Here is a 57,671-nt window from a genome sequence, read left to right as displayed (position 1 = left end):
GAACACCGCGATCGGTCTCGTTTGGGCCTCGAACGGCCATGGTGGACTGCGTCCTTACTACGACTGGGATCCAGCGAGTGTCATCCCCAACTCCACCGACAATGACATCCTCGGGATAGAGGGACCACAGTGGTCCGAAACCATCCGCAACGGCAGCCAGTCACAGTATCTGGCCTTCCCCCGTGCCCTCGCCCATGCCGAAATCGGCTGGACACCGCAGTCACGGCGGTCGGTCGGTGACTTCCTCAAGCGTATGGCCGACGACGGCGCGCGCCTGCTGGCCATGCAGTCGAACTTCTACGACACCCCTGAGGTCACATGGGGCAACGATGCTGCCGGCCACTCCGGGCGTCACGGCGCCGGGTCGCTACAGTCAGGTCACCATCGCAACACTGGCAGCACCGGGGACGAAGGCGTCCCCAGACGGTTCGTCGATGACCGCCGATTCCACCGCGGACGCCGATGGCACGTCCGCTTCGACGATCAAAGGCTCCCTCACCGCGAGCGTCGACTTGGGGACCGAAGGTGGCGCCCAGAAGGTACGGTTCGTCGATCGGCATCCCCGCGGCTTGCTGACGGCGGGTGGGCTGTATAACCTGCGCATTTCGCACGCCTGGAGCCACACCGGCACCTTCCCGATCACGGTAAAACTGTCCGACGGACGGGTCCTCGTCACCTCGGTGACGGTTCGCAAAGGAGCCCCAGCACAACCCACCGGTCCCGTTGTGGGCCCCTGCGACAAGCCAACTATTTCCTTCCCAGCCGGCAGCACCGTCCGCGACGACTCACGGCTCAGTGTCTCGTTCACGCACCTGACGCCGAGCACCTGGGTCGACGTCCTCACCGACGGCACAAAGATCGGCACAGTGCACACGAACGCCACCGGTTCGGGCAACCAAGACGTCCCCATCACCTATCAAACCGCCAGCGGAGCGCACCTGTTGCGCATCGCCGGCCCCGACGGACGTTTCGTGGAAAAGGTGTTCACGGTCAGGTCCAAGACGCTGCCATTCTCCAACGCCATCACGAGAGACGTCACCGCCACGGCTTCCAGCGAGGCAAGCAACGAAACCACCCCCAATGGGCGGGCCGCGGCTGCTGTCGACGGTGATCCGAACACATTCTGGCACTCCCGTTGGGAGGCACCCGCTGCGACTTATCCGCACACCCTGACAGTCGACCTCGGTCGCAAGTACGCATTGTCGGCCATGAAGTGGGTCTCCCGCCGGGGCAATCCCAATGGTCGGGTCAAGACCCTCGTTCTGGAGTTCTCGAGTGACGGTTCCCAGTGGGGCGGCAAACAACCAGTCACTCTGCCCTATAGCTCCTACCCGACGATCATCGGCCTCCCAAGGCGGGCAGACGCACGATATGTGCGAATCACGATGACCTCACCTCACGACGCCTCCCAACCTTTCGCAGCAGTCGGTGAGGTGACTTTCGCAGGCCTCGCGGACGGCCATGCCGATCGACCCCGGCACGACCCGACGGCGCACATGTGGACCCCACCGGCACACTGTTCCCTCCCCAATCCCACTCCGCCGGGGCAACCCGCCATGGCTTCCACGGACAGTTCCACAGCGGCTTCGACCGGTACCACCAATCATTCCCAGACAGGCACGAGACCCACGAGGCTTCCTGCGACAGGACGTTAAGAACAGCCGTGATGCACCACGCACCGCTGGATTCCCGATCCAGTCAGCCAGGAGTTCCGCACGCTGGTGACCACGATCGGGACCCGCGAGGTGGTGTCGTGATGGTCGAAACAACCCTAACCAGCCCACGATCTCTATTCCCCCACGAGGGCTAAGACGAGTGGCCGGGTACACATTTGGTGAACCAGATAATCAGCGTCGTCATTTTGCACATCAATCACGGCCTCGGGCTCACCCCCGCTATGAGGGGATTGTTGGTGCAGCGAGCCTGCTGGGTATCTTCGTCGGTGCCCCACTCTTCGGCTTTTTCACCGATAAGTTCGGGCGGCGCAGGATGTTCCTCGTCGACATCGTTGCTTTCATTGTTATTGGCATTGGGCAGGCCTTCGCTATGGGCGGGGACCCCGCTAGCGATTCTCAGATTCCTCTTAGGCATGGCCGTCGGCGCCGAGTACTCAATCGGGGCACCGATGCTTTCAAAGTTCGTTCCGGCCCGGGAACGCGGATCGAAGCTGGCCTTCCTCGAGCTGTGCTGGCGCGTCGGCTTCCTCATCGCTGTCCTCCTGGGGTATGCGCTGCTGTGGTTTGGGGTGTCGTGGAAGGTCATCTTGGCCACTTCAGTACTCCCAGCCCTCATCGTGCTTGGGCTGCGAATTGGACTTCCGGAGTCCCCGCGCTGGTTGCTGCGTCACGGCGACGAAGCCGAAGCACGTGAGATCGTTGAAAAGCACATGGGTCCGGGGTACTTCGCCTCCGAAAAGCTCAGCGAGGAGTCGGTGGACGGAGAAGGTTATCGCAAGCTGTTCCGCAAGGGTCAACGGCGGCGCACGGTCTTCGTTTGTATGTTCTGGACGTGCATCGTCACCCCATATTTCGCGATCTTTACCTACGCCCCCAAGGTATTGGAATCCCTCAACGTCAAGTCTCAGGCTGGCGGCACCATCCTCTCCATCACCATTGGCGTCGTTGGCGCGATCGCCGGTTTACTGGCGATCGATCGCATCGGCCGCCGACGCATGCTCATCGGGCCGTTCTGGGTGCATGTCGTCGTCCTCCTGGTTGTCGGGTTGTGGACCACTGCGCCATCGTGGGTGCTGGTGGCGGGTTTGGCGCTCTTTGCCTTGGTTAACTCCTACAGCGACATTCTCACTGCGGTGTACCCCTCAGAGATCTTCGACACCGACATCCGCTCCAGTGGTGTGGGGTTCGGGTCGGCCGTCAGCCGCATCGGCGCCTTCCTCGGTACCTACCTGCTGCCCATTGGCATCGGGACAATTGGGATCAAGTGGTGCATGGTGATTGCGGCAGGTCTATGCGTCGTTGGTGCTGTGACTGGCCAGATGATGGCGCCTGAGACCATGAATCGGCCCCTGACGAAAACGGCAACCGGAGAGTTGTGCAGGCTTGACCTCGGGCTCAACGCTCAGGCAGACAGTCCGAATGGCCGGTACATCCAGCTCTGGATATCCGACCCCGCCAGCCAGGATCTCCAGACACTTGCAACGACGATCGGGCCCAGGGCAAGGGTGGTATCGATGCTGTTGAGCCTGGTGCGGTCGAGTACCTCGGTCACAGGGACAAAGGCGACGTTGCCAGCGGTGTTACTTAGTCGCGAAGCGCAAACGTCGAGCTCCTTACCCTCGTATGTCACCCGTAGCCAGCTGTGCCCGGTGTGGTACCACGGGTGGTGCTCCAGACGGACCCGTGCTGCGTGGACTGGGCGAACCTCGAACCCCAACTGCTCAAGTATTCGTCCCAGCACGATGTTGTACTGTCCCGAATAGCCGTGCCCGGCCTCCAGCGAGGCCTCCGGGCTCAGCCACAGGTGCCAACACGAGTAGTGGGTGTACATCCGGTATACAAGACTGGTGGCCTCGTCGACGAGGTCCCAACCGGTTTTCCCGGAAGCGCGGCATGCCGTGACAACATCCGCCACGGTCCGCAGCGGCTTGCCGGCAGGACCCTCAGGCAGAGCCGGCTCAGGTTTGGGCGCCATCACAATGACGGGGACGACGGCTGCCGCAGCACCGGCCAACACGAGGGGGATCTTTTTCATGTGTGCTCCTGATGGTCATCGGTCTGCTGGGTGGCAGTCTGTGGCGCGAGAGGATCGTTACTGCGAAGACGGGCGCCGTGTCGATCCTTAAGCTTCTGCTTCCAGTAAGGCTTGGCGCCCGGGCGAGCGGCGACCTCGGAGTGAACCCGCAGCATCTTCTCGACGCTAGCGTCCCACGTGAACTGTTCGGCCCGCCGACGAGCGGCCTCACGCAGTGTGGGCCCAAGTCGCGGCGCGAGCCGCAGGACAGCGTCGGCCAATCCATTTGCGTCAGGGCTGCCAGCTTCCCCACTCGTCGCGTCGACGATCTCGTGGGCGCCACCCCGATTCGCGGTAACGACTGGGGTTCCGCAGGCGAGCGCTTCTAGGGAAGCTAGCCCGAAAGTTTCTGCGGGACAGACTGACATCGAGATATCGGCCGCGGCGAAGCGTCGGGCAACCTCGTCACGCCCCTCGACGAAGCCGTTAAAGAAGACCGGGGCGTCACCAGCCTGCTTTTTCATGGCGTCAGCGTCCGGGCCGACCCCGTACATGTCGAGGCGGACGGGGACCCCACGCCGATGCAATTCGATAGCAGCTGCGACAGCCAGATGGGGGCTCTTTTCGTGGCTCATCCGTCCGATGTAGCACAGCCGCAAGATGCCGTCAGGGCGCGGGGTTGGCAGTCCTGGTTCACGCGTGTCGGGATTAAAGGTCTTTAGGTCGACGCCGAGGGGGACTTTAACGAGGTGAGCACCGGTGTCGGCGAATTCACCCGCAGAGTAGTCGGACGTGACGACGACGACATCGAAGGATTTAGAGAGACGACGGTTGAGGGCACCGACGACTGCCGCGACGCCGAACTGTCGGCGAACCCACATGGTGAGCATGTCGTCAAGCCGTTCGTGGCTGAACAACACTGATCCGATGCCTCGTCGTGACGCCCAGCCTGCGGCAGGGGTGAGGGTCCACTTGTCAGAGGATTCGATGGAGGTGGGGCGGAAGCGGTCGAGGATGTCAAGAGCCCGCCAGGGCGTAGCGATCATGCGGTAACCCGCGGAGACGCGCGGGGCTGCGATCTCGACGGTGATGCCGGATTCGGATTCGGTGATGCGGTCTTTGGGGCCTGGTATCACCAGGATCCGCTCGTGACCGGCCGCGACGTATCCCCTTCCGAGCGCGTCGATGGCCACCTTCATGCCGCCGGACACCGGGCCGACGAAGTTGGCAAGCTGAGCGATACGAAAGGTCGTCACCCGTCTAGCCTATGCGGTGATCCTGTGCGTCGACACCAGGGGTTGGGCTGGGATCGACGCAGGAATGACGACCGCCGGTCCCCCTCTAACAGGACCGGCGGTACGTTCTGAAGAAGGATCAGGCTTCGGGCTTTTCCTCGACCTTCTCGTCAGCCTCAACGGCTTCCTGCTCATCGGCCTCGGAATCCTGCGCAGCAGCGTTCTCGGCGAGGGCGTTGTGTTCACCGGCGGTTTCGGGCTCGGCGCCCTTGGCCTCCGTAGCGGTGCTGATCTGCGCCTTAGCGTCAGCCGCGCTGGCCGGAGCCTTGGCGGAGACCTTGTCGGTAACGACCTCAATGACGGCCATGGGGGCGTTGTCACCCTTACGATTGCCGATGCGAGTGACGCGGGTGTAACCGCCGTCACGGCCCTCCATGAGGGGGCCGATCTCAGTAAAGAGGATGTGCACAATGCCGCGGTCAGTGATCGTGCGGTTCACGAAACGACGGTTGGCGACAGTGTCAGTCTTCGCCCGGTTGATGAGCTTCTCGGCCAAGGGGCGAACGCGCTTGGCTTTGGTGAGGGTGGTCACGACGTGGCCATGCTCGAAGAGCTGGCTGGCCAGGTTGCGCAGAATGATGCGCTCGTGGGCCGGGGATCCGCCAAGGCGGGGGCCCTTTGTGGGCTTCGGCATTCTTTTTCTCCTTGTGTGTCGGCGTGGCGGGCAGGTGGACCCGCCGCGGTCCGGCTGAGGGAGGACGGGTGCCCTCCCCTCCCCTTTCCCGTCATGTGGCAGGTGGGGGTGTGGCCAGGGTCCACCCCCCTGGCCTCCCCTCCGAAGAGAGGAAATCTTTAGTTGTCACGGTGCGAGCAGATCGTCCTCACAGATCCCAGCCACTACTCAGCCACACAGAAACCTGCGATTACGAAACGCAGCTCGACCCCCTCGGTGGGATGCAAGGGGCGCCCTGACAACCCTACCCGCAGAATCGAGTCCAAACGCAACCAACAGCACGCCTGCAACTGCGACAAAAGCCAACCCGCTCGGGGGATGCAGGGGGGCGTCCCCCTTGCATCAATAAATCAGTACTGCTCGGTCTCCGCGTAATCGTCGTCGTTAGCCTCGCCATAGGCCTCAGCCGCAGCGAGTGGGTCGAACCCCGGAGCCGAATCCTTGAGGGCCAAACCAAGCTCGGTGAGCTTCTCTTTGACCTCATCAATGGACTTGGATCCGAAGTTACGGATCGCCAGCAGGTCCTGCTCAGAACGCGAGACGAGTTCTCCAACGGTATGGATGCCCTCACGCTTGAGGCAGTTGTAGGAGCGGACGGTGAGGTTGAGCTCCTCGACCGGGGTGCTCAGGCTCTCAGCGTACTCCTCGTCAACCGGCCCGGCGCCGATCTCGATCCCTTCGGCTTCAGCGTTGAGTTCACGGGTCAAGCCGAACAGCTCAACGAGAGTCTTGCCAGCGGACGCAACAGCGTCGCGAGGGAGAATGGACGGCTTGGTTTCAACGTCAACGACGAGCTTGTCGAAGTCGGTGCGCTGCTCGACTCGGGTGGCCTCAACCTTATAGGTGACCTTGAGGACCGGGGAGTAGATCGAGTCGACGGCGATGCGACCGATCTCAGCGCTCGGATCGTCGTTGAGGGCGCTGGAGACGTAGCCGCGGCCACGCTCAACGACGAGTTCCATCTCAAAGCGGCCATCGTCATTGAGGGTGGCGATGTGCAGCCCCGGGTTGTGGATGGTCACACCGGCCGGCGGATTGATATCGGCAGCGATGATCTCACCGGTACCGGACTTGCGCAGGTACATGGCGACCGGCTCATCCTCTTCCGAGGAGAGCACCAGACCCTTGAGGTTGAGGATGATCTCGGTGACATCCTCGACGCAGCCCTCAATGGTCGAGAATTCGTGCTGGACTCCCTCAATCTTGATGCTCGTCACAGAGGCGCCCGGGATGGACGACAGCAAGGTGCGACGCAGTGAGTTGCCGATGGTGTATCCAAAGCCCGGTTCCAGAGGCTCGATGACGAACTTCGAGCGGAACTCGGAAATGGTCTCTTCAGTAAGGGAGGGGCGCTGGGCAATAAGCATGTTTTCTACCTTTCGCGCCAACCGCTATATGAAGGCGCAGAGGGGGAACAGGATGACGGGATTCCCGTCGCGATATTTGATTGTGGGGGTGGCGGCCCCACAAGCCGGGGCCGCCACATTGAGGGTCATCTTCCGCAACCCCCGACAAGCCCAACCGCAACCACCAAGAAATAGGAGGCCGCGCACTGAAATTGACCCGCTCGGGGGTTACTAGGGAGGTCGTCCCCTTTGTCGGTATTACTTCGAGTAGAGCTCGACGATAGCCTGCTCGTTGACGTCGATGATTATCTGGTCACGGGTGGGCAGCTGGTGGACGAGAATGCGTCCCTTATTGGGACGAACCTCAAGCCAGGCCGGGATGTCGCGGGTTTCGAAGGTCTCGCGAGCGACGACGATCGGGTGGAGGTCCTTGGACTTTTCGCGAACGTCAATGATGTCGTGGGTGCTCACACGGTAGGAAGGAATGTTGACCTTCTTGCCGTTGACCAGGAAGTGGCCGTGGCTGACCAACTGGCGAGCCTGACGACGGGTAGCAGCAAGTCCGGCACGGTACACGACGTTGTCGAGTCGCGACTCGAGGATCTGCAGCAGGACGTCACCAGTCTTACCCTGGGCGCGGTCTGCCTCCTCGTAGTAACGACGGAACTGCTTCTCCAGGACACCATAGGCGTAACGAGCTTTCTGCTTCTCGCGCAGCTGCAGCGAGTACTCAGAGTCTTTGGTGCGACCGCGTCCATGGACACCCGGAGGGTACGGACGACGCTCGAAGGACTTGTCATTGCCGACAAGGTCAGTCCCGAGGCGGCGGGACTTCTTGGTAAGGGGGCCGGTGTAACGGGCCATTGTGTATCAGTCCTTTGCTCTCGGAGTTGGTCAGACGCGGCGGCGCTTCGGTGGACGGCATCCGTTGTGCGGAACGGGGGTGACGTCGGAGATCGGGCCGATCTCCAGACCGACAGCCCCGAGGGAACGGATGGCGGTCTCACGACCGGAGCCAGGACCCTTAACGAAGACGTCAACCCGCTTCATGCCATGCTCCATAGCGCGACGACCAGCGGCCTCGGCGGCCATCTGAGCGGCGAACGGGGTGGACTTGCGGGAGCCTTTGAAGCCGACGGTGCCGGCAGAGGCCCACGAGATCACCGCACCCGAAGGGTCAGTGATGGCGATGATGGTGTTGTTGAACGTGCTCTTGATGTGCGCCTGACCGGCGGCGACGTTCTTCTTCTCCTTGCGGCGCACCTTAGCCTTGGGTGCACCCTTGTGGCCTGCAGTAGCCATGTGATGTCTCTCCTGAAATCAGTGTGATCTGCGCGTCGGGGACGGTTGGTGAGTGCCTTGTAGGCGATGACTCACTTGGCCTTCTTCTTGGCGACGGCCTTCCTCTTACCCTTGCGGGTACGGGCGTTGGTGCGGGTGCGCTGACCACGAACCGGGAGTCCGCTGCGGTGGCGACGGCCCTGATACGTGCCGATCTCGATCTTGCGGCGGATGTCAGCAGCCACCTCGCGGCGAAGGTCACCCTCGACGTGGTAGCTGGCCTCAATGTGGTCACGCAGTGCCACGAGCTGATCGTCGGTCAGTTCGTGGACGCGCAGGTCACCGCTGATTCCGGTGGTCTTCAGGGTCTCGGTAGCGCGAGTACGACCGATTCCATAGATGTAGGTCAGGGCGACTTCAAGGCGCTTGTCGCGCGGCAGGTCGACTCCGATGAGACGTGCCATGTGGCATCCCTTTCTTGTTCATTCGACCTGATTGCTCAGGCCGCGAAGGTGTCCGACGTGGAGCGTCCTCGTCATTCCTGAGAACGATGGACAGCGTCTGACTGTCCGACGAGGCCCCGGCCTTCGTCCGGGGGTGGTGGCCCGAATCCGTGCTCGATGGTTTTGAGCGGGGTTCCGGGACGTGCTTCCACGGTGTCCCGAGCATTGCTCGGGAGGTCTGCACCAGCGTGTGTATCCGGTGCGTTTTCAGTTGTGGAATTCGTTTGTTCACCGCTCCCACCTGGGTGGTAGGCCTGACGGTGGACCTCAGGGGCCGAACCCCCTGCATTCCTGCTGACCGTCGCGATGACGATCTGCGATCCCGTCGCGGCGTGGGCTCAGCCCTGACGCTGCTTATGGCGCGGGTTATCGCAGATGACCATCACGCGGCCGTGGCGACGGATGACCTTGCACTTATCGCAGATCTTCTTGACGCTCGGCTGAACCTTCATGAGATTCTCTTTCGCGTAACGGTCCCCTGGTGGGAACCTGGGTGGTGCGCTGCTAAGCGCTTGGCAATGAGCAGCAGCTCACTTATGGCGGTAGACGATCCGGCCGCGGGTGAGATCGTAGGGCGACAGCTCGACGACGACACGATCCGATGGCAGGATTCGGATGTAGTGCTGGCGCATCTTGCCGCTAATCGTGGCAAGAACGCGGTGCCCATTCTTGAGCTCGACACGAAACATGGCATTGGGCAAAGCTTCAACGACAGTTCCCTCTAGTTCGAGTGCTCCCTCTTTCTTGGCCATTACATCCTATCTGTCCGCTACCCACGCCCCCTGCGGGCGTGGTGGTGGATCCGCACACACGGAGCCAGCAGTTAATGCTACCTTCTCCGCTCTATCGCCCCAAATCCGATGAAGCCAGATCAGGCGAGGAATATCACCGCCGCTGTCGGGTAGCGGCAGCCACTAGCCTGACAACGAACGCCACCGCCCCTAAATCGGCAACGGCGATCCAACTCCCACGAAAGCGTCAAAGAGCAGATACACCCTTGTCAAAACCACGGCGAAGACCAGCGCATACCCGAGTATCCATCGTGGACCGCGGCGTCGCAGGAAGACATGTCAGCAAGCATCATCGAATTTCGCAAGCTTCCCGAGGACCCAAAAGACGCCTCCACAAACAAAACCGGCTCCCCGCCTCCCGTCACCTCCATTGCGCCACCGTAACCCAGTCGCAGAAAAATACGCGGCTGAAGCGACCTATACACGCCAGCAATGACAGCGATCATGCAACCCAACGACCGAACCATCGATAAGCGAAACAACGAGATATTCAAGGGACCCTTCGACGACGACGTGCTTTCCCCAGGTACGCGACACAGACTCTTTAGTGCTATCGAACTGCTAGCGGCAAACCGTCTCGACGACTCATTCCGATGCTGCACCGTCGATCGGAGCCATCAGCGCAGGGCTTTGCCTAAAAGGTTGGACCTTCCGGGGCAGAGACGTTCGCATCCTGCATCGTTATCGGTATAGGGGCTTTCGCACTTCCTGAGATGGGGTCCGCCAATGCGGTACCAACGGAAGTTTCACTAACAGCCAGCAACGCGGGAGCCATCAAGCCAACGGTGATGTGCTTTTCATTTCAAATCAGGCCCTTCTGCTACAGCCAGCACTTGCTCTACAGCGTCGCACCCCTATCATCGCCTCGAACAGAGGGCACAAGTTCGCTGGATGCGAGGGACGAAAGTCTGTGTAAACACCGTCATCAACGCGGGTGCGTGTGGGGCAAACCTGATGACGGACTCATGGCCACCATGAAACCACACCCGTTGCCCCGAGTCCTCAATCAAGGGGACCAAATGCCACTCCACGCTTCTCAAGCTCAGCCTGACCACCATCGGGCTCCGACAACACCCACAAGCCTTTACTGGTTACGGCGACGGTGTTCTCCCAGTGGCTGGCCCACGAGCCATTCACTGTGACAACGGTCCACTCGTCGTTCAAGGTCGCGGTGTCCTCCGTACCGAGGGTGGCCATCGGCTCGACGCACAGCACCATGCCCTCAACGATCTTCGGGCCACGTCCGGCACGCCCCCAGTTGGGAACATCCGGATCCATGTGCATCTCGGTACCGATCCCATGGCCGGTGTACTCCCGGATAATGCCGTAATCACGGCCATGGGACTCCAGCGATGCCTGCACCGCCGCGGAAACATCACCTATCCGAGCTCCAGGCGCGACCTTGGCGATACCGGCCCACATCGACTCCCGGGTCGCTTCGGATAAAATCCGAGCCTCCTCGCTAACATCTCCCACCAGAACAGTCCGGGCGGCATCGCCATGCCAGCCATCAACGATGGCACCGTAATCGATGGAGACGATGTCACCGTCCTTGAGCTCACGCTCGCCGGGGATGCCGTGAACGATCGTCTCGTTGGGGCTCACACAGGCGACACCTGGGTAGGGCGGTAAGCTCCAAGCGTCTCCGTAGTTGAGGAAGTTCGACCCGGCACCGTGCCGTTCGAGGACCTCCCGACCGACCCTGTCAATGTCGGCGGTCGTGGCCCCAGGCACGGCAACCACGCTCATGGCCTCCAGCCCCTCAGCGACGACGAGGCCAGCCCGCCGCATCGTGCGAATCTGGTCGGGTGTCTTGATCTGAAATCGATTGCGACCCAACACGTCAGTTCTTCGAATCGAGTGCGGCGAAGATGCGCTGACGCACCTCGTCGATCTCTCCAACACCGTCCACCGGGACGAAGATGCCAACCGAGCGGTAATGCTCCAGCAGCGGCTCAGTCTGAGAGGAGTAGACACTCATCCGGTTGCGGATGGTTTCCTCATTGTCGTCAGTACGCCCCTCAATCTCAGCACGCTTCAGCAGACGCTGAGTGAGCAACTCGGGATCGACGTCGAGGCTGATAACGGCGTCGAGTTGCCGGCCATGCTCCTTAAGGTAAGCGTCGAGGGCCTCGACCTGATGCATATTGCGGGGGTAGCCGTCGAGCAAGAAGCCGTTGGCAGCATCGTCCTGGTTGAGGCGATCGACAACGACCTGGTCTGTCAACTCATCGGGGACGAGGTCTCCGGCGTCCATAATGGCCTTGACCTTCTTGCCCAGCTCGGTGCCGTTCTTGATATTGGTACGGAACATATCACCGGTAGAGATCGCGGGCACGCAGTAGTGCTCGGCGATGGCGGTAGCCTGAGTCCCCTTGCCTGCGCCTGGGGCGCCCATGATCAGCAATCTCATGATGATAGGAATCCTTCGTAGTGTCGTTGCTGCAACTTGCTTTCGACCTGTTTAACGGTGTCCAGCGCCACACCCACGATGATGAGGATGCTCGTACCTCCGAAGGGGAAGTTCTGGTTCGCCTTAAGGTAGACGAACGCGAGCGTCGGGATCATCGAAATGAGACCCAAGTACAAGGACCCAGGTGCCGTCAGCCTCGACAACACATAGGCCAGATAGTCCTCGGTGGGCTTCCCGGCCCGGATGCCGGGAATAAATCCACCATACTTCTTCATGTTGTCACTCATCTCGACCGGGTCAAAAGTGATAGCCACGTAGAAGTAGCAGAAGAAGATGATGAGCAGGAAGTAGGCGATGTTGTAGACCGGGTGGTCGCCACGCGTGAAGTAGTGGCCGATCCACTTGGCCGCGGAGGTCTGAGGCCGGAAGGTTGCATAGAGCACTGGCAGGTACAGGATCGACGAGGCAAAGATGACCGGGATAACGCCGGACTGATTCACCTTGAGCGGAATGTACGTCGTTGAGCCGCCAAACATCCGGCGCCCCACCATCCGCTTGGCGTACTGCACCGGGATGCGTCGCTGACCCTGCTCGATGAACACGACCGCGGCCATGACGGCTAGACCAATCACGATCACCATGCTGAAGATGAACCACGCATGGGCCTGACCGGCGCCATTTCGAGCAACCTTGATAGCCCAGAGCGAATCAGGAAAGCGCGCTGCGATCTGGGTGAAAATCATGATCGACATACCGTTGCCGATACCGCGGTCGGTGACGAGCTCACCCATCCACATGACGATGGTCGTACCGGCCGTCATGGTCAGGATCATGACGACGACCTCGAATACCGAGGTGGAGTAGACGACCGGCAAGCTGCAGGTGAACAGACGACCGGAAGTGGCAAGTGTGACGAAGGCCGTTGCCTGCAGCAGGCCAAGCACCAGGGTGAGGTAGCGGGTGTACTGGGTGATCTTGTTCTGACCGGACGCACCCTCCTTCTTGAGGGTTTCCAGCTTCGGGATCACGACGGTTAGCAACTGCAGGATGATCGACGCGGTGATGTAGGGCATGATGCCGAGTGCGAAGATCGCCAGCTTCAGCAAGGCACCACCGGAGAACAAGCTGATCATCGAGTACAGACCGGCCGAAGAACCAGAGCTGGCCTGATTCACACACGTGTTGATGTTCGACACGTTGACGTTCGGGACGGGGATGACGGACCCGAGTCTGAAAACCGCCAAAATGAAGAGCGTGAACAGGATCTTGCGGCGAAGATCCGGCGTTCTGAAGGCATTGGCGAAGGCGGAAAGCATCCGGGCCCTCTCCCATCTCGTGGACTACTGACAATGCAGATCCAACCCCCATAACGCGCTGCAGGCAAATGTCTGGAAGCATGGACACAGCGGGGGTAGCCTATCAACTCACGAGGGCAATACCCACGTCGCCGTCCATTGTTTTTGTCTGACCCCTTTCTGGAGCGCCATGAGACCGCCGATCATCATCTCCTCGCACCGAGGGCGAATCGGCGTCGGGGTCATCCTGGCAGCGATCATCGTACTGACGATTCTGGATCTCATCAGGTCTGGCCTCGCCGGGTTGACGAACCTGCCAGCTCTACTGCTCTTCGTATGGCTGGTGTGGATCATCTGGGGAGTAGCCGAGATTCGGATTGATGACGAGGGAGTCAGCGTCATCAACCAGTTCCGCATCTGGGATGTGCCTTGGCGACGAATCACCGAGGTAACGGGGCGTTGGGGGCTATCACTCACTGCTGAGCGGCGTCTGGACGCCGAGGGGGTGCGTAAACCAAGGACAATCTCGGCGTGGGCCGCCCCTGCCCGTGGCACAACAACCGCAATGAAGAGCAACGCCGACCACATCCCGCAGATCATCATCGGCTCTGAGACACCCATGAGGTGGTCCCTTGACTCTCATTCGACAGCTCATCTCATCGAGATGGAGCGAATCGAGCGTCAGCCCTCAGGTGCTGTAGCTTCGGCCGAGGGGCAGAAGGCCCTGGGCTCACACACGAAATCTTCCGACGGAGAGATCCACGTGCACCCTAATTGGATGACGATCTGCGTCACCGTCGTGCTCGTCGCGACCGTCATTATCCTCTGAGGCCCGGTACCCGCCCATACCGGAAAACTTGGGCATATGGTCCTCTCTGCGGCATCATCGTCATGTGAGAATTCCCCACATTGAGAACCGACAAGCACCGATCGGAATGCTCGTCGGCCTGTTGTTCGCAACTATCGCCGTCCTCTTCCCGGTTACCGCTCAGGCTACCCCCTCCCCGACGGCAGACACCGGTCAAGCACAGGCGATTGGCAACTGCCTCAAAGCCAATAAGGTCTGGGTATTCGTCATCACCGCCGAGGACAAAGTCTTGGCCAACCAGTGCGTGAGCTCCCCCGCGAGCGGCGCCGATGCCCTGAAGAAGGCCGGCGTCGCGGTGCAGAAGAGCAAAACTGGCCTCATCTGCACCATGAACGACCACCCTGCCACCTGCCCCAAAAGCTTCAACGGACAGTATTGGGCCTATTACCATGCCTCCAAGGCTGGAGCTACATGGGATTTTTCCCAGAAGAGCGCTGACCAGTACAAGCCAACCGCAGGATCCATCGAGGGTTGGTGCTACAACAAACCGAAGACCAAGTCCTGCACTCCCCCGAAGTTGGCCGCTGGAAACGCGAAAGGGTCGTCCTTCCAGGTGACCGGTAGCAGCGCCAAGAACGTGCAGAATGGGGATGCCTCATCTCGCGGCCTCAAGGCTGGGCCCCTTGCCACCATCATCGTCATTGCTGTCGTCGCGATTGCACTGGTCATTGCGCTTTTGGTCCGTCGCCGTCGCCACACCTGACCTGCCGCTACAGCCTAGTAACAACGACCGTCACAACGGGCCGGAGATAGCGATATCCTCGGCCCCTCATCAGTCCGTCATCACTTCTGGAAGCCGATGTCCTCGGCATGCACGGTCTGGAAGGTGGCCGCACCGAAGTTCGCCAGATTCTTCGGAACAGCGGTGAAGGAGATGCGTCGATACAGTGGCAAGGTCATGACGTCGTCCCAGATGATTTTGTCAACCTGGTTAGCCAGCTCGCGGCGCTTCGAGACATCAGACTCGGTGTCAACCTTTGGAATGAGTTTCTCAACCTCGGGATCGATCAATTGCGAGAAGTTGGACTGCGACGGCTGCGTGGAGTCGGCAGCGGTAGCGCCATAGATCTGACGGACGTTCGCCATCGGGTACGGGGTGCCCTGCCAGGTGAAAGCGATGACGTCGAAGGAGTGGTTCGTCAGCACCTTCTCCATGTCGCTGGCTGGGGTGTTGACAAGGTTGACCCTGACGCCGATCTTCGCCATGTCCTGTTTAAACAGGGCTCCCTCGTTCCCAGAGGTGGGGACGCCAGTCAATTCAGCGTAGTTAATCGTGAGGGTCTTGCCGTCCTTAATGCGGTAGTCACCCTGCATCTTCCAACCGGCCTCGTCCAGGCCCTTCTTAGCGGCTTCAGGATCGTACGTGTCATCTGCGGAGTTGTCCCTGTAACCAGCCTGACCCGGCATGAAGAAGTGATTGCCAAGCATGAGGGTGTCAGGGCTAACCGGCATACCAGCAAGATCCGACTTGGCGATAGCCGGACGGTTGATGCCCTTAACGATGGCCTGGCGAACGTCTTTATTCGAGAGGTTGGCCGACTTGGTGTTGAAGGTGAAGTGGCGCCACTGCAGCGAACCAGCAGCCCGCATATCAGCGTCGTCACGCTTCTTAGCCGTCTCGTAGCCGTCCTTGGTGATGATGGTGTCGGCGACGTCGATCTCCTTGTTAGCGAAAGCCTTGGTCTTGGCAGCGTCGTCCATCGCCTTGAAGGTGACGGTATCGAGCTTCGCCTTATCTCCCCACCACTTATCATTGCGCTTGACGGTGAGGGTTTTAGAGGTTTGATCCACCTTGGTGGGGATAAAGGGGCCAGCAAACCAGTCAGGATTCGGTTTCTTCCAGCCGAAATTAAAGGTGTCGGGGTCGGAGACGCCCTCCTTGGGCATCACATTCCTCCATGTGGCCGTCCAGTCCGGGTAGGTCGACTTGTACTTGATGACGACGTCGGTGTTCTTGTCCCCCTTCTCCACCGAAGTTATCTGTTTAAAGCCGTCGGTGGTAGAAGGGAGGAATTCGTCGTTCTCACCATTGGAAGACTTCCAGGTGGCCTGGTAATCGGTGTAATCGATGGTGCGACCCGAGTTCCACGTGGCCTTGGGATTGAGGTGCAGGGTGACGACCTGCTTGCCATCCTTGGTGTCCACTTTGGCCGACTCAATGTAGTTCGGATTTGGCTTTGGAGTACCGTCCTCGGCAATATCGAAGTTATTGGCGCCGATAAACTGCCAGATGATCGAGTCCAGGTCGACCAAATTGTTGTCGATATGCATCGGGTTCCAGCTGGTTGGCAAGGTGCTGATGGCGAGTCGGAGGGTGCCGCCATCCTTGACCTGGTCACGGGGTTTAATATTGAGGGCCGCCAGCGGCGCGCTCGCCGACGTGGTCTTGTCACCATTCTGGTTGCCGCCGGATCGGTTCTTCTGTCCGCACCCAGTGAGGACAAGCGACCCCACAGCCAGCGCTGCGACTGCGGTCGTCAAGGTTTTGCGCACGGTAAACCTCCAGAAAGTTAGTGATGTGGTTCGGGGATGGTATGAGCTTGGCACCCCTGCTTCGGCCCGACCACCACAACCGATATCATGACGCGGTTTCGTTATGAAACCTTGACCTTCCTTTGATCCAATCGTGGTGTTCAGGGACGACCGTGTTTCCCCGGTTTCTCTCACCGTTCGGATTCTAGACACGACGAATGGGGTGCCGCCGTCACGACACCGCCTCATTGCGCCCGGCCTTCAGACCTCAGAACACCCGAATCTCCTCGGGGAAGTAGCAAGCAGTACGGCGATCAATATCCGGCTGCGGGTAGACGCTCCCCCATGCACATGGGCTTGGGAAGCCTCGGTGAATCCCCTGAACTTTGGGTGTACGGGTGCATCGGATGGTCAGAACTTGCGAGACCCCACCGAGCTCGACGATTCGTCTCAGGTACATGACGGCAACACGGTTGGCGATGTGACGCACCATGACAGATCGTGCGCGACGAAGAGGTGCGGCGGCCGCACGCACATAGGCGTGAGGGCACCACGGCTCGAGAGCCGCGTGGTGTGTGATTTTACGCACACGGCGCCCCTGCGGCGGTCTGTTGAGGTCAGCTGAGCAAGGCATTTCATCTTTGGAATGTCCTGCCAGATTGATAACAGCGGGAGGGATAGGAAACAATTCAGTTTCCTATCCCTCCCGTCGTCAATCGGTGGTATTCATAACGAGAAGAATTCAGCGTTTAGTGACGCTGCCACCCACTTTCTCGATCTTCTCTTGGGCCGACTTCGACCAGGCGTCGACTACGAGGTCCACCTTGACGGTCAGCTCTCCGGTCCCAAGAACCTTGACGAGTTCGTTGTCACGGACAGCACCAACGGCGACCAGGTCGTCGACGGTAATCTTGCCGCCCTTAGGGAACAGAGCCTCAACCTTGTCCAGGTTCACGACCTGATACTCGGTACGGAACGGGTTGTGGAACCCGCCCAGCTTCGGGGCCTGCATATGAATCGGCATCTGACCACCCGCGAAGAACTCGGGTACGTTTTTGCGTGCGCCGGTTCCCTTAGTACCGCGACCAGCGGTCTTACCCTTGGAACCCTCACCACGACCAACGCGGGTCTTAGCTTTGTGGGCACCAGGAGCGGGCTTGAGATCATGGAGCTCAATAGCCATGTCAGTCCACCTCTTCCATGGTAACGAGGTGACAAACGGTCTGGACCATCCCGCGGAACTCCGGACGGTCTTCCTTGATGACCGTGTCACCGATGCGCTTTAGCCCGAGGCTGCGCAGGGTCTCACGATGATTCGGCTTCGTAGCGATGCCGGACTTGACCTGGGTGATCTTCAGCTTGCTCATCAGTTGACCCCTGCCTTCTCCTCCATGCGGGCAGCAGCAGCGGCCTCGTCGGCCTCCTTGCGTGCACGCAACATGGCCGCCGGGGCGACATCCTCCACGGACTTACCACGACGGCGGGCGACCTCTTCGGGCTCCTCAAGCTGCTGCAACGCGTCGACGGTGGCGTGAACCACGTTGATCGCGTTCGAAGACCCGAGGGACTTCGCGAGCACATCCTGCACACCGGCACACTCGAGAACAGCGCGGGCCGAGCCACCGGCAATAACACCAGTACCGGGGGAAGCCGGACGCAGCATCACCATACCGGCAGCCTTCTCACCGATCACCGGATGGGTGATGGTGCGACCAATCAACGGCACCTTGAAGAAGTGCTTCTTGGCCTCCTCAACGGCCTTGGCGATAGCTGCGGGCACCTCTTTAGCCTTGCCGTAGCCGACGCCCACGCTGCCCTCGCCGTCACCTACGACGACTAGCGCCGTGAAGCTGAAGCGACGGCCGCCCTGGACCACCTTGGCGACGCGGTTAATAGCCACGACGCGCTCGAGATATTCGTTCTGATTGCGGTTGCGATCGTTCTGGCCACGACGGTTGTCACGGCCACGACGCTCACCACCTGCACCGCCACCGCGGCGCTGGGTTCCACTCATCGTTGCTCACTTACCTTTCGTGGGTCAGAAGTCGAGACCGGTCTCGCGGGCCGCATCGGCCAGCGCGGCGATCCGCCCGTGATACTGGTTCCCGGCCTTGTCGAAGACGACCTTTTCAATGCCAGCGGCCTTGGCGCGCTCACCGATGATGGTGCCAACGCGGGCCGCCTTCGCAGTCTTGTCTCCGGACATTTCGCGCAGCTCGGGCTCCATAGTGGAGGCCGAAACCAGGGTGTTGCCGGCAACATCGTCGATGACCTGAACGAAAATATGCTTCGACGAACGGGTCACAACCATGCGGGGACGCTCGACGGTACCGAAGATCTTCTTGCGACCACGGGCCTGGCGGCGAGCACGTGCCTTGGCGCGGTCGGACAGGCTCTTGCGAACAATCAGGGTGCTTGCCATGTCACTTACCTGCCTTTCCAACCTTGCGACGGACGTTCTCGCCCTCGTAACGCACACCCTTGCCCTTGTAGGGCTCCGGCTTACGGATCTTGCGGATGTTGGCCGCAGTCTCGCCCACGACCTGCTTGTCGATACCCTGAACCGAGAACTTCGTGGGGTTCTCGACAGCGAAAGTAATTCCCTCCGGGGCGTCGACGATCACCGGGTGCGAGAAGCCGAGGTTGAACTCGAGCTGTTTGGGACCCTTGGACAGTACGCGGTAACCCACGCCCTGGATCTCCAGCTTTTTCTCGTAGCCCTCGGTCACACCGATGACCATGTTGTTAATGAGGGTTCGAGTCAACCCGTGCAGTGAGCGATTCTCACGCTCGTCGTCGGGACGCTCGACGAGGATTGCACCCTCATCATTCTTGCTCACAGTGATGGGTTCGCGAACGGTGAAGTTCAGGGTTCCCTTGGGACCCTTCACCTCCACGTACTGCCCATCAAGCTTCACCTCAACACCGGACGGGACGGCGATGGGAAGCCTGCCAATGCGCGACATTGATTACTCCTATCTGTCTCGTCGATGGTCACCACACGTAGGCGAGGACTTCCCCGCCCACGGATTTCTCGTGAGCCTGCTTGTCAGTAAGCAGCCCCTGAGAGGTGGAGATGATCGCGATGCCCAGGCCGCCGAGTACCTTCGGCAAGGCGGTGGATTTGGCGTAAACGCGAAGTCCGGGCTTGCTGATACGACGGATGCCAGCGATCGAGCGCTCACGGTTTTCGCCGTATTTGAGGGTGAGGGTCAGAGTCTTTCCGACCTCGCCCTCCTTGGGTTCGTTGACCTTGTAGTCGGCGATGTAGCCCTCGGACTTGAGGATGCCGGCGATTCCCGCCTTGATCTTCGAGTGAGGCATCGACGTCTGGTCGTGGTACGCCTGGTTGGCGTTGCGCAGACGAGTCAGCATGTCTGCGATCGGGTCAGTCATAGTCATGGCTGGTTTTGGCCTCTTTCTCACAACGGTTTCCCAGGTGCCGTCCCCCGTAGGGTCTAGCTTGGGACCTTCTGTGTTGTTCAGGTATGTCTAGGGCGGGTTAGCAACCCGCTGGGGCCTTGTTGGGCCCGTGGATCAGCATCCTTAGCGGACGCGCTGGTCACCAGGAAGACTTGGTGACACCCGGGAGCTGACCGGCGTGGGCCATCTCACGCAAGCAGATTCGGCACAGGCCGAACTTGCGATACACCGAGTGCGGACGACCGCAGCGCTGGCAACGGGTGTAAGCACGGACACCGAACTTGGGCTTGCGGGCCGCCTTGACCTTCAGAGCTGTCTTGGCCATCAGATCCTCACTTCTTCTTTTTCTTGGCGTAGTAGGCGGGGCCGCGCTTGACCTTCGCCTTCTTCGGATCATCCTTCGCCTTGAACGGGAATCCCAGGTGCTTGAGCAGGGCCTTGCCCGCCTCGTTGGTCTGCGCGGTGGTCACGAAGGTGATGTCCATGCCACGGACGCGATCAATCTTGTCCTGGTCAATCTCGAGGAACATGACCTGCTCGGACAGGCCGAAGGTGTAGTTACCCTTGCCGTCGAACTGGTTCGAGTTGAGACCACGGAAGTCGCGGATGCGGGGCAGGGCCAGGGTCAGTAAACGGTCAGCGAACTCCCACATGCGGTCACCGCGGAGGGTAACGTGGCAGCCGATCGGCTGACCTTCGCGCAGCTTGAACTGAGCGATGGACTTGCGAGCCTTGGTGACCTGCGGCTTCTGGCCGGTAATAGCGGTGATGTCGCGAACGGCGCCGTCCATCACCTTAGAGTCGCGAGCGGCATCGCCAACACCCATGTTCACCACGATCTTCTCGAGACCGGGGATGAGCATCGGGTTCTGGTAGCCGAACTCCTCCTGCATAGCAGCGCGGATCTGCTCGCGGTACCGCTTCTTCAGACGAGGCATCTCGTGCACGATGGCGTCGGTGCTCACTTGGCTTCCTCCTTCTTGAGGTAGCGGACGCTGCGCTGAGCGGCGTACTCGGAGCCGTCAGGGCGACGCTTGGTGACGTCCACGCGACGGTAGCCGACACGGGTCACGACGTCCTTACCGTCGATCTTGGTCACGAGCTGAACGTTCGAAACGTGGATCGGGGCCTCGGATGCGATGATTCCACCCCTGGTGGTGCCGCCCTGCGAGGTGGGCATGTCGCGGCGATGGTGCTTGCGGATGTTCACACCCTCGACGACGACGCGCTCACGCTTCGGGTCCACCGAGAGAACCTCACCGATGGTGCCCTTGTCGTTGCCTGCGATGACCTTGACGCGGTCACCCTTCTTGATCCTGAGCGACTTCACTCAGATCACCTCCGGGGCGAGCGAGACGATGCGCATGAACTTCTTGTCACGCAGCTCGCGGGCGATAGGGCCGAAGATACGGGTCCCACGAGGCTCCCCGTCTCCCTTGAGGAGGACGGCAGCGTTCTCGTCGAATTTGATATAGGAGCCGTCCGGACGGCGGTGCGACTTGACGGTCCGAACGACGACGGCCTTGACAACCTCGCCCTTCTTCACGTTTCCGCCGGGGATGGCATCCTTGACGGTGCACACGATGGTGTCACCGAGGTAGGCGTAGCGACGTTTCGATCCACCGAGAACACGGATGCAAAGGAGCTCCTTCGCACCAGTGTTGTCGGCGACCTTGAGTCGCGTCTCCTGCTGGATCATGTCTTCTCCTTTGTCCCACTGGTTCCCTGCCGGGCCTGGTAGGACTGTTGAACACGAGCCCCCTGGATTTTGCCAGAAGGCAGCCCGCACCTCAGGGGGTACGCGGCTGTCGTCCGCGAGAGGTCCCGCCACCTTCGGGCGGCGCACGGTGGCCTCCGTCTCCGTGGTGTCGGGGGCTCCGCACAGTGCTTAAAGGTGGGCACAGTCGCAAGACAACTTGAGTATTCTAACTCTCGATTCGACGGATTGCCAGTCATCGCGTTGACTCGTCAAAAATGCCCGCGTTGATCCATGGTGGGTGGATGAGTTGAAGTCGGCTTAGCGTAAGACAATCCGCGCCTCGCAGGTGGCCAAGTGTGTCCCGCGTCACATATTTGGCAGGATTTTCTCAGTCTCAACGGTGGGGATGGTTGCGCTGGCTCGACCGCGGCAGTCGCGTCGTGCTGGTTCGCAGTCGGCGAGATGCGGAAGCGGTGGGCAAACTTGAAGGTCCCGGCAGCCAGCGATCCGCCAGGTGCGGCCCTCGCTGGTCTCAAACTCGCTGAAATCAAGCTCACCGTCAAATCCAACATCACCCTCATCCAAGTCAACCTGGTCAAACTCACCCACCACCGCAGCTCCATTTAGCACCAAGCCAAGCGGAACACCGTCTGACTCTCCCGCACCAAACACACCAAGCGGGCATCCTCATTCATAACACCGGTTGAACAGCACGGATAAACTCGATCGTCGCTGGAGAAGAGGAGAGTCCGACCGGGGCATCGGAGCTGGTCAGTGGACTTAGCGCTGTAGCGAATCTCTGACTCCGGAATGTCACAGGTAGCGCCACTAGGGGTAATTGGAACCGGGTGACTCGAACACCATCAAGAAGCCCCTCCAGTTCCGCAGGGATATCCTCGGCAGGATTAGTATCGGATTCACATATATTCAGATTGATCTGAATATCACAGACGTCGCGTCCCACAGACAATATGTTCTTGACTCACCCGAGATCAATATATGGTAGATGAAACTGATCCACACTGAGGGTAAGCAATGACAGCCCAGCCGGCTTCAGCGCGCTCGGCCCTTCGGAGGCCGCACCCGGGTTCACGCCTCAGAATCCGTTCAAAACGAGCGTCGTACGTTTGCCAGCCGACGAAACTGTACGTATGAGTTTCAAGATGAACCCACGGCGAAGAAAAGCGTCCCCTCCAGTAAAGGAAACCAGATCGATGCTTGGATGCGCGACGGCCTCATTCACAAGCCTTCGAACCACGTCATCGTCGAGTTGTCGTTCATCCTTCGAGTGCGAAGACGCGCAACAATGTGCGCATCACGCATTACACTTCATATGTGGTGCACATGATGACACGCCGCAGGTTGCTTCTCCTTGGGCCCTGAGATGTGCAGCCAAATCGTGAGAATAGCACCGGCATCAAGCCGCGTCCTGGGCAAATCGAAGCTGCAAATAATCACAACCAAGATATAGTGTCCACCGCATCTTAAGCACGGAACGAAAACCAAGGCATTTCGCTCCCCCACTCCATCTCCCAACCACAACAAGGCGACCCTCCTTTCGGATGGGTCGCCTTGCAGTACAACGTGGTGATTAGCTCACCAATGCATCACTTAGCCTTCTCGATGATCTCGACGAGGCGCCAGCGCTTGGTGGCAGACAGCGGGCGGGTCTCCATGATCCGCACGCGATCGCCCATGCCGGCCTCGTTATTCTCATCGTGCGCCTTCAGACGCACCGACTTCTTCATGACCTTGCCATACAGCGGGTGCTTGACACGATCCTCGACGAGGACGGTAATCGTCTTGTTCATTTTATCGGACACGACGAGTCCCTCACGGACCTTGCGGCGGGTCGTCCGCTCAGCGGTGTTCTCGCTCATGCTCAGGCCTCCTTTGTGGAATCGGGATCATCGACGATGTTGAGGTTGCGCTCCTGGAGCACGGTGTACACCCGGGCGATGTCCTTGCGGACCTCACGCAGGCGAGCCGTGTTCTCGAGCTGGCCGGTGGCCGACTGGAAACGCAGCCCGAACAGCTCCTCCTTAAGTTCGCGAACCTTGTTGCGCAACTCTTCACCGGAAAGCTGGCGCAGCTCAGCAGCAGAAAGCTTCGGCATCAGTTGTCACCGCCTTCACGGGAGATGAAGCGAGCCTTCATCGGCAGCTTGTGGATGGCCAGACGCATGGCCTCGCGGGCCACCTCATCCGGCACACCCGACAGCTCGAAGAGAACTCGTCCGGGCTTGATGTTGGCGATCCACCACTCAGGCGTACCCTTACCGGAACCCATCCGGGACTCGGCGGGATGCTTGGTCATCGGGCGGTCTGGGTAGACGTTAATCCACACCTTTCCACCACGCTTGATGTAGCGGGTCATGGCGATACGGGCGGCCTCGATCTGACGGTTGGTCAGGTACCCACCCTCGGTGGCCTGGATGCCGTAATCACCAAAGGCCAACTGGGTGCCGCCTTTTGCAGCGCCACTCCGCTTGGGATGGTGCTGCTTACGGTACTTCACTCGACGAGGAATCAACATGTCAGGCTCCTGCGTTCTCGGTCTGCGGGGCCGGGGTCTCAGGCGACTGCTTGGCGGCCTCGGCACGACGGCGTCCACCGCGGCGGTCGGGACGATCCCCCCGGCCACGACGGTTGCCACCGCGTCCACCACGACCCCCCTGGGCAGCCTGGCGAGCAGCCTTCTGGGCAGCGCGCTCAGCGCGAGTGCCAGTGACGTCGCCCTTGTAAATCCACACCTTGACGCCAATGCGTCCGAAGGTGGTACGGGCCTCGAAGAACCCGTAGTCAATGTCAGCGCGCAGGGTGTGCAGCGGCACACGGCCTTCGCGGTAACCCTCAGAACGGCTCATCTCAGCGCCACCCAGACGACCAGAGCACTTGATACGAATACCAAGAGCACCGGCGTTCATGGCGGACTGCTGGGCCTTGCGCATGGCGCGACGGAATGCGACACGAGCAGCAAGCTGCTCGGCGATTCCCTGAGCGACCAGCTGGGCATCGGTCTCGGGGGTCTTGACCTCGAGAATGTTCAGCTGTATCTGCTTGCCGGTGAGCTTTTCGAGCTCACCGCGCACGCGCTCGGCCTCCGCGCCATTGCGCCCGATGACGATGCCCGGGCGGGCGGCGTAAAGGAAAATAGTCACGCGCTCGGAGCGACGCTCGATCTCGATGGACGAAAGACCAGCGCGCTCCAGGTTTTTCTGGAGCCACTTTCGGATCTTGACGTCCTCACCCACGAGCTCGGCGTACTGCTTCTCGGCGTACCAGCGGGTCTTGTGATCGGTCGTCACACCGAGACGGAAACCATGGGGGTTGATTTTCTGGCCCATGTCAGGCTCCCTTCTCGGTCTCAGACTTGGCTGCAGCTGCCGGACGACCCGACTTGGCCTTCTTAGCGGCCCGACGGGCTTCCTTAGGCTCGACAACCACGGTGATGTGGGCGGAGCGCTTCAGAATCCGGCTAGCAGATCCCTTCGCGCGGGGACGAATGCGGCGCATGGTGACGCCCTCGTCGACAAATGCCTGTGAAATGTACAGGTCGTCGGCGCGCAGGCCCTCGGTCTGCTCGGCGTTGGCCATAGCTGAGGCAATAACCTTGCGAATCGGCTCGGCCGCGGCCTGCGGCTGGAACTTCAGCATGGTCACAGCCTCAACGGCGTCCATGCCGCGAACCAGGTTGATAACGCGACGGCACTTGCTGGCACTCATCCGGATGTGACGCGCGATGGCGTACGAGCCGGGTCGATCGCCGAGCAGGGCGGCGCGACGGCTGGGCCTCTCAGTGTTGCTCATGAATCAGATCCCTCTCGTCAGCGCCTGCGCGCCTTCTTGTCGTCCTTCACGTGACCCCTGAAGGTCCTGGTCGGGGCGAACTCTCCGAGCTTGTGCCCGACCATCGACTCGGTCACGAAAACCGGGACGTGCTTGCGGCCATCGTGCACGCCGATGGTGTGCCCGATCATGTCGGGGGTGACCATGGAGCGACGCGACCAGGTCTTGATGACGTTGTGTGTGCCCGCTTCGTTCTGGGCAGTGACCTTCTTGGCCAGATGCTCGTCGACGAAGGGGCCCTTCTTCAGACTGCGTGGCATGTCTCAGACTCCCAATCAGCGCTTCTTGCCGGACTTGCGGCGACGCACGATGAGACGGCTGCTCGCCTTTTTCTTGTTACGGGTGCGACCCTCGGGCTTACCCCAAGGGCTCACCGGGTGACGACCACCGGAGGTACGACCTTCGCCACCACCATGTGGGTGGTCGATCGGGTTCATGACCACACCACGAACGGTCGGGCGGATGCCCTTCCAGCGGTTACGGCCGGCCTTACCCCAGTTGATGTTGATCTGCTCGGCATTGCCGACCTCGCCGATGGTGGCGCGGCAACGAATGTCGACCATGCGCATCTCACCAGAGGGAAGGCGCAGGGTGGCGTATTTGCCCTCGCGGGCGACCAGCTGCACCGACGCGCCGGCAGAGCGGCCCATCTTGGCGCCACCACCCGGACGCAGCTCCACAGCGTGAACCGTGGTACCGACCGGAATGTTGCGCAACGGCAGGTTATTACCCGGCTTGATGTCAGCTTCAGGTCCAGATACCACGACGCTTCCCTGACCAACACCGTCGGGAGCGATGATGTAACGCTTCTCACCGTCGGCGTAGTGGAGCAGGGCGATGCGAGCAGTGCGGTTTGGGTCGTACTCAATGTGAGCGACCTTGGCCGGCACGCCGTCCTTGTCATAACGCTTGAAATCGATGATGCGGTAGGCCTGCTTGTGTCCGCCACCGATATGGCGGGTAGTGATGCGGCCTGTGTTGTTGCGTCCACCGGTCTTCGGCTTGGCAACAAGCAGGGACTTCTCAGGGGTCGAGCGGGTGAGCTCGACGAAGTCTGACACGCTCGAGCCGCGGCGGCCCGGAGTGGTGGGCTTGTGCTTGCGGATACCCATTGGTACTTCGTTCCTTCTCTCGCGGCTCAGGCGACCGGGCCGGTGAAGATGTCGATGCGATCACCCTCAGCAACAGTCACGATGGCGCGCTTGGTGTCAGGACGCTTGCCGATGCCGGTGCGGGTGCGGCGGACCTTTCCCTTGCGATTCATCGTGTTCACCGAGGTGACCTTCACACCGAAGATCTGCTCGATCGCAATCTTGATCTCGGTCTTATTGGCAGTCGGCTTGACCAAGAACGTGTAAGTGTTCTGGTCGAGCAGACTGTAGCTCTTCTCGGAGACGACCGGGGCGAGAATGATGTCCCGGGGATCTCGGATCTTCAACTCGCTCACTTGGCGTCCTCCTTCTCGGAGTCGGACTTGACGGCATTGACGAAGCCCGCGGCCTCAGCAGCCGCAGCGGAACGGAACCACACCTCAGCGATGGTGCGTCCATACCACGGAGACGATGGATCGTGGAACTTCTTGGAGTCCTCGCTGCCCTTGATGTCGAATCCAGCCGGTGGGTTGTCGCCACGGAAGGAGTCCTCACCGTAGGGGTGCTGGTCGGCGACATCAGTCTCGGGGACCTCAGGCTCAGCGGTCAGGGCCTGAGCGCTGGCACTGCGAGCGCCGACGAAAGCGTCAAAGCCAGCCTGGCTGAACACGATGGTCCGGGAATTGACGACGTCGTAGGTGTTGAGCTGATCAGCAGCCAGGACGTGAACCTCAGAAAGGTTACGCACGGACAGCCAATCGACCTCGTCGCTGCGAGCCAGGACAACGAGCACCTTACTGAGCTCAGCCAGACCGGAGAGCACAGCCTTAGCCTGCTTGGTCGAGGGCTTGTCACCGTCAACCAACGAGGTCACAATGAAAATGCGGTTGTCGCGAGCCATATCCGACAGGGCCCCACGCAACGCAGCGGCCACCATCTTCTTGGGGGTGCGCTGGGCGTAAGAACGCGGCTGCGGACCGTGAACGGTGCCGCCACCGACCCACTGCGGTGCACGAGTCGAACCCTGACGAGCACGACCGGTGCCCTTCTGGCGCCACGGCTTCTTGCCGCCACCAGAGACCTGGCCACGAGTCTTCGTGGCGTGGGTGCCCTGGCGGGCAGCCGCAAGCTGGGCGACGACGACCTGATGGATCAGCGGAATGTTGGTGTTCACGTCGAAGACGTCACCCGGAAGCTCGGCCGATCCGGCTTTCTTGCCCTTGACGTCAAGGACGTCGATGGTTTTGGTCTCGTTCATGCGGCATCCCCATTCTTGGCGGCCTTCTTGGCGGCGCTGCGGACGACGAGCAGGGAACCCTTCGGGCCGGGAACTGCGCCGCGGACCAGCATGATCCCGCGCTCGGCGTCGACGGAGTGAACCTGCAGGTTCTGGACAGTCACGCGATCGGTACCCATGCGGCCGGCCATGCGGAGGCCCTTAATGACCTTGCCTGGCGTCGAGCAGCCGCCGATAGAGCCCGGCGAGCGGTGCTTGCGGTGCACACCGTGGGTAGCACGCAGGCCACCGAAGCCGTGACGCTTCATGACGCCAGCGGTGCCTTTGCCCTTACTCGTGCCGGTGACGTCGACGAAATCGGATTCGGAGAACACGCCAGCGGTGATCTCCTGACCCAGGGTGTACTCGGAGGCGTCAGCGGTGCGCAACTCGACGAGGTGACGTCGAGGGGTCACGCCAGCCTTCTCAAAGTGGCCAGCCTCCGGTTTGGTGACGTTCTTGGCCTTGACGGCCCCGTAGCCAAGCTGGACGGCGGAGTAGCCATCCGTCTCGGGGGTGCGCACCTGGGTGACGACACACGGCCCGGCCTGGATGACGGTCACGGGGACGAGCTTGTTGTGCTCGTCCCACAGCTGGGTCATGCCGAGCTTGGTGCCCAGCACGCCCTTGACAGTGCGTTCATTGGTCATGGTGCTCAACCTCACGGAAGCTTGATCTCGATGTCGACACCAGCAGGCAGGTCAAGACGCATCAGCGAATCGACTGTCTTCGGGGTCGGCTCGAGAATGTCGATGAGCCGCTTGTGGGTGCGCATCTCGAAGTGCTCGCGGCTGTCCTTGTACTTGTGGGGCGAACGGATCACACAGAACACGTTCTTCTCGGTCGGCAGCGGCACCGGGCCGGCGACCTTGGCGCCCGTGCGGGTCACCGTGTCGACGATCTTGCGCGCCGACGAGTCGATGACCTCGTGGTCGTAGGCCCGCAGCCTGATGCGGATCTTTTGTCCCGCCACAGTTGTTCCTTCTACTCGTCTCTGCCGCGTCCAAGATTCCCTGACGTGGGAGTCCGGTACGCCCAGAGGGTTCCGGCGTGAGGAGCGAACTCCTCATTGGTCCCAACCTCACGATTCGACACATGTGGAGAACATGCGCAGACGGCAAGGTCACGTCGCCCCTCTCCGACCCACGCGCTCGGGTGTGTCGTGCATCGCAAACCGCAGAACACCACCGCTCACCAGTCGTTGAGGACCCCGCGAACACTGTGAATTTATCTGCGATCACCCGATGCCGACCCACTTCCGTGGGCCCGGCAGCGGACTCACCTTGGTGATGACACCTCTGCCGTTGACTCCAGTGACCGAGCCTGATCTCGAGGATCCTGAGCGCGACGCACTGCAGCCCCGTTCGGAGCAACTTGTACAGTGTGTCATCGACGAACCGGCAAGGCAAATCGAGATCGGCAGACCCCCATGCCAGCCTTGAAATTGAATGGTGTTCAATTATGGCTTGGTGGCCAACACTGCGCGGTTGCCAACACTGTCCAATCGCCCCACGCCGAGGAATCATCATGCCAATGTCACCATCACACTCCACGACCTCGGCGTGGTGGAGTGTGCGCATGAGGGCCACCGGAACCCTCGATGACGCGCCCTATCACGTCAGCGGAGCCGAGTCGCTTGTTGCCCCGGGAATGATTGAGCAGACCGTAGCTGGCCTGACACGACGCGCCCTAGCACCGAGCCACACCGTCGAGGCCCAGCAGGTGCGACTCAGTCTGGATCAACTCGACGTCGAGCCCACCGTTATTCCTACCCTACCCACCGAACTTAAGGAATGCCCCGACGTCATCGCGGCTCATCAGCACTTCGTCGACGTCCTGTCCCACTTCGTCCCCAATCCCGCCGAAGCACTGCGTATTCTCACCGAAGGCCCGACCATGCGCGGGGCTGCCATGATTGAGGTAGGAACCGGTCGACGAGTAGAGGCAGACACTCTGCGTGGGGTGCGCGTCACGCGGTTCGGAGATCTCACTGAGTCGGCCCCGGGAGCGTCTTTAGCACACAAGAAGCACCACCATGAGGCTGTGTTATTGGCCAGTAAAGTCGCAGCCGCACCTGGAGTCCTCGCGGAATTGTGTATCTCCGATGACCCCCATTACACCCGTGGTTACGTTTGTATCGACGGCGTCTACACGACGGTGACCAACGTCAAGACTGACGGTGACCCTAATGGTGGCCGCATCATCCTCGTCGACACAGCACGTGCTGACGCGACTATGACCACAGAATGGCTCGAAAACCACCCCGTTCTTATCGGCCCCACCACAGCCAGTAGCCAAAGGACGACCTCCTGGCAGGATGACATCTGCAGCCGTCTCAACGCGTGGCGCACGGCCGGCCTCGACCGCAGCCCCCGCACCTTCTGTTCTCCCCAGAGTCCCAACGCCCTCACAACTGACGGACCTGCCCTGCTCTTTTCGTCATCGGATTACCTCGGCATGTCGACTGAGCCTCAAGTTCAGCAGGCCATGATCACCGCTGTTAGGAGACTCGGATGTAGTTCGGGTGGCTCTCGCCTCACGACAGGCACTTCCCTAGCTCACCAGCGGGCTGAACATGAGACCGCCGCATGGTTGGGATACCCACAAGCCGTGTTCATGGCCAGCGGATACCAGGCCAACATAGCAACCATCCAGTTACTTGCTGGCCCTGATGTCACCGTCATTTCCGATGCTGACAACCACGCCAGTCTCATCGACGGATGCCGTTTGGCACGAGCGCGTACCGTCGTCGTTCCACACGCAGACCTCGACGCCATCGAAGCCGCCCTCGAGCGCGTCACGACCAATAGAGCACTCGTGCTCGCCGAAGGCGTCTACTCCATGGGCGGCGACGTCACCCCAGTCGCGAAACTCGTGGAGATTACGCACCACCACGGTGCTCTCGCCGTCGTCGATGACGCTCACGGGATTGGCACGGTTGGGCCTACTGGCCGCGGCGTGACCGAGGGACTCCCAGCATCACAACGACCCGACGTCTTGTTAGCAACCGCGAGCAAGGCTCTCGGAGTCGAAGGTGGTTTCGCATGCGTCGACGAGACTCTGGCCGACCTGATCCGTAACTGTGCACGAGGATACGCGTTTTCTAGCGCTTCTTCCCCCGTCGTCGCGGCAGCCGTGGCCGCGTCTGTGCAGTATCTACGAGCTGACACGAATCGGGTCCGTCGCCTTCAGGCCAACGTCACCCAGGCACGTCGCCTCCTAGCCGAAGCCGGCCTCATCCCACCCCCGACCGCCAATGATCTTGGACCGATTATCCGCGTCCCCGTTGGACCCGAATCTCGTGCCGTCGCGGTCCAGGACGAGCTGGCTCGTCGCGGCCTCATGGTCGGTGCGATCCGCTACCCCGCCGTTGGGAGAGGCGATGCAATTCTGCGTATCTGCCTCACGGCACATCACACCGACGAACATATTCAGTTTCTCGTCGCGTCCCTCTGCGACGTCCTTGACGCCGCTCTCACCGACGCACCACGGTGACGTTCTTCGGGAGGTCATAGTACTGATGGAGCCGGTCCTCGCTGGACTGACGGTGGCCCGCGTAGTCAGGCAACCAGTCCGGAGCAGGCAACGCCTTCGGGACGACAACCGTATTACGCTCCCCACGGCGTGCCGCATCCGCCTGGGCGTTGACCGTTCGCCAGACACTGCCATTGACCGTCGCCCCATAGAGCAATCCCCACGCTCCTCGCGATCCAGCGCCCAGACATGACACTGCTGTGATGATGGCCAGAACCGTGGCGAGTTGCGGCCACGGTTTTACAACCTCAGACCGCGCGCCAAATTCCGAGACTGGAACCACGCCATCACCCCCGTCTGTACCGCCATCCGTCAGTACGACCGCCGTCCAGGCCCACACCAGCGCGCTCACGGTGAAGACCACCAGGCCAAGGAAGGACATTCGCCCCCCTGGGAAACCTTGAATCACCGGCAGCGCGTAATAACCAATAGCCGCACCGGTCGAGACTCCGACCATGCCGCATCCCGGTATTCGGCTAAACATCGCAGCAAGAACGACAAGGATCACCATCACAACACTGAAGAACACCCAGGTCAGCAAGCCAGTGGACGACAGGTACAGGTAAATGTCCCCGCTCATATTCCGTCGCGCAAGCAGCATGACAATTCTCAGGCTGGTCACAACCAGCCCGATGGATGCCACACAGAACAGCGCGAGCAAAATACCGACGACGCGGCTATGGAATCCACGCTTCATGGCCACCAAACACATGACGATGACTGAGAGCATGATCCCAACGAACACGACGGGGTAATGCGCGAATGAATGACTCACGGAATGGATGACGAACGACACCCGTTTGGGAATCTCCCCAGTTGACTGCGGGTACGGGTATGGGCCGCCCATTCGGAGCCTACGCGCCCACAAACCCGGCATACCCATTCTCGCGGTGTTGCCCACCGCCACCACAGTCAGAGCCACGGCCCACCGGGCAGTCCATTTCCCGGCAGGAGTGATGAGGGCCATGGCGACAATTGCCCCGACAATTCCCGGGACATTCAATTCATGGTGAATACTTGCGACGAGCGACAGCACCACCGCCACCCACAGCACCCAGCCGTGCTTGACGTTCGGCCCGCGCTGGGACCACAACAGAAGGATGGACACGATCCCGAGCGCCAGGCCCCACATGTAACCGATGTTCGCAGCAACGAACATAATCGTGTCCCCACCCATGTGTGGGTCGAGCCCGATGAGCATCATCGGTACGAAAAATGCACCCACACCCGCCAAGAGATCGGCACCGGCAGACACCACTCCCCGCAGGTCCCGGATGAGAGACCGCAGCATGAGCCACAGCGCTAACGACATCGACAGGGAGGAAAGCACGAGGGGGACACGGATCCATCCACCCATGGCCATGACGAGTTGCACCATCATGTCCGAGAAACGACCGTTGCGCTCGATCAGATCGTATCTGGTGAGCCGTGCAAAATCCGCCCAATCGATACGACCGCCTAGCGTGCCCGATCTGGTGGCGAAATACAAATCATCAATGTCCCATACAGGTGTCCGCCACACCAGAGCCCAATAGCAGGTGACGAGGGCCCAGAACCACACTACGGGACGCCGCAGGAAGCCCGCTCTCTCTCCTCACTGTATTCAGTCTTCACTGCCATTCTATTTCGGCCTCGAACCTTTGCATCCGGCGAAGCGTCGATTCTTTACCCAGAATCTCCATAGCTTCAAACAGGGGCGGCGACACCCGTGACCCCGTCACTGCCACCCGCACCGGCGCAAAGGCCAGTCGGGGCTTGACGCCCATCTCGTCGCATAGTTTGGCGCGCAGAACGGCTTGGATAGCATCAGCCGAGAAATCGTCGAGCCCCTTGAGCACCCCGACAGCGGCATGCTGGATTTCGTCGGCACCTGCCTTGAGCTTGGCCACGGAATCCTCATCGAAGGCCAGGGCGTCATCGTCGATAAGTAAAAAGGCCAGCTTGGGCAAGGCCTCAGACAACAACGTCAACCTTTCACGAACCAGCGGCATGGCGGCGTGGATAACGGAACGATCCCCCTCGGTGAGATCACGGCCCAGCACCTGTTGCGCCTGGCCCATCCGGTCGGCGTATTCGAGGACACGATCGGTGAGGTCCTCGGCGTCAAGACTGCGAATATACTGACCGTTGAGCCAGTCCAGCTTGGTGACGTCGAAAACCGGGCCGCCAATGGAGATATTTCCCCAATCAAACCGGGACACGAAGGAGTCAAAGTCCTCCATCTCCTGACCCTCGGCAATCGTTGGGTAGGCCAGCAATTGAAGAAAATTACGCAACGCTTCAGGCAGATAGCCTTGTTCACGGAACCACATCAACCGGGCGGCTGGGTTCTTACGCTTAGAAATCTTAGACTTGTCGGTATTGCGCAGCAGCGGCATGTGAGCGAACCTCGGCGCCTCCCATCCCAGCCACTTGTAGAGCAACAGGTGCTTGGGCGTAGACGAAATCCATTCTTCACCGCGCACAACGGTATCGATACCCATCAGATGGTCATCAACGACGACGGCCATGTGATAAGTCGGAAACCCGTCAGCCTTGAGGATTACCTGGTCGCCAGGGCGAGGAGCGTGTACGCTGCCCCGGATAAGGTCATCAAATTCCAGATCGACATCCTCAGGGATAAGCATCCGAACCACCGGGGTGTCGGTGAAGCCCGGCAGCTTGGCCCTCTCCTCTTTCGCCATCCCCAGACACATCCGGTCGTAGCCAGTCTCCGACGATTTCGCCGCAGCACGCTCCTCACGCAACTGTTTGAGTCTCTCCTGGGAGCACCAGCAACGATAGGCGTGACCGGACTCGATGAGCCTGTCAACGAGCGGCCTGTACGTGTCCAAGCGCTCAGACTGCTTATACGGCTCATACGGGCCACCGACGAGCGGTGACTCATCAGGAGACAATCCCAGCCACTCGAGCGACTGATAAATCTGATCCTCCGAGTCCGCCACCAGACGATTGCGGTCAGTGTCCTCGATGCGCAGCACGAACTGGCCACCAGTGCGCTGCGCCCACGCTTTGTCGAACAAGGCCATGTAGGCTGTGCCGACGTGAGGGTCACCAGTGGGTGAAGGGGCAACGCGCGTACGCGCGGGATGCAAATGAGTCATGATGGTACCAAGTCTATCGGGATCCGTTGACGGACTCCGGTAAGGTTCCCGCCATGGCAGAACCTATTGAAAACCCGGCTGAGTCCGGTTCGGACTTCATTCATCAGGTTGTTCGCGCGGACATCCAGCAGAACACCTATGGCGGCCGCGTCCAGACCCGGTTCCCACCTGAGCCTAATGGCTACCTCCACATTGGCCACGCCAAGGCCATCGTCACCGATTTCGGCGTGGCCCAGGATTTCGACGGCATCTGTAACCTGAGACTTGACGACACCAACCCAGGCACCGAGGAAACCGAATACGTCGAGTCGATCATTGCGGACATTGAGTGGCTGGGCTACTCCCCGGCCCATGTGGTTCATGCCTCCGACTACTTCGGGCAGCTTTACGAATGGGCAAAATATCTCGTGCGCGAAGGGTTAGCGTACGTCGACGACCAGTCCCCCGAAACTATCCGGGAGCAAAGGGGCGGCTATGGCAAACCAGGCATTGAAAGCCCCTATCGCAACCGTCCTGCCGAAGAATCCCTTGATCTGCTCGAGCGGATGCGTCTCGGGGAATTCCCCGACGGTTCCCGCTGTCTGCGCGCTCGTATCAACATGCAAGCCGAGAATATGTGGCTGCGCGACCCAGTCATGTACCGCATCCGCCACCAAGCCCATCACTCCACCGGTACCGGATGGTGCATCTATCCCACCTATGACTGGGCACATGGCCAGTCTGACGCGATTGAGGGCGTGACCCATTCACTGTGCTCCCTGGAGTTCAACAGTCATCGTCCGCTCTATGACTGGTTCCTCGCCCACCTGCCTCTGGATCGCCCTGCCCCCAAGCAACGCGAATTTGCCCGTCTCGAGTTGACCCACACCATTACCTCGAAACGTAGGCTCAAATCCTTGGTGACCGACGGCGTCGTTGACGGATGGGATGATCCACGCATGCCCACCCTTCGCGGTATGCGTCGTCGTGGATACCCGGCTGCCGCTATTCGAGCCTTCTGCCAGGCCGTCGGCACTACCAAGAACAACTCGGTCAAGGCCATTGAAGAGTTCGAGTCCTTCGTGCGTCGCGAGCTCAACGCCACTGCTCAGCGGCGGATGGCCGTGTTACATCCCCTTAAACTTGTCCTCGACGGCTGGCCGACTGACGACACCGGTAACCCGGTGGTGGAATGGTTCGAGCTCATCAACAATCCGGAGAATCCTGACGACGGCACCCGTCGAGTACCCTTCACCGGCGAGCTCTGGATTGAGGCCGATGATTTTCGCGAAGACCCTCCCCGGAAGTTCTTCCGGCTCTCGCCCGGACGTGAGGTGCGCCTGCGTGGCGCCTACCTAGTGACAGCAACCGACGTCGTCAAGAGTCCTGACGGAACGATTACTGAGGTCCACGCCAGCTACGACCCAGAATCGCGCGGCGGGACCGCCCCAGACGGTCGCAAGGTGAAGTCGACAATGCACTGGGTTTCGGCTGCCCATGCCATTAGCGTGACTGCTAATCTGTACGACCGCTTATTCAGCGCCGAAATTCCTGGGTCTCAGACCGGGGAAGCCCTTGACGATCTCAACCCACAGTCCCGCGAAATCCTCACCGAGGTCATGGCCGAGCCAGCCCTGGCCGATGTGGCTCCGGGCGAGGTGGTGCAATTCGAAAGATTGGGATATTTCGCCGCAGATCACGACATTGCCGTATTCCATCGCACTGTTGGCCTGCGTGATGAATGGGCCCAGCTACAGAAACGCCAGGCCTGATAAGGGAATGCTGACAACAGTGATCCATTGATTTGTCACCCACCGTCACCTCATTCGGTATCCATGGTGTCGCTTCTCAACTCGTTGGGGGGCCATGCCTGACAACCTGGTACAAGCCTGTCACGTCGCGCCCTGTTGGCCGGCCCGCTTGGCACTGGACTCGCTATGACCCTTCGCGTCGCCGTCAACCTGGTGGGTTATGACGCTGCAAATATCGGCAATCACGAGTCTATTACGGAATCAAAGAATTCCTTCGTTACCACAACGATCTGAAGACCCCGCTGCTGTGCGCCAATGTCATTAATGTCAAAACTAGCAAGCCTCTCACCCAGGGCAATCTCATGCCTACTAAGACCGTTTCCGGTCCCGAGGTGAGGGCTGGTGTAGCTGCAGTCACGACCCCCGGCTCGATGGTGTGGGACCATAACTATGACGTCGTTACGGGGGTCATATTCCCAGCCGGTCGGCAAGCGCATCCTGGGCCTGTCGTGGCTGGGGAAGCCGGTCGCTGATGACCAGAAGTTCGTGCTGGCCATCGATGACTATCGCATGAGCGGTGGTGGCGGCGACCCGCATGTCACTGAGACCCCGGTTGTCTGGAACGAGATTCTTGAAATCCGCCAATTGATCATCGACACTGCCACGAAGATGAAGACGATCGATCCCAAGGGCTTCTTCGATCGCAACTGGTTTCTCACCACGACCGGCAAGTCATGGCCAATCGGCGGCAAACCCGGCAATGGCAGGTCCCAACCGGGGTCTGGCTCGGCAAGTCATCCGACAATCCTGCCGCGCACCGGCGTCTGACCAATTTTGAATATTGTCGAGCCTCGACCCACTCACAGGGTATGTCGAGGTTCTTCTCATCCGGGCAACGTGGAAGAGTATGACCATATGGTAGGTGAAGACCGTCGCGTCGCCGACATTGAAAGGATGCAGCACTGACAACCCAAATCGTCCCATGGGAACCAAAGCATCGGCTCCCGGCTCGGCTGGCTAACCGACGTTGGCCGGCGAAGGCGTTGCGTCGTGCCAGCATCGCTGGCCTCATCTTTGCCCTCTTTGGTCTTTGGACGGCTTTGACTCCGTCGCTCGTTCCCCGGACGTGGTGGATGGTCGCCATTAACGTATGGTTATCAACCTTTTTCGCGTACGGGATCGGTGGATTCATCGGCCGCATTTCACGATGGCTGGCAGAGATCACTCGGTTACGGGTGACAGTATCGACCAGCGCTGTCCGGGGGATACGACGTAGTTGGTACGCAATCCTCACCCTTATATCGCTTGGAATGTTTATCTGGTGCACTCGCCAGCAACGCTCTGTATCTGAGGCTGTCGGGCTGCCGCGTAAGGTGTGGTTCGCGCAGACCATTGGGGTGCTGACGGGCCTCATCCTCTTCGTCGCAGCAGTGCTACTCATGCGTCTTATCACTCACGGCATCCGAACTCTGTACACCGGTGTGCACCGTTTCATTGCCCAGCCAGTTCTCGCCGTCGTCGTCGTTGTCTTAAACATCGCTCTATTGCTCTGGGCGACTAACAACGTCATCGTGAGAACCACCGCCAATGGCGTCGCACATATCATGGCGCGGGCGAATGCTCAAACAGCGGCCGGACGTACCCCGCCGACATCTCCGTTAAGGTCAGGCTCCCCGGATTCCCTCCAGACCTGGGAAAGTCTGGGCCGGGAAGGCAAAGACGTCGTCACCGACGGGCCGAGCGCTACCATGATCAGCAATGTCATGGGAAAACCGGCGAAAGAGCCAATCCGGGTATATGCCGGCCTCAACGCTCAGCGTGATTACACCGCGGAAGCTAATGGCGTTCTAGCCGAGCTCATTCGCACTGGAGCGTTTCACCGTAAGGTGCTCGTCATTCAGAACGGCACAGGTTCCGGCTGGGTGGAGGAATGGTCAGTGTCTGCGGTCGAGTATTTGACTCTGGGCGACTGCGCCACCGCCACCATGCAGTACTCGTACTTGGGCAGTGTCGGGGCCTTCCTCCTTGACCGTGAGTCACCTAAACAAGGGGCTCGGGCCCTGTTCACCGTTATCTATAACTACTGGAAGAGTCTCGATCCGCAGAACCGTCCCAAGCTGTACACCAGCGGAGTTTCTCTGGGGTCTTTCGGAGGACAGGCTGCCTTTGCGTCAATCAACGACATGGTGTCGAAGGTCAATGGCGCTGTATGGGTTGGTACGCCCGGTTTCACGCCAATTTGGAAAAGCCTCGAAGAGAATCGGCGCGAGGGATCCCCTGAAATCGTCCCGGTTATTAACAATGGCCGAATCGTGCGTTTCATAGGGAATCCACGCGAAATCACCCATGATCATTGGGGTGCCCCCTATCCACCGTGGAGTTCGCACACCCGCATTGCGTATGTCCAGCACCCTTCGGACCCGGTGGCGTGGTGGTCCCCCGAAATGATTTGGGCTGAGCCTGACTGGATGCGCGAGAGGGCTGGCGAGGACGTCAACCCTCATATTAGGTGGACCCCATGGTCGAGCTTTTGGCAGGTGACGGCCGATATGGCTTTATCAACCACCCCTCCGGGCGGCCACGGGCACAATTACCACAGTGAGTTCATCCCCATCTGGGCTGCCGTGTTGGGAGTCTTCTGCGACGACGGCACAGTAAATGCAGTCGCTAGGGCAATTCCGAAAACGTCAGCCCCTCGATAGGAGGCCGGGCTCTGCTGTCACCACCTAGGCCCGGGGACCGTCGCCCTAACCCTGGCAACGACAACTGCCATCCTCGTCGATCTCACAGCGCCTTGATCACCGGCTCACACAAGGCGTCGACTTACCGTTAGTCACTTCAGACATGCAGTGAGGCCCGTTCCCCATGGGGAACGGGCCTCACGAAAAGCTCAGATCACATCACTTGATGATCTTGGTGACTCGACCAGCACCAACGGTGCGGCCGCCCTCGCGGATAGCGAACTTGAGCTGCTCCTCCATAGCGATTGGGTGAATCAGATGCACGGACATGTCGGTGTTATCACCAGGCATAACCATCTCGGTGCCCTCGGGGAGCTCGACGGTACCAGTCACGTCCGTGGTACGGAAGTAGAACTGGGGGCTGTAATGGGAGAAGAACGGCTTGTGACGGCCACCCTCATCCTTCTTGAGGACGTAGACCTGGCCCTCGAAATCGGTGTGTGGAGTGGTGGAAGCGGGCTTGCAGAGGACCATGCCGCGAACGACGTCTTCCTTCTTGGTGCCACGGAGCAGAACGCCGACGTTCTCACCAGCGCGACCCTCGTCAAGGATCTTGCGGAACATCTCGACACCGGTAACGGTGGTCTTCTGAATCTTGTCGTGGATGCCGACGATCTCGACCTCTTCGCCGGTCTTGACGACGCCGCGCTCAACACGTCCGGTGACAACAGTGCCACGACCGGTGATGGTGAAAACGTCCTCAATCGGCATGAGGAAGGGCTTGTCGAGATCGCGCTCGGGCTGCGGGATGTACTCATCCACGGCGTCCATGAGGTCGAGGATCGACTGGGTCCACTTCTCGTCGCCCTGGAGGGCCTGGAAAGCGGAGATGCGAACGACAGGGCAGTTGTCGCCGTCGAATTCCTGCGAGGTCAGCAGCTCGCGGACCTCCATCTCGACGAGCTCAATGAGCTCATCGTCGTCAACCATGTCGCACTTGTTGAGGGCGACGACGATAGCCGGCACACCAACCTGACGAGCGAGCAGGACGTGCTCACGAGTCTGGGGCATCGGGCCGTCGGTAGCAGCAACCACGAGGATGGCGCCGTCCATCTGGGCAGCACCGGTGATCATGTTCTTGACGTAGTCAGCGTGCCCGGGGCAGTCGACGTGAGCGTAGTGACGCTTCTCGGTCTGGTACTCGATGTGGGCGATCGAGATGGTAATACCGCGCTGACGTTCCTCGGGAGCCTTGTCGATCTGGTCGAACGGCGACTCCTCGTTCAGCTCCGGGTACTTGTCGTGCAGCACCTTGGAGATCGCCGCGGTGAGGGTCGTCTTGCCGTGGTCGATGTGTCCGATGGTGCCGATGTTGCAGTGCGGCTTGGTCCGCTCGAACTTGGCCTTTGCCACTGGGGCTCCTTCTGGAATGTCGCCCGCTTGTGCACGGGACGCGTCATGTGGATATTCCTGGGAGGTTCCCAGGAATGTTTCTGGACGGGCCCCCAACCAGAGGTCAGGGAACTTGTTCTATTGTTCTGCACATGCCCGCGATAGTCAAACCAAAGCGAGCAAAGATACGAATGGCCTCATCACCCCGATTGAATGACAGGGAACGTCGTGTCCTGCATCTCGACTCGCCACCACATCGCAATCCGATCAACTCATGTCCGAGCCATTCTGCGGACCATTCCAGGACTGCCCATGGGGCGAGTTCGGGGGCATGGGAGCCTGGTTTTGCCACCCTTGGCCACTGCGAGGCGTCGGCTGACCTGGATGGTTCAGATATCCCGGCTGACCCGGGTAACCCAACTGGTTTGGATAGCCCTGCTGGTCGGGGGCATACTGCCGATTCATGTACCGCTGCTGGTCGGCTGCCACGCGTGACGCCTGGGTTGGACGATTGAACCAGCGCTTGATTGTCGCACGCTTCCCGATTGCCCAAATAATGCCTCCAACCACGATCAGCACGACCACGCCCCAAATGATCAGGGGAGTCGTCCTCCACGTAGAGGCAATGGCTTTGAATTCGCCATCCTGGGCGTGACGGAGGTCCCAGGTCGCCTCTTTGTCACCGTCAACAAACTTGCCATGACTCAGCACTACCTTAGAGGTCGCATTGTCGGGAACGAGGGACAACGCAGTCGCCTCGATCCTCCACTGCCTCTTGAAGGTTGATTCGTCGGTCTGCACCACACCGACACGGACTGCACCATTCTCTTGCTTCGAGAACTTCCTGTTGAACGCCTCCACAGAGTCCGCTTTGGCGGTGTAGGTGAGATGGAGGACCTTGTCATCAGTCTTTTCTTCGGCTTTCCACCCACTCAGCTCCTCACCCAGGAACGACTTGAGGGAATCCTTGTAGGCAGCAACAGTCGCCTTGTCGAAATCCCACTGGGCCTGATAGGAAACCTCCCCCTCGGGATCGATCGTCGCGGTGACGGCACTGCCCTTGATCTCAGCAGGCATCGTCATCTGCGCCGTCAAACCGCTAGAGCCATCGGAAAACGCCATGTGCTGGGCGCTTGAGTCGGCGTCATACGAGTTAGATTCTGAGGAGTCCGACCATGAGGCGGGGTATTCGACGAAGGTGTCGATAGACGTGTCGGAAGGCGAGCGGTTGTCGTTGCTCGACGAGAAGCTGCCAAGGTCGTTGTCGTCTTTCTTACGCGCGCAGATGGCCGCACACGTCGGTCTGCCCGTCAACTTCACCGGCACTCCAAACCAGGCATGACCCGGCTCTTGTTCGGGGTCCACCAGATCCACCTTGCCGGTTTGAAGCCTGATGTCACTCGATGGATTACCCAAGGCCTGTGCGATGCGCTTGTTCAGGGTCTTCAGATTCGTGGGATCGATGGCGACCTTCTTGACGAAGGCATCGTCCGTTCTCCCATCACGCAATTTTTCGGGAAGCTCGCCAACGGTGGCATCAGACACCTTGCCGTTGCCATCCTTGGTGGCCTGCTGAAGAAATTGGTTGACCTTAGCCTGCTTGTCCGATCCCAAGGCCTGCGTCGAGAAGTACCAGATGGTCGCACCAATGGACTCGGTGCTCTTGACGTCGAGTTTGAGGACGACATCGTCGAACCCATTATCGACGACCTGCTCGACCTTCAGCGGTGAAGGAGAATTGAGCCTCTGCCCCCCCGATCGAGAACTCAACGTTCCCATCATTATCGAACACTGAATTGGTGTTGTCCTTGTCGATGAGACCATCCTGGGCTAACCCGTCGGCCAACCATGCGAGCAGATCACTGGAATCAAAGTCCTCGTCGCCCACCGCTCCTTGGACGAGAGGGGTATCGATCTTCTGAACATCGGAGTGGACCTCTTTCGAGGACCCAGCGGTAAGGGCACGAACCTTGGCCATATAGTCGTCATGATTCGAGAAATCCAACTCGAAAGTGGCCGTCATAGTCTTGCCACTGATTTTAAGACCCTTGAACGCCAGTTGCGATGGAATATGTCTCTTGATGCTACCCTCGAGCACCCCCGAGCCAACGGCGAAGACCTTCTTGGCTTCGTCGGAATCATCGTTGGTGAACGTCGCCGTCATGACACGCGAACCCGAACCATCATCCTTGACGGTCAGGCTCGTCGTGACGACGGCACCGCATCCCGACAACACGAACGCCGTCATCGCACACAGCATCACGACGACACGCCGCAGCGGCGAACTGATCGAGCTTCTCTGGGTCATCCCCTCAGGCCTTTCATTTGTCACATCGGAATTCATGGCATCACCGCCATCTGGAGAAGACCACTCCACACCCGGACCGGGTGACGACGTGGACAATCGCTCGGGTCATTGGGTTACCATCCTCGTCACGGGCTCCCAAGATGGTCGTACTACATTCTCGGCGCAGATAATGATGCTCTGTGAAGAAATCGACGTATTCTGACAGGACTTATTGTCTATCCCCAGTGAAACCAGATTGGCTGCACGCCCCATATCGATCACAATGAATGAACGAGATCGCTGAGCATCTTGTGCCACATTCTCCATCCAGGAAAGAGCCACCGTCAGCGACGCCGCGGCAATCACATGCGGGACAAGCGAAAAGAAAAGTGAAACCCTCGTATGCGACTGCGCGACCTACGCCCTTGACCTTGGACCTTCGGGTCTACATTTGTCGGCCATGGGACATCCTCGGTGGGGCCAGCCATCACGATGTTCGCCTCGGTCCGTGATTCCTGTCACCCAGCCCGCACGACAACCTTCATCAGAATTGCAAACCTCTTACGCCCCTGCAACATACCGAGAACTTCGGCCACCACATGACAATCGGCCCGGCTCCACATATGTGGGACCGGACCGATCATTCAGCCAGCTATAACTGCAGGCTCACTTGCCCCCATTAGCCTTGGCGATAATCTCGTCAGCAACCGTGGCCGGGCACTCACCATAAGAATCGAACTCCATGGAGTAGGAGGCCTGTCCGGAGGTCTTAGAGCGCAAGTCACCGACATATCCAAACATCTCAGACAACGGAACCAGGGCGCGCACGACCTTGTTCCCATGCTCCTCAACCATCTCTTGGATCTGGCCACGACGGGAGTTAAGGTCACCGATGACCGTACCGAGGTAATCCTCAGGGGTCGTCACCTCAACGGCCATCAGCGGCTCAAGCAGACCCGGATTGGCCTTGCGAGCAGCCTCCTTGAAAGCCATCGAGCCGGCGATCTTAAACGCCATCTCAGAGGAGTCAACCTCATGGTAAGCACCGTCAAGCAAGGTGACCTTGAGGTCCTCAACCGGGTAGCCAGCAAGAACACCGAACTGCATGGACTCCTGAACGCCAGCATCTACCGAGGGGATGTACTCCTTAGGAACACGGCCACCAGTCACGGCGTTGACGAACTCATAGCCGAAACCGGGCTCTTGCGGCTCGATCGAGATGATGACGCGGGCGAACTGGCCGGAACCACCGGTCTGTTTCTTGTGCGTGTACTCGTACTTCTCAACGGGCTTGCGCAGGGTCTCGCGGTAAGCGACCTGCGGCTTGCCAATGTTTGCCTCAACGTGAAACTCGCGCTTCATGCGGTCGATGAAAACGTCCAAGTGGAGCTCGCCCATGCCAGCCACGATGGTCTGACCGGTCTCCTCGTCAGTGTGAACGCGGAAGGTTGGGTCCTCCTCAACGAGACGCTGAATCGCGTTGGAGAGCTTCTCCTGGTCGGCCTTCGACTTCGGCTCGATAGCCTGCTCGATCACGGGGGTCGGGAAGCTCATCGACTCGAGGATGATGGGATCCGACTGATCGCAAAGGGTCTCGCCGGTGGTGGTGTCCTTGAGGCCCATGACCGCGCAGATCATACCGGCCCCAATGCTCTCGATCTCCTCACGCTTGTTGGCGTGCATCTGGTAGATCTTGCCGATGCGCTCCTTCTTACCCTTGGTGGCGTTCAGCACCTGGTCGCCAGCGTGGAGGACACCGGAGTAGACGCGCACAAAAGTCAGCTTGCCCAGATGCGGGTCCGAGGCAATCTTAAAGGCCAGGATTGACAGCGGCTCTTCGTCAGAGGGGTGGCGCTCAAGCTCGACGGACTCGTCACCGGGCTTGAAGCCGGAGATGGCGGGAACGTCAACCGGGGACGGCAGGTAGTCGACGATGGCGTCGAGTAGCGGCTGCACGCCCTTGTTCTTGAAGGAGGTACCACAGGTGACGGCGGTGAAGGCGGAAGCCAGAACGCCGCGACGGATGGCAGCCTTGACCTGGTCGACGGTCACGGCATCGGGATCTTCGAGGTAGAGCTCCATGAACTCTTCATCGTTCTCAGCGACAGTCTCGAGCATTTCGGCGCGAGCGGCCTCGGCGTCGTCCTTCATGTCGGCCGGGATGTCCTCGGTCTCGTAGTGAGCACCGAGCTCGGTCTCGCCGCGCCAAGTCTTCGCGTTCATCTCGACCAGATCGACGATTCCCATGAACTGGTCCTCAGCACCGATCGGCAGCTGCAACAGAACCGGGATAGCGTGCAGACGTTCTTTGATGGTGTTGACGCAGTGGTCAAAGGATGCGCCAGTGCGGTCCAGCTTGTTGATGTAGCAGATGCGCGGCACGCCGTACTTAGCGGCCTGACGCCACACAGTCATCGACTGCGGCTCGACGCCAGCCACGCCGTCGAAAACGGCGACAGCACCGTCAAGAACACGCAGCGAACGCTCCACTTCGACGGTGAAGTCCACGTGTCCGGGGGTGTCAATGATGTTGATCTGGGTGTTATGCCAGAAGGTGGTGGTCGCGGCGGAGGTAATGGTAATGCCGCGCTCCTGCTCCTGCTCCATCCAGTCCATGGTGGCAGCGCCGTCGTGGACCTCACCGATCTTGTACGACTTGCCGGTGTAGTAGAGGATGCGCTCGGTCGTCGTCGTCTTGCCGGCATCGATGTGGGCCATGATGCCGATATTGCGAACCTTGCTCAGGTCAGTTTTGGCCACTGTGCTTGACCTCGAATCTTGGAGTAAGTGGTCTTCGTATGATGCTCGACGCAAATGAACCTACGGTAAACCGCAGGTTTCTGGGCTGGACGTGACTGTGCCCCCTTCCCAGGCGGGAAGAGGGCTCACAATCACCAGCGGTAGTGGGCGAATGCGCGGTTGGCCTCAGCCATCTTGTGAGTGTCCTCACGGCGCTTCACCGAAGCACCAAGGCCGTTGGAGGCGTCAAGGATCTCGTTCATAAGGCGCTCAGCCATGGTCTTCTCACGGCGCTCACGGGAGAAAGCCACCAGCCAACGCATCGCCAAGGTTGTCTGACGGGCAGGCTTGACCTCGACCGGCACCTGATAGGTGGCACCGCCAACGCGACGGGACTTGACCTCTAGCGAGGGCTTGATGTTGTCAAGCGCACGCTTGAGGGTCTGCACCGGATCGGTGTTATTCTTGGCGCGGCAGCCCTCAAGGGCGGTGTAGACAATGTTCTGGGCGACAGTCTTCTTACCGTCAAGAAGGATCTTACTCACGAGCTGGGAGACGAGGGGAGATCCGTAGACAGGATCGACCATCACTGGACGCTTTGGCGCGGGTCCCTTACGAGGCATGAATCACTTCTCCTTCTTGGCGCCGTAACGGCTACGGGCCTGCTTGCGACCCTTAACGCCCTGGGTGTCGAGGGAGCCGCGGACAATCTTGTAACGCACACCCGGGAGGTCCTTCACACGACCGCCACGCACGAGCACCATGGAGTGCTCCTGAAGGTTGTGTCCGACACCGGGAATATAAGCCGTGACCTCAACGCCCGACGAGAGGCGCACACGGGCAACCTTTCGTAGCGCCGAGTTCGGCTTCTTCGGCGTCGTGGTGTACACACGGGTGCACACGCCACGACGCTGCGGCGAGCCCTTGAGGGCAGGCGTCTTGTTCTTGCTGATCTTGTCAGTGCGGCCCTTGCGGACCAGCTGCTGGATTGTAGGCACCGGCTGGTATCTCTTTCCGTCTGGTGTGTTCGGAATTCCCTGGTTTCGCACCCCTCCATCGCTGGGTCGGAATCACCGCTGTCCCTCGCTGCAGATCTGGGAGTGCCGTGCGAACTCCGCACGGGCAGACCTTCTCGCAGCAACTCGAGCGGTCGTAAATCGCCATGCCAGGGCACGCACAAACGTCCGGACGAACCGGACATGCCTTAACAGGGTATCTCCCCGCATTGCGGGGGTCAAACTCGGTGGCACCACGTGAGGCGCGGCAGCAGCGAGTCAAAATTTCCTGCAGACTTCTTCAGGTAAGGAGAGGCTCTCCCGGAGGCCTTAAGCACCAGTCCGAGGAAGAGCCATCGGGCGACTCGCGGGGGCACCCATTCCACCTGCAGCAAGGAAGTTCCCCCGACCGTTGGTCAGGCCTCGGGCGATGCCGTTAACCCGAATATTGCCCGCAGCACGGAGCGACGGGAAAGTGATCGGCGGAATACTCACCGTCCCGCCCTTGATCTTGGGAAGAACAATGGGACGTCCGCTGATATCGGGAAGGGTGATCGTGCCACCCTTGATTGTCGGTAGAATGACCGGTCCGGCACTGATGTCGGGCAAGTAAATCGTGCCACCCTTGATGGCCGGTAAAATGATCGGCCCGGCGCTAATATCAGGTAGGTAAATCGTGCCACCGCGAATCTCCGGGGGCAGAATAGTGTGGTGGCAAGATAACCGGGTGGTTCCGTCGCCCCCATGCACCGGTAGATAATCAGTCGGACCGCCGCTTACAGGCACCTTGGACGTCGGGACTGGAACCGGAACACCCTCTGCTCTCGCACCAGGAGCCACCGTCACGAAGGCGGCCATTCCCAGGCACGCCGCGACCGCACCCGTCAGAATTGTTCGCTTCATCCCGTCATCCCCTCGTAGCACAGCAGGTACCTTGGCAAGCGCCATCACCTAGCTTACGCCTTCATCCACGCACCGCCAGTCCATCGCGGCGCGGCCAACCAACGGATAGGTCTGGCCACCGTAAGCACGGTGACCAGACCTGACTGGGCCCCACTCGCCAGGCCAAGGCCGGAGATGACGTGGTTTATATGCTCCTCAGATGCCCGTATATGGCAAGCCCCTCGCGGTCGTCATCGGTTTCGAGGGGCCCGGTACGTTCATCGATGGCATATCAGGGGCATGAGTCGGCATCGGGGCTGGCTCCGCATCGGAAGCAGCCTTCTCACTGGCCCCCTCGACAAGCTGACTGGTCGGCGCCGCGATAGACGGCTGACTAATCGATCCAGCAGCCGGCTGGCCGCGGCGCCGGTCGCCAACAACCCACGTATAGGTCACCGGCTCAGAGACGATAGCCTTGCCATCAGTCGCCTTCACTGGGACTCCCCTAAGACGGACCTTCATGGTCTAAGTACCTGGCTTCTCGAATAACCAGTTGGCGTGGACATGACCCGGCTTCTTTTGTGAGATGGATTCTCCCAAGGCCAGTACCCACGAGCCAGAGGCTAGCGGGGATCGCAGCTTACCGATCCTTTGCATGAACATGTATACCTTTCCCGGCCCTTTCACATCGACAAACTCGAGAGCAACAGCCTCGAAATTTGGTGCAACGCCATAGGTGTCCCAGCCCGGGAACAAGACCTCCTGCTGATTCTCACCATTCTGAGCCAGAAGGTACCCCTCAGGCGCGAAGCGGTCGTGCATGTTCTTCGGTAATCTCCGGTAGGCGTTCTCACCGACACGCAGTGTCACTGCCTCGGGTGCCCGGTAAATGACCTCGCCACTTCGGTCATCCTTGATGGCCATCAATAGCTTGCGGTTGTGGGCGATACCAGCGAATACGTCAAGATGACCTTGAGCGATCTCGATTTTGGTGTCGTCAATCTTCGGGGCTGCTGCGTCGCTCGGTTCCCCAGACGGATCCTTCACCGGCTCAGAAGAGGGCTTAGCCGAGGGGTTGCCAGATGGCTCTTCAGACGGATCATCCGCAGCATCAGCGCGCTTGTCGTCATCAGACTTCAGGACGTCCCACGAAAATGTGAACGGCTTCGAGGAGACCTCCTTTCCGTCGGTCCTCTTACCGACGGCAACCCCGCTCATCGTGTATTTACCGGCCCGAGTAAAGAACCAGTGGGCATGCTGATGACCATTGATCGGCAGTGAGGCCCCTTTGGCAACCTGATATGTGTCATCGGCAAGAAAGGCACCGAGCTTGCCGTTCTCATCCTCCTCGGGTGAGAACGGCAAGATATACCTTTCCTGGACCCGTAATCGCAGTGAAGTCGACGCGCAGTGCGTCGAATCCATTGTTTTTGAAGCCCGGGGCATTCCAACCAGGCTCAAACCATTCGTCGGCATCCTCGTTGCCGGTGTAATAACCCTCAAGGGGCAACTCACTCAGTCCTGTGAGCTTGTACCGTCCGTACGTGTCCGACTGAATCTGGAATTCGACCTTGCTTGGGTCGCACATCCGCGAATGGAGGCCATTGTCGACCCTGACGACGGGGGCGCCGGTGTCGGTGGTGATGTAAAAGACGTCGGTGTGATCTTTCCTCAAAATCACCTTTGCGTCCGTGGCCCATGACACCGGTCCGAACATCGACGCAATCAGGGTCATGAGAACGGCTAGCACCACCAGCCTCCGCCGGCTCTTCCTAGTCTGCATATCACTTCTTTCCCACGAGACAGGCGGTTCACCTCGGTAGACGGCCCGGGAGATTGTCCGCGCACATCATCGACGGGAGAACCATGACCATGGTACATGGTATTGGGACTCATTCGCACTACTGGAGGTGGGCCGCCTCGTTGCGACGTTCCATTCAAAAAGCCCGGCAAGAATCGGGCAGTGACCCTTTCACATATAAAAAGGCCTCTCTTCCCTCAATGAGGGAAGAGAGGCCCAGGATTGACATCACCTCAACCCAAATCGCCCAGGTCCAGATCCTCCAGCGGAACAGCCGCGCCCGAACTCGAGCCGAAGTCGTAATCGAACGGGTCGTAGTTCATCGTGAACGCGGCAGCCTTGGCCTCTGCGGTCGGCTCCACACGCATATTGCGATAGACCTCCAGACCGGTACCGGCCGGGATGAGCTTACCAAGGATGACATTCTCCTTGAGACCAACCAAGGTGTCCGTCCTCCCGTTAATCGCAGCATCGGTGAGAACCTTGGTGGTCTCCTGGAAGGAGGCCGCCGACAACCACGACTCGGTAGCCAACGACGCCTTGGTGATGCCCATAAGCACCGGGCGGCCCTCGGCTGGACGACCACCCTCGGAAATCGCCTTACGGTTAGCGGCCTCATAGACGCTGCGGTCCACGAGTTCGCCAGGCATCATCTGGGTGTCACCAGACTCAATAACGGTGATCCTGCGCAACATCTGGCGAATGACAATCTCGATGTGCTTCTCGTGGATACCCGCACCCTGCGTGTTGTAGACCTTCTGGACTTCCTTAACGAGGTACTCCTGCACCCGACGAACACCGGAAATACGCAGCACGTCCTGCGGGTCGGCGGTACCACCCATGAGCTGCTCACCAGCGGCGACCCGCACACCGTCACGGATGACACGGTGGGTACCGTCGAGATCGAACTCAAGACGGGCACGACGCGGGATCGCGTACTCAACGTCCTCCTCGCCGTCGTCACGCACCAACACAAGCTTGCGACGGTTATCGGACTCGTCAATGCGGATGACACCAGCAGCCTCGGCCAGCGGCGATTTACCCTTCGGGCTACGAGCCTCAAAGAGCTCGACGACACGGGGAAGACCCTGGGTGATGTCGTCACCGGCAACACCACCAGTGTGGAACGTACGCATCGTCAGCTGGGTCCCGGGCTCACCAATCGACTGTGCAGCGATGATACCGACGGCCTCGCCAACGTCGACCAGGTGTCCGGTCGACAACGAACGCCCGTAGCAGCGAGCGCAGCAGCCCTGGGCAGCAGTGCAGGTGAGCACCGAGCGCACCTTGATCTGCGCGATGCCGGCGGCGATGAGCCTAGAGATTTCCTCGTCACCAAGATCGGAGTTGGCCTCCACCACGACGTTGCCGTTGGCGTCGACGGCGTCGACGGCCAGACAGCGAGCGTACACCGCAGTGTCTAGCCCCTCGGCACGTACCAGGTTGCCGTTGCCATCATCAATAGCGATGGTCTTAGGCATGCCGCGGGTCGTACCGCAATCCTTCTCCCTGACGATGACGTCCTGCGAAACATCGACCAAACGACGAGTCAGGTAACCCGAGTCAGCGGTACGCAGAGCGGTATCAGCCTGTCCCTTACGACCGCCGTGGGTGGAAATGAAGTACTCCAGAACCGTCAAGCCCTCACGGAAGTTCGATTTAATCGGGCGAGGAATAATGTCACCCTTCGGGTCCGCCACCAGACCACGCATAGCGGCAATCTGGCGCATCTGCGTCATACTGCCTCGAGCCCCCGAATCGACCATCATATGAATCGGGTTGGTCTGAGTGAAGTTAGCCTCCATGGCGGCGGTCAGCTCGGCAGTGGCCTCAGTCCAGATCTGGATCAGATCCTGACGACGCTCTTCCTCAGTCACAGCACCACGGTCGTACTCGCGGTCAACCTTGGCAGCCCGAGCCTCATAACCAGCCAGGATCTGCGGCTTGGTTGGCGGGGTCTGGACGTCACCGATAGAGACGGTCACACCGGACAAAGAGCCCCACTTGTAGCCGATGTCCTTAAGGTTGTCAAGGACGTGGGCCACCTCAAGTTGGGTCATGCGCTCACTGAGATCGTTGACGATCTTGCCGATCTGCTTCTTTCCGACCAAGAAATCAACGTACGGGTAGTCATCCGGAAGTACCTCGTTAAACAGTGCCTGTCCGAGAGTAGTGTCGAGGATGACCGAGCCGTCAGCACGAACCGTCTCGTCATGCGGCGGCACAATACCCTGAAGACGGAGCTTGATCTTCGCACCGACCTCAAGCTCACCGAGATCATGGGCCATGATAGCCTCGGCCAACGAGCTGAAGGCACGGCCCTCGCCCTTAAGACCGTCAAGGGCCATCGTCAAGTAGTAAGCGCCGATAATCATCTCGTGCGAAGGTAGAGCGACCGGGCGGCCGTCAGCCGGCTTGAGAATGTTGTTTGTCGACAGCATAAGGACGCGGGCCTCAGCCTGGGCCTCGGGACTCAGTGGCAGATGCACAGCCATCTGGTCACCGTCGAAGTCGGCGTTGAAAGCCGAGCAGACAAGCGGGTGAAGCTGGATAGCCTTGCCCTCAATGAGTTGAGGCTCGAAGGCCTGAATACCCAGGCGGTGCAACGTAGGTGCGCGGTTCAGCAGAACCGGATGCTCCTTAATGACCTCTTCGAGGACATCCCACACGACCGGGCGTTGACGCTCAACCATTCGCTTGGCGGACTTCACATTCTGAGCATGCTCAAGGTCAGCGAGCCGCTTCATAACGAAGGGCTTGAACAGCTCCAAGGCCATCGTCTTCGGCAGACCGCACTGATGCATCTTGAGCTGCGGGCCAACGACAATGACCGAGCGGCCAGAATAGTCGACGCGTTTACCGAGCAGGTTCTGACGGAAACGGCCCTGCTTGCCTTTAAGCATGTCGGACAGTGACTTCAGCGGACGGTTGCCCGGGCCGCTCACCGGACGCCCGCGACGACCGTTGTCAAACAGCGAGTCAACGGCTTCCTGGAGCATCCGCTTCTCGTTGTTGACGATGATCTCGGGAGCGCCAAGATCAACCAGCCTCTTGAGCCGATTATTTCGATTAATGACGCGACGGTAAAGATCATTAAGGTCAGACGTCGCGAAGCGGCCACCGTCGAGTTGCACCATCGGGCGCAGGTCCGGCGGGATCACCGGGACGCAGTCCAGCACCATGCCCTCCAGCGAGTTGCCGGAATCAAGAAAAGCCTGTACTACCTTGAGGCGCTTGAGGGCGCGGGTCTTTTTCTGGCCGCGACCAGTCTTGATGATCTCGCGCAGCTTCTCAGATTCACCATTGAGGTCAAAATCGTGCAGGCGACGCTTGATCGCCTCAGCACCCATCGAGCCCTCAAAGTATTTACCGAAGCGTGACTTCATTTCGCGGTAAAGAATCTCATCACCCTCAAGATCCTGGACCTTAAGGTTCTTGAAGCGATCCCACACGGCATCCAGACGGTCAATCTGGCGCTGAGCGCGAGTCTCGATGTGCTTAAGCTCTTTCTCGGCGCCGTCCTTAACCTTGCGTCGGACGTCAGCCTTTGCACCGTCAGCCTCAAGCTGAGCCATATCCTCTTCGAGCTTGACCCGGCGGGCCTCCAACTCAGAGTCACGGCGCTGCTCCAGGCGCGACCGCTCAGTTTGCACCTTGGCCTCCAGCGACGGAAGGTCGCGATGGCGAGCCTCCTCATCGACGGCGGTAATCATGTAGGCCGCGAAGTAGATGACCTTCTCGAGGTCCTTCGGGGCGATATCCAGCAAGTACCCCAGCCGGGAGGGAACTCCCTTGAAGTACCAGATGTGGGTCACCGGCGCGACCAACTCGATGTGTCCCATACGCTCACGACGCACGTTGGAGCGAGTCACCTCAACGCCGCAGCGCTCACAGATGATGCCCTTGAAGCGCACGCGCTTGTACTTGCCGCAGTAGCACTCCCAGTCACGGGTCGGGCCGAAGATCTTCTCGCAGAACAAGCCGTCACGCTCGGGTTTGAGGGTGCGGTAGTTAATGGTCTCGGGCTTCTTGACCTCGCCGTGGCTCCACGCACGGATCTGGTCGGCCGTGGCCAGGCCGATCTGCAACCGGTCGTAGTAGTTGGTGTCCAGCACGATTGTTCTCTTTCCCCCACTCGGGTGGGTGGTGGCCCCTCCTCGTCAGAAGGGGTTCCAGTCGGGGTGTCTATGTGGGTCGGGTTGTCCGGGCCCGTCCCCACCCCCGTCAAACGGACTGTGTTCGGGGGTCGGAGGCGACGTTGCCGCCCCCGACATATGGGCAGGTCAGTTGGCCATGGCGTTATCGGCTCCGGGACGACGCCCAATGTCGATACCCAGACCGGACCGGGTGTCTTCCTCAGAGTCGCGCAGGTCGATCTCCTGACCCTCCGAGTTGAGCACCTCCACATTCAGGCAGAGTGACTTCATCTCCTTGACAAGCACCTTGAAAGATTCAGGAATACCCGGCTCAGGAATGTTCTCGCCCTTGACGATCGCCTCGTAGACCCTGACACGGCCCGGAACGTCATCGGACTTGATGGTGAGCAGCTCCTGCAAGGCCCAGGCAGCGCCATAGGCCTCCATGGCCCACACCTCCATCTCACCGAATCGCTGACCACCGAACTGGGCCTTACCGCCGAGCGGCTGCTGGGTGATCATCGAGTACGGGCCCGTGGAGCGGGCGTGGATCTTGTCATCGACCAGGTGGTGCAGCTTCAGCATGTACATGTAGCCGACACCAACCTTCGAGGGGAACGGCTCGCCAGTACGGCCATCGAAAAGAGTCGCTTTACCGTCGGTGTCGACGAGCATCTCGCCATCGCGGGTCGGGTGACCGTACTCCAGTAGACCGGTGATCTCCTCCTCGGTAGCGCCGTCAAAGACCGGGGTGGCCAGGCGAGACTCCTCAGGGACGTCAATAAGGCCGACCTCACGCAAACGCTCAGCCCAATCGCCCTCAGCCTGGGTGATATCCCAGCCGGAGTGAGCGATCCAGCCCAGGTGCATCTCAAGCACCTGACCGACGTTCATTCGCGAGGGCACGCCCAGCGGGTTGAGGATGATGTCGACGGGGGTGCCGTCCGGCAAGAATGGCATATCTTCAACAGGTAGGATCTTCGAGATGACGCCCTTGTTACCGTGGCGTCCGGCAAGCTTGTCACCGATCGAGATCTTGCGCTTCTGGGCAACGTAGACGCGAACCATCTGGTTGACACCAGGGGCCAACTCGTCACCGTCCTCAGTGTCGAAGATGCGCACCCCAATAACAGTGCCCTCCTCGCCATGAGGAACCTTGAGGGAGGTGTCACGAACCTCACGGGCCTTCTCGCCGAAGATTGCGCGCAGCAGCCGTTCTTCAGGGGTCAACTCGGTCTCGCCCTTCGGGGTAACCTTCCCCACCAAGATGTCACCAGTGCCGACCTCAGCGCCGATACGCACGATGCCGTTCTCGTCCAGGTTGGCCAGCATGTCCTCGGAAACGTTTGGAATATCCCGAGTGATCTCCTCGGCACCCAGCTTGGTATCACGGGCATCGACCTCATGCTCCTCGATGTGGATCGAGGTGAGAACGTCGTCAGAGACGATTCGCTGGGACAAGATAATGGCGTCCTCATAGTTGAGGCCTTGCCAAGGCATGAATGCGGCCAACATGTTACGACCCAGGGCCAATTCACCCTTGTCGGTCGACGGCCCGTCGGCCAGGGGGGTACCAACCTCAACGCGCTGCCCCACCTTAACCAGCGGACGCTGGTTAATGCAGGTGCCGGCATTCGAGCGGCGGAACTTCTCCAGCTTGTAGGTCTGGTACGTGCCGTCATCGCAAGCGATATCAATAAGGTCAGCGCTCACTGACAGGACAGAACCGGCCTTCTCAGCAAGGGTGACGTCACCGACGTCGACCGCGCAGCGGTACTCCATACCGGTTCCAACGAACGGAGCCTCAGTGCGCACCAGCGGCACGGCCTGACGCTGCATGTTCGCGCCCATGAGGGCTCGGGAGGCATCATCGTGCTCAAGGAACGGGATGAGAGCGGACGCCACCGACACCATCTGGCGCGGGGAAACATCCATGTAGTCGACGTCGGAACTCGGGACCTCGTCGGCCTCGCCGTGGCGCTGGCGCACCAAGACGCGGTCGTTGACGAAATGACCTTCGTCATCAAGCTTGGCGTTAGCCTGAGCAATGACGTGACGATCCTCTTCGTCAGCAGTGAGGTAGACGACCTCGTCGGTAACGTGCCCGTCAACGACCTTACGGTACGGGGTCTCAATGAACCCGAAAGCGTTGACGCGAGCGAAGGAGGCCAGCGAACCAATCAGACCGATATTTGGACCCTCAGGGGTCTCAATTGGGCACATACGGCCGTAGTGCGACGGGTGGACATCGCGGACCTCCATGCCAGCACGATCACGGGACAGACCACCGGGGCCCAAAGCCGACAGACGACGCTTGTGAGTCATCTCGGCTAGCGGGTTGTTCTGGTCCATGAACTGCGACAGCTGGGAGGTCCCGAAGAACTCCTTGATCGCCGCCGTAACCGGGCGGATGTTGATCAAGGTTTGCGGGGTAATGGCCTCAATGTCCTGAGTAGTCATGCGGTCCCGCACGACACGCTCCATGCGGCCCAGGCCGGTACGCAACTGGTTCTGGATAAGCTCGCCGACGGTGCGCAGACGACGATTACCGAAGTGGTCAATGTCGTCGGGCTCAACGACGATGTCGTCGCGACCTTCACGCGGCAGGACCTCGGTACCCTCGTGCAAAGCGCACACGAAGTGGATGGCAGCAACAAGATCGTCGATCGTCAGCACCTGCTGGTCGAAGGGCAGGTCCAGGCCAAGCTTCTTGTTGATCTTGTAACGGCCAACTTTGGCCAGATCGTAGCGCTTCGGGTTGAAGTAGTAGTTCTCAAGCAGCTGCTGTGCGGCGTCACGGGACGGCGGTTCGCCGGGGCGCAACTTCTTGTAGATGTCGAGGAGGGCCTGATCCTGAGTCTCGACGCCGTGATCCTTCTCAAGGGTCTGGCGGATCGACTCGTGGTCGCCGAACTCCTCAAGGATCCGGTCAGCAGTCCAGCCGAGAGCCTTGAGGAAGACGGTGATGTTCTGCTTGCGCTTACGATCCAAACGGACACCGACGGTATCGCGCTTGTCGATCTCGAACTCAAGCCAGGCACCACGCGACGGAATCACCTTGCAGGTGAAGATGTCTTTGTCGGAGGTCTTGTCGGAAGTCTTTTCGAAATAGACACCTGGGGAACGCACCAACTGGGAGACGACGACACGTTCGGTGCCGTTGATAATGAAGGTGCCCTTCGAAGTCATAAGCGGGAAATCGCCGATGAAGACCGTCTGGGACTTAATCTCCTCGGTTTCGTTATTCATGAACTCCGCGGTCACGAACAGCGGGGCCGCGTAAGTGGTGTCACGATCCTTGCACTCGTCGACGCTGTGCTTAGGATCTTCAAACCGGTGGTCCCGGAAAGACAGGGACATCGTCTGGGAGTAGTCCTCGATCGGAGAGATCTCCTCGAAGATCTCCTCGAGACCAGACTTGGTGTTGATGTCGGTGCGCCCCTCTGCAAGGGCGGCGTCCACATGGGACTGCCATATCTCGTTGCCAACGAGCCAGTTGAACGACTCAACCTGCAGGTCGAGAAGGTTGGGAACTTCCAACGGCTCGTGAATCTTGGCGAATGAAATTCGTCCCGACTGGGGAGAAATGACGTTGGTGTTCTTCGACGCAGTACGCGTGGCGGCCAATGTGCGGTCCTTCCGAGAACTCCTACAACCGACCCGTCGGCCGGTCTGGGGCATGACAAACCGCCCATGTCAAGCACGGGCGATTGCTGGCAATGATGCAGAGAGTAAGTGTACGTCGACATTAACGAGTCTTGCAAATCAGCACCACTGCTGCACTTAAACTGCGCCCGATCACAGCTGGGGAAGCAATCCGGCGCGCTCATGGGCGCGGATTAGAGCGCACGTAACCACTCCTTTGGGGTAATGAAGATCCGCGCCAACCCAACCGAGTTGACGCGGATCTATTGACCTGTTGAAACAGTCGCTACGCGAGGATCGTCACTTGAGGGTGACGGTGGCGCCGGCGGCCTCAAGGGCCTCCTTAGCCTTCTCGGCGTCTTCCTTCTTGGCCTTCTCGAGGACGGGCTTCGGGGCGCCCTCGACGAGGTCCTTGGCATCCTTCAGGCCCAGGCTGGTGAGGCCACGGACCTCTTTGATGACCTGGATCTTCTTGTCGCCGGCCGACTCGAGGATGACGTCGAACTCGTCCTTCTCCTCCTCGGCAGCAGCAGCCTCGCCACCGGCAGCCGGAGCACCGGCAGCAGCGGCAACAGCCACCGGAGCGGCGGCGGAGACGTCGAAGGTCTCCTCAAACTGCTTCACAAACTCAGAGAGCTCGATAAGGGTCATCTCCTTGAAAGCGTCAAGGAGCTCTTCGTTGCTGAGCTTCGCCATGATGGGCGTCCTTTCACTCGTTGGTGTTGTCCTGGGCGGCGGACGCCTCAGGGGTGGTTGTCTTGGGCTCCTGGTCGCAAGCCTC

At 60.0% G+C, this 57,671-nt stretch carries 54 protein-coding genes and 7 pseudogenes (2 of these 61 cut by a window edge); 10 read left to right on the top strand and 51 right to left on the bottom strand.

What is annotated here, in order from left to right; genetic code table 11:
* The 3 pseudogenes from F1563_RS14355 to F1563_RS10540 all read left to right on the top strand — a co-directional run.
* Window positions 1-157: pseudogene (locus F1563_RS14355) on the top strand (family 20 glycosylhydrolase) (its annotated part extends 449 nt beyond the left edge of the window); the annotation flags it as partial.
* A 96-nt stretch (window positions 158-253) separates the two neighbouring features.
* Window positions 254-1,655: pseudogene (locus F1563_RS10550) on the top strand (discoidin domain-containing protein).
* Between the two features lie 188 nt (window positions 1,656-1,843).
* Window positions 1,844-3,052 (top strand): annotated as a pseudogene (locus F1563_RS10540) (MFS transporter); the annotation flags it as partial.
* Between the two features lie 26 nt (window positions 3,053-3,078).
* On the opposite strand, the gene F1563_RS14350 reads toward F1563_RS10540, so the two are convergent.
* The 12 genes from F1563_RS14350 to secY form a co-directional block, all read right to left on the bottom strand.
* A complete protein-coding gene (locus F1563_RS14350; RefSeq protein WP_227431938.1) occupies window positions 3,079-3,711 on the bottom strand; it encodes an arylamine N-acetyltransferase family protein in 633 nt (210 codons plus the stop codon).
* The gene (locus F1563_RS10535) at window positions 3,708-4,946 is read right to left on the bottom strand and encodes a glycosyltransferase (RefSeq protein ID WP_002528729.1); all 1,239 of its coding nucleotides are present in this window, start codon (window positions 4,944-4,946) and stop codon (window positions 3,708-3,710) included. The genes F1563_RS14350 and F1563_RS10535 overlap by 4 nt, the downstream gene beginning before the upstream one ends.
* A 118-nt stretch (window positions 4,947-5,064) precedes the next feature.
* The gene (gene rplQ / locus F1563_RS10530) at window positions 5,065-5,619 is read right to left on the bottom strand and encodes a 50S ribosomal protein L17 (RefSeq protein WP_002528730.1); all 555 of its coding nucleotides are present in this window, start codon (window positions 5,617-5,619) and stop codon (window positions 5,065-5,067) included.
* Between the two features lie 389 nt (window positions 5,620-6,008).
* Window positions 6,009-7,025 carry a DNA-directed RNA polymerase subunit alpha gene (locus tag F1563_RS10525; RefSeq protein ID WP_002528731.1) on the bottom strand — a complete coding sequence of 339 codons (1,017 nt, stop codon included), beginning with the start codon at window positions 7,023-7,025 and terminating at the stop codon, window positions 6,009-6,011.
* A gap of 237 nt (window positions 7,026-7,262) precedes the next feature.
* Window positions 7,263-7,868 (bottom strand): 30S ribosomal protein S4, encoded by a 606-nt coding sequence (gene rpsD / locus F1563_RS10520; RefSeq protein WP_002528732.1) that lies wholly within the window; start codon window positions 7,866-7,868, stop codon window positions 7,263-7,265.
* Window positions 7,869-7,898: 30 nt separating this feature from the next.
* Window positions 7,899-8,306 (bottom strand): 30S ribosomal protein S11, encoded by a 408-nt coding sequence (rpsK, locus tag F1563_RS10515; protein WP_002528733.1) that lies wholly within the window; start codon window positions 8,304-8,306, stop codon window positions 7,899-7,901.
* Between the two features lie 71 nt (window positions 8,307-8,377).
* Window positions 8,378-8,749 carry a 30S ribosomal protein S13 gene (gene rpsM / locus F1563_RS10510; protein ID WP_002528734.1) on the bottom strand — a complete coding sequence of 124 codons (372 nt, stop codon included), beginning with the start codon at window positions 8,747-8,749 and terminating at the stop codon, window positions 8,378-8,380.
* Window positions 8,750-9,126: 377 nt separating this feature from the next.
* Window positions 9,127-9,240: a 50S ribosomal protein L36 gene (gene rpmJ, locus F1563_RS10505; RefSeq protein WP_002514836.1), complete on the bottom strand. Its 114-nt coding sequence runs from the start codon at window positions 9,238-9,240 to the stop codon at window positions 9,127-9,129.
* A 78-nt stretch (window positions 9,241-9,318) separates the two neighbouring features.
* Window positions 9,319-9,540: a translation initiation factor IF-1 gene (gene infA, locus F1563_RS10500; RefSeq protein ID WP_002514837.1), complete on the bottom strand. Its 222-nt coding sequence runs from the start codon at window positions 9,538-9,540 to the stop codon at window positions 9,319-9,321.
* Between the two features lie 1,041 nt (window positions 9,541-10,581).
* Window positions 10,582-11,421, bottom strand: a complete 840-nt coding sequence (gene map / locus F1563_RS10490; RefSeq protein WP_007434057.1) for a type I methionyl aminopeptidase — start codon at window positions 11,419-11,421, stop codon at window positions 10,582-10,584.
* Window position 11,422: 1 nt separating this feature from the next.
* Window positions 11,423-11,992, bottom strand: a complete 570-nt coding sequence (locus F1563_RS10485; RefSeq protein WP_002528739.1) for an adenylate kinase — start codon at window positions 11,990-11,992, stop codon at window positions 11,423-11,425.
* Window positions 11,989-13,308 (bottom strand): preprotein translocase subunit SecY, encoded by a 1,320-nt coding sequence (gene secY / locus F1563_RS10480; protein WP_002528740.1) that lies wholly within the window; start codon window positions 13,306-13,308, stop codon window positions 11,989-11,991. Before secY ends, F1563_RS10485 begins: the two co-directional genes overlap by 4 nt.
* Before the next feature lie 169 nt (window positions 13,309-13,477).
* Between secY and F1563_RS10475 the strand changes: the two genes are divergently transcribed.
* The gene (locus F1563_RS10475) at window positions 13,478-14,116 is read left to right on the top strand and encodes a hypothetical protein (protein WP_002528741.1); all 639 of its coding nucleotides are present in this window, start codon (window positions 13,478-13,480) and stop codon (window positions 14,114-14,116) included.
* A 64-nt stretch (window positions 14,117-14,180) separates the two neighbouring features.
* Entirely contained in the window at window positions 14,181-14,858 is a 678-nt protein-coding gene (locus F1563_RS10470) for a hypothetical protein (protein ID WP_007434058.1), read from the top strand.
* Window positions 14,859-14,938: 80 nt separating this feature from the next.
* Here the strand turns inward: F1563_RS10470 and F1563_RS10465 are convergent, their stop codons facing one another.
* The 25 genes and pseudogenes from F1563_RS10465 to rpsJ form a co-directional block, all read right to left on the bottom strand.
* Complete coding sequence (locus F1563_RS10465; protein WP_002528743.1) at window positions 14,939-16,648, bottom strand: ABC transporter family substrate-binding protein; 1,710 nt, start codon at window positions 16,646-16,648, stop codon at window positions 14,939-14,941.
* 247 nt (window positions 16,649-16,895) lie between these two features.
* On the bottom strand, window positions 16,896-17,216 hold the full coding sequence (locus F1563_RS13710; protein WP_202877271.1) for a hypothetical protein: 321 nt from the start codon (window positions 17,214-17,216) through the stop codon (window positions 16,896-16,898).
* A gap of 153 nt (window positions 17,217-17,369) precedes the next feature.
* Window positions 17,370-17,810, bottom strand: coding sequence for a 50S ribosomal protein L15 (gene rplO / locus F1563_RS10455; RefSeq protein ID WP_002528745.1), 441 nt, complete (start codon window positions 17,808-17,810; stop codon window positions 17,370-17,372).
* A gap of 1 nt (window position 17,811) precedes the next feature.
* On the bottom strand, window positions 17,812-17,994 hold the full coding sequence (gene rpmD / locus F1563_RS10450; protein WP_002528746.1) for a 50S ribosomal protein L30: 183 nt from the start codon (window positions 17,992-17,994) through the stop codon (window positions 17,812-17,814).
* Window positions 17,994-18,641: a 30S ribosomal protein S5 gene (rpsE, locus tag F1563_RS10445; protein WP_002528747.1), complete on the bottom strand. Its 648-nt coding sequence runs from the start codon at window positions 18,639-18,641 to the stop codon at window positions 17,994-17,996. The genes rpmD and rpsE overlap by 1 nt, the downstream gene beginning before the upstream one ends.
* Before the next feature lie 24 nt (window positions 18,642-18,665).
* The gene (gene rplR / locus F1563_RS10440) at window positions 18,666-19,049 is read right to left on the bottom strand and encodes a 50S ribosomal protein L18 (protein ID WP_002528748.1); all 384 of its coding nucleotides are present in this window, start codon (window positions 19,047-19,049) and stop codon (window positions 18,666-18,668) included.
* Between the two features lies 1 nt (window position 19,050).
* Complete coding sequence (rplF, locus tag F1563_RS10435; protein ID WP_002516006.1) at window positions 19,051-19,593, bottom strand: 50S ribosomal protein L6; 543 nt, start codon at window positions 19,591-19,593, stop codon at window positions 19,051-19,053.
* Window positions 19,594-19,621: 28 nt separating this feature from the next.
* Window positions 19,622-20,029, bottom strand: a complete 408-nt coding sequence (gene rpsH, locus F1563_RS10430; protein WP_002528749.1) for a 30S ribosomal protein S8 — start codon at window positions 20,027-20,029, stop codon at window positions 19,622-19,624.
* A 160-nt stretch (window positions 20,030-20,189) separates the two neighbouring features.
* A complete protein-coding gene (locus F1563_RS10425) occupies window positions 20,190-20,375 on the bottom strand; it encodes a type Z 30S ribosomal protein S14 (protein ID WP_002515981.1) in 186 nt (61 codons plus the stop codon).
* Between the two features lie 7 nt (window positions 20,376-20,382).
* Window positions 20,383-21,015: a 50S ribosomal protein L5 gene (rplE, locus tag F1563_RS10420; RefSeq protein ID WP_002528750.1), complete on the bottom strand. Its 633-nt coding sequence runs from the start codon at window positions 21,013-21,015 to the stop codon at window positions 20,383-20,385.
* Window positions 21,012-21,380, bottom strand: a complete 369-nt coding sequence (gene rplX, locus F1563_RS10415) for a 50S ribosomal protein L24 (RefSeq protein WP_002528751.1) — start codon at window positions 21,378-21,380, stop codon at window positions 21,012-21,014. The genes rplE and rplX overlap by 4 nt, the downstream gene beginning before the upstream one ends.
* Complete coding sequence (gene rplN / locus F1563_RS10410; protein ID WP_002528752.1) at window positions 21,381-21,749, bottom strand: 50S ribosomal protein L14; 369 nt, start codon at window positions 21,747-21,749, stop codon at window positions 21,381-21,383.
* Window positions 21,750-22,115: 366 nt separating this feature from the next.
* The gene (locus F1563_RS10405) at window positions 22,116-22,358 is read right to left on the bottom strand and encodes a hypothetical protein (RefSeq protein WP_227431939.1); all 243 of its coding nucleotides are present in this window, start codon (window positions 22,356-22,358) and stop codon (window positions 22,116-22,118) included.
* A 487-nt stretch (window positions 22,359-22,845) separates the two neighbouring features.
* A pseudogene (locus F1563_RS14915) lies at window positions 22,846-23,052 on the bottom strand (hypothetical protein); the annotation flags it as partial.
* 304 nt (window positions 23,053-23,356) lie between these two features.
* The gene (rpsQ, locus tag F1563_RS10400; RefSeq protein WP_002528756.1) at window positions 23,357-23,629 is read right to left on the bottom strand and encodes a 30S ribosomal protein S17; all 273 of its coding nucleotides are present in this window, start codon (window positions 23,627-23,629) and stop codon (window positions 23,357-23,359) included.
* A 2-nt stretch (window positions 23,630-23,631) separates the two neighbouring features.
* Window positions 23,632-23,865: a 50S ribosomal protein L29 gene (gene rpmC, locus F1563_RS10395; RefSeq protein WP_002514861.1), complete on the bottom strand. Its 234-nt coding sequence runs from the start codon at window positions 23,863-23,865 to the stop codon at window positions 23,632-23,634.
* Window positions 23,865-24,284: a 50S ribosomal protein L16 gene (rplP, locus tag F1563_RS10390; RefSeq protein ID WP_002528757.1), complete on the bottom strand. Its 420-nt coding sequence runs from the start codon at window positions 24,282-24,284 to the stop codon at window positions 23,865-23,867. The genes rpmC and rplP overlap by 1 nt, the downstream gene beginning before the upstream one ends.
* Before the next feature lies 1 nt (window position 24,285).
* A complete protein-coding gene (gene rpsC / locus F1563_RS10385) occupies window positions 24,286-25,095 on the bottom strand; it encodes a 30S ribosomal protein S3 (RefSeq protein ID WP_002546479.1) in 810 nt (269 codons plus the stop codon).
* A gap of 1 nt (window position 25,096) precedes the next feature.
* Window positions 25,097-25,558: a 50S ribosomal protein L22 gene (gene rplV / locus F1563_RS10380; RefSeq protein ID WP_002528759.1), complete on the bottom strand. Its 462-nt coding sequence runs from the start codon at window positions 25,556-25,558 to the stop codon at window positions 25,097-25,099.
* 17 nt (window positions 25,559-25,575) lie between these two features.
* Window positions 25,576-25,857 carry a 30S ribosomal protein S19 gene (gene rpsS / locus F1563_RS10375; protein WP_002528760.1) on the bottom strand — a complete coding sequence of 94 codons (282 nt, stop codon included), beginning with the start codon at window positions 25,855-25,857 and terminating at the stop codon, window positions 25,576-25,578.
* A 15-nt stretch (window positions 25,858-25,872) separates the two neighbouring features.
* On the bottom strand, window positions 25,873-26,709 hold the full coding sequence (gene rplB, locus F1563_RS10370; RefSeq protein ID WP_002528761.1) for a 50S ribosomal protein L2: 837 nt from the start codon (window positions 26,707-26,709) through the stop codon (window positions 25,873-25,875).
* 26 nt (window positions 26,710-26,735) lie between these two features.
* The gene (gene rplW / locus F1563_RS10365) at window positions 26,736-27,044 is read right to left on the bottom strand and encodes a 50S ribosomal protein L23 (protein ID WP_002528762.1); all 309 of its coding nucleotides are present in this window, start codon (window positions 27,042-27,044) and stop codon (window positions 26,736-26,738) included.
* Window positions 27,041-27,946, bottom strand: coding sequence for a 50S ribosomal protein L4, sunset domain variant (gene rplD / locus F1563_RS10360; RefSeq protein WP_002528763.1), 906 nt, complete (start codon window positions 27,944-27,946; stop codon window positions 27,041-27,043). The genes rplW and rplD overlap by 4 nt, the downstream gene beginning before the upstream one ends.
* A complete protein-coding gene (gene rplC / locus F1563_RS10355) occupies window positions 27,943-28,614 on the bottom strand; it encodes a 50S ribosomal protein L3 (RefSeq protein WP_002528764.1) in 672 nt (223 codons plus the stop codon). Before rplC ends, rplD begins: the two co-directional genes overlap by 4 nt.
* A gap of 11 nt (window positions 28,615-28,625) precedes the next feature.
* Window positions 28,626-28,937: a 30S ribosomal protein S10 gene (gene rpsJ / locus F1563_RS10350; protein ID WP_002514870.1), complete on the bottom strand. Its 312-nt coding sequence runs from the start codon at window positions 28,935-28,937 to the stop codon at window positions 28,626-28,628.
* Between the two features lie 605 nt (window positions 28,938-29,542).
* Here rpsJ and F1563_RS10340 point away from each other — a divergent pair.
* The gene (locus tag F1563_RS10340) at window positions 29,543-31,459 is read left to right on the top strand and encodes a 6-carboxyhexanoate--CoA ligase (protein WP_002528766.1); all 1,917 of its coding nucleotides are present in this window, start codon (window positions 29,543-29,545) and stop codon (window positions 31,457-31,459) included.
* Here F1563_RS10340 and F1563_RS10335 read toward each other — a convergent pair.
* Window positions 31,440-32,702: a hypothetical protein gene (locus F1563_RS10335; RefSeq protein ID WP_230845075.1), complete on the bottom strand. Its 1,263-nt coding sequence runs from the start codon at window positions 32,700-32,702 to the stop codon at window positions 31,440-31,442. The genes F1563_RS10340 and F1563_RS10335 overlap by 20 nt on opposite strands.
* A gap of 406 nt (window positions 32,703-33,108) precedes the next feature.
* Window positions 33,109-34,527 carry a glutamate--tRNA ligase gene (gene gltX, locus F1563_RS10330; protein WP_002528768.1) on the bottom strand — a complete coding sequence of 473 codons (1,419 nt, stop codon included), beginning with the start codon at window positions 34,525-34,527 and terminating at the stop codon, window positions 33,109-33,111.
* Window positions 34,528-34,655: 128 nt separating this feature from the next.
* Between gltX and F1563_RS10325 the strand changes: the two genes are divergently transcribed.
* The 3 genes and pseudogenes from F1563_RS10325 (at window position 34,656) to F1563_RS10310 (ending at window position 39,034) form a co-directional block, all read left to right on the top strand.
* Complete coding sequence (locus F1563_RS10325; protein WP_002528769.1) at window positions 34,656-36,353, top strand: glutamine--tRNA ligase/YqeY domain fusion protein; 1,698 nt, start codon at window positions 34,656-34,658, stop codon at window positions 36,351-36,353.
* Between the two features lie 404 nt (window positions 36,354-36,757).
* Window positions 36,758-37,160: pseudogene (locus tag F1563_RS14910) on the top strand (bifunctional metallophosphatase/5'-nucleotidase); the annotation flags it as partial.
* A gap of 134 nt (window positions 37,161-37,294) precedes the next feature.
* The gene (locus F1563_RS10310) at window positions 37,295-39,034 is read left to right on the top strand and encodes an alpha/beta hydrolase (RefSeq protein ID WP_443090030.1); all 1,740 of its coding nucleotides are present in this window, start codon (window positions 37,295-37,297) and stop codon (window positions 39,032-39,034) included.
* Between the two features lie 198 nt (window positions 39,035-39,232).
* Here F1563_RS10310 and tuf read toward each other — a convergent pair whose 3' ends face one another.
* Window positions 39,233-40,426: an elongation factor Tu gene (tuf, locus tag F1563_RS10305; RefSeq protein WP_002533857.1), complete on the bottom strand. Its 1,194-nt coding sequence runs from the start codon at window positions 40,424-40,426 to the stop codon at window positions 39,233-39,235.
* Here tuf and F1563_RS14335 point away from each other — a divergent pair.
* Window positions 40,391-40,582, top strand: a pseudogene (locus tag F1563_RS14335) (hypothetical protein); the annotation flags it as partial. The gene tuf and the pseudogene F1563_RS14335 sit on opposite strands and share 36 nt — an antisense overlap.
* Window positions 40,583-40,672: 90 nt before the next feature.
* On the opposite strand, the gene F1563_RS10295 reads toward F1563_RS14335, so the two are convergent.
* The 11 genes and pseudogenes from F1563_RS10295 to rplJ all read right to left on the bottom strand — a co-directional run.
* A complete protein-coding gene (locus F1563_RS10295) occupies window positions 40,673-42,184 on the bottom strand; it encodes a hypothetical protein (protein ID WP_002528774.1) in 1,512 nt (503 codons plus the stop codon).
* A complete protein-coding gene (locus tag F1563_RS10290) occupies window positions 42,105-42,713 on the bottom strand; it encodes a hypothetical protein (RefSeq protein ID WP_007434070.1) in 609 nt (202 codons plus the stop codon). The genes F1563_RS10295 and F1563_RS10290 overlap by 80 nt, the downstream gene beginning before the upstream one ends.
* 645 nt (window positions 42,714-43,358) lie before the next feature.
* On the bottom strand, window positions 43,359-45,452 hold the full coding sequence (gene fusA, locus F1563_RS10285) for an elongation factor G (RefSeq protein ID WP_002528776.1): 2,094 nt from the start codon (window positions 45,450-45,452) through the stop codon (window positions 43,359-43,361).
* A 131-nt stretch (window positions 45,453-45,583) separates the two neighbouring features.
* Window positions 45,584-46,054 (bottom strand): 30S ribosomal protein S7, encoded by a 471-nt coding sequence (gene rpsG / locus F1563_RS10280; RefSeq protein WP_002549882.1) that lies wholly within the window; start codon window positions 46,052-46,054, stop codon window positions 45,584-45,586.
* Between the two features lie 3 nt (window positions 46,055-46,057).
* Window positions 46,058-46,429: a 30S ribosomal protein S12 gene (rpsL, locus tag F1563_RS10275; protein ID WP_002528778.1), complete on the bottom strand. Its 372-nt coding sequence runs from the start codon at window positions 46,427-46,429 to the stop codon at window positions 46,058-46,060.
* A gap of 327 nt (window positions 46,430-46,756) precedes the next feature.
* Window positions 46,757-47,329 (bottom strand): hypothetical protein, encoded by a 573-nt coding sequence (locus tag F1563_RS14905; RefSeq protein WP_371863510.1) that lies wholly within the window; start codon window positions 47,327-47,329, stop codon window positions 46,757-46,759.
* A gap of 195 nt (window positions 47,330-47,524) precedes the next feature.
* Window positions 47,525-49,091 (bottom strand): annotated as a pseudogene (locus F1563_RS13695) (choice-of-anchor M domain-containing protein).
* A 251-nt stretch (window positions 49,092-49,342) separates the two neighbouring features.
* Window positions 49,343-53,224 (bottom strand): DNA-directed RNA polymerase subunit beta', encoded by a 3,882-nt coding sequence (locus F1563_RS10250; protein ID WP_002528783.1) that lies wholly within the window; start codon window positions 53,222-53,224, stop codon window positions 49,343-49,345.
* A gap of 168 nt (window positions 53,225-53,392) precedes the next feature.
* The gene (rpoB, locus tag F1563_RS10245) at window positions 53,393-56,872 is read right to left on the bottom strand and encodes a DNA-directed RNA polymerase subunit beta (protein WP_007434076.1); all 3,480 of its coding nucleotides are present in this window, start codon (window positions 56,870-56,872) and stop codon (window positions 53,393-53,395) included.
* Between the two features lie 318 nt (window positions 56,873-57,190).
* Window positions 57,191-57,586 carry a 50S ribosomal protein L7/L12 gene (gene rplL / locus F1563_RS10240; protein WP_002528785.1) on the bottom strand — a complete coding sequence of 132 codons (396 nt, stop codon included), beginning with the start codon at window positions 57,584-57,586 and terminating at the stop codon, window positions 57,191-57,193.
* A gap of 13 nt (window positions 57,587-57,599) precedes the next feature.
* Window positions 57,600-57,671: the 3' end of a 50S ribosomal protein L10 gene (gene rplJ, locus F1563_RS10235; RefSeq protein ID WP_007434077.1), read on the bottom strand. Its footprint extends 540 nt past the window's final position; the window shows 72 of its 612 coding nt (coding positions 541-612); the start codon falls outside the window, past its right edge; its stop codon occupies window positions 57,600-57,602.

The organism is Cutibacterium modestum (genome assembly GCF_008326345.1).
GTDB classification, from domain to species: Bacteria; Actinomycetota; Actinomycetes; order Propionibacteriales; family Propionibacteriaceae; genus Cutibacterium; species Cutibacterium modestum.
The sequence above is the reverse complement of the archived record's forward strand: the minus strand, read 5'-3'. Positions and strand labels throughout refer to the sequence as shown.

Coding starts and splice junctions, on each gene's coding strand:
- F1563_RS14350 (WP_227431938.1), bottom strand. CDS start 3,711: ATGAAAAAGATCCCCCTCGTGTTGGCCGGTGCTGCGGCAGCCGTCGTC.
- rplQ (WP_002528730.1), bottom strand. CDS start 5,619: ATGCCGAAGCCCACAAAGGGCCCCCGCCTTGGCGGATCCCCGGCCCAC.
- F1563_RS10525 (WP_002528731.1), bottom strand. CDS start 7,025: ATGCTTATTGCCCAGCGCCCCTCCCTTACTGAAGAGACCATTTCCGAG.
- rpsD (WP_002528732.1), bottom strand. CDS start 7,868: ATGGCCCGTTACACCGGCCCCCTTACCAAGAAGTCCCGCCGCCTCGGG.
- rpsK (WP_002528733.1), bottom strand. CDS start 8,306: ATGGCTACTGCAGGCCACAAGGGTGCACCCAAGGCTAAGGTGCGCCGC.
- rpsM (WP_002528734.1), bottom strand. CDS start 8,749: ATGGCACGTCTCATCGGAGTCGACCTGCCGCGCGACAAGCGCCTTGAA.
- rpmJ (WP_002514836.1), bottom strand. CDS start 9,240: ATGAAGGTTCAGCCGAGCGTCAAGAAGATCTGCGATAAGTGCAAGGTC.
- infA (WP_002514837.1), bottom strand. CDS start 9,540: ATGGCCAAGAAAGAGGGAGCACTCGAACTAGAGGGAACTGTCGTTGAA.
- F1563_RS10485 (WP_002528739.1), bottom strand. CDS start 11,992: ATGAGATTGCTGATCATGGGCGCCCCAGGCGCAGGCAAGGGGACTCAG.
- secY (WP_002528740.1), bottom strand. CDS start 13,308: ATGCTTTCCGCCTTCGCCAATGCCTTCAGAACGCCGGATCTTCGCCGC.
- F1563_RS10475 (WP_002528741.1), top strand. CDS start 13,478: ATGAGACCGCCGATCATCATCTCCTCGCACCGAGGGCGAATCGGCGTC.
- rplO (WP_002528745.1), bottom strand. CDS start 17,810: ATGGCTATTGAGCTCCATGATCTCAAGCCCGCTCCTGGTGCCCACAAA.
- rpmD (WP_002528746.1), bottom strand. CDS start 17,994: ATGAGCAAGCTGAAGATCACCCAGGTCAAGTCCGGCATCGCTACGAAG.
- rpsE (WP_002528747.1), bottom strand. CDS start 18,641: ATGAGTGGAACCCAGCGCCGCGGTGGCGGTGCAGGTGGTGAGCGTCGT.
- rplR (WP_002528748.1), bottom strand. CDS start 19,049: ATGGCAAGCACCCTGATTGTTCGCAAGAGCCTGTCCGACCGCGCCAAG.
- rplF (WP_002516006.1), bottom strand. CDS start 19,593: ATGTCGCGCATTGGCAGGCTTCCCATCGCCGTCCCGTCCGGTGTTGAG.
- rpsH (WP_002528749.1), bottom strand. CDS start 20,029: ATGACTATGACTGACCCGATCGCAGACATGCTGACTCGTCTGCGCAAC.
- F1563_RS10425 (WP_002515981.1), bottom strand. CDS start 20,375: ATGGCCAAGACAGCTCTGAAGGTCAAGGCGGCCCGCAAGCCCAAGTTC.
- rplN (WP_002528752.1), bottom strand. CDS start 21,749: ATGATCCAGCAGGAGACGCGACTCAAGGTCGCCGACAACACTGGTGCG.
- rpsQ (WP_002528756.1), bottom strand. CDS start 23,629: ATGAGCGAGAACACCGCTGAGCGGACGACCCGCCGCAAGGTCCGTGAG.
- rpmC (WP_002514861.1), bottom strand. CDS start 23,865: ATGCCGAAGCTTTCTGCTGCTGAGCTGCGCCAGCTTTCCGGTGAAGAG.
- rplP (WP_002528757.1), bottom strand. CDS start 24,284: ATGTTGATTCCTCGTCGAGTGAAGTACCGTAAGCAGCACCATCCCAAG.
- rpsC (WP_002546479.1), bottom strand. CDS start 25,095: ATGGGCCAGAAAATCAACCCCCATGGTTTCCGTCTCGGTGTGACGACC.
- rplV (WP_002528759.1), bottom strand. CDS start 25,558: ATGAGCAACACTGAGAGGCCCAGCCGTCGCGCCGCCCTGCTCGGCGAT.
- rpsS (WP_002528760.1), bottom strand. CDS start 25,857: ATGCCACGCAGTCTGAAGAAGGGCCCCTTCGTCGACGAGCATCTGGCC.
- rplB (WP_002528761.1), bottom strand. CDS start 26,709: ATGGGTATCCGCAAGCACAAGCCCACCACTCCGGGCCGCCGCGGCTCG.
- rplD (WP_002528763.1), bottom strand. CDS start 27,946: ATGAACGAGACCAAAACCATCGACGTCCTTGACGTCAAGGGCAAGAAA.
- rplC (WP_002528764.1), bottom strand. CDS start 28,614: ATGACCAATGAACGCACTGTCAAGGGCGTGCTGGGCACCAAGCTCGGC.
- F1563_RS10340 (WP_002528766.1), top strand. CDS start 29,543: ATGAGGGCCACCGGAACCCTCGATGACGCGCCCTATCACGTCAGCGGA.
- F1563_RS10335 (WP_230845075.1), bottom strand. CDS start 32,702: ATGATGCTCATCGGGCTCGACCCACACATGGGTGGGGACACGATTATG.
- gltX (WP_002528768.1), bottom strand. CDS start 34,527: ATGGCCTTGTTCGACAAAGCGTGGGCGCAGCGCACTGGTGGCCAGTTC.
- F1563_RS10325 (WP_002528769.1), top strand. CDS start 34,656: ATGGCAGAACCTATTGAAAACCCGGCTGAGTCCGGTTCGGACTTCATT.
- F1563_RS10295 (WP_002528774.1), bottom strand. CDS start 42,184: ATGGGAACGTTGAGTTCTCGATCGGGGGGGCAGAGGCTCAATTCTCCT.
- F1563_RS10290 (WP_007434070.1), bottom strand. CDS start 42,713: ATGACCCAGAGAAGCTCGATCAGTTCGCCGCTGCGGCGTGTCGTCGTG.
- rpsG (WP_002549882.1), bottom strand. CDS start 46,054: ATGCCTCGTAAGGGACCCGCGCCAAAGCGTCCAGTGATGGTCGATCCT.
- F1563_RS14905 (WP_371863510.1), bottom strand. CDS start 47,329: ATGAAGCGAACAATTCTGACGGGTGCGGTCGCGGCGTGCCTGGGAATG.
- rplL (WP_002528785.1), bottom strand. CDS start 57,586: ATGGCGAAGCTCAGCAACGAAGAGCTCCTTGACGCTTTCAAGGAGATG.